32 protein-coding genes and 1 tRNA gene are annotated in these 47,326 nt (G+C 59.1%); 22 read left to right on the top strand and 11 right to left on the bottom strand.

All coding sequences use genetic code 11. From position 1 onward, the window contains the following. The first annotated feature begins 101 nt into the window (after positions 1-101). Positions 102-974 (top strand): polyphosphate kinase 2, encoded by an 873-nt coding sequence (ppk2, locus tag IAE39_RS14070; protein ID WP_201203360.1) that lies wholly within the window; start codon positions 102-104, stop codon positions 972-974. A 5-nt stretch (positions 975-979) separates the two neighbouring features. Here ppk2 and IAE39_RS14065 read toward each other — a convergent pair whose 3' ends face one another. Beyond that, a complete protein-coding gene (locus tag IAE39_RS14065; protein ID WP_201203358.1) occupies positions 980-1,516 on the bottom strand; it encodes a hypothetical protein in 537 nt (178 codons plus the stop codon). 130 nt (positions 1,517-1,646) lie between these two features. On the opposite strand from IAE39_RS14065, the gene IAE39_RS14060 reads away from it, so the two are divergent. Further along, complete coding sequence (locus IAE39_RS14060; protein WP_201203357.1) at positions 1,647-2,093, top strand: hypothetical protein; 447 nt, start codon at positions 1,647-1,649, stop codon at positions 2,091-2,093. Positions 2,094-2,276: 183 nt separating this feature from the next. Here the strand turns inward: IAE39_RS14060 and gabP are convergent, their stop codons facing one another. After that, positions 2,277-3,662 (bottom strand): GABA permease, encoded by a 1,386-nt coding sequence (gene gabP / locus IAE39_RS14055; RefSeq protein ID WP_201203356.1) that lies wholly within the window; start codon positions 3,660-3,662, stop codon positions 2,277-2,279. Between the two features lie 641 nt (positions 3,663-4,303). Between gabP and IAE39_RS14050 the strand changes: the two genes are divergently transcribed. The 5 genes from IAE39_RS14050 (at position 4,304) to IAE39_RS14030 (ending at position 8,610) form a co-directional block, all read left to right on the top strand. Beyond that, positions 4,304-5,077: an ABC transporter ATP-binding protein gene (locus IAE39_RS14050; protein ID WP_201203349.1), complete on the top strand. Its 774-nt coding sequence runs from the start codon at positions 4,304-4,306 to the stop codon at positions 5,075-5,077. Between the two features lie 11 nt (positions 5,078-5,088). Beyond that, positions 5,089-5,841: an ABC transporter substrate-binding protein gene (locus IAE39_RS14045; RefSeq protein WP_201203346.1), complete on the top strand. Its 753-nt coding sequence runs from the start codon at positions 5,089-5,091 to the stop codon at positions 5,839-5,841. 54 nt (positions 5,842-5,895) lie between these two features. After that, positions 5,896-6,588 (top strand): ABC transporter permease, encoded by a 693-nt coding sequence (locus IAE39_RS14040; protein ID WP_201203345.1) that lies wholly within the window; start codon positions 5,896-5,898, stop codon positions 6,586-6,588. Further along, positions 6,588-7,277 carry an ABC transporter permease gene (locus IAE39_RS14035; protein WP_016497592.1) on the top strand — a complete coding sequence of 230 codons (690 nt, stop codon included), beginning with the start codon at positions 6,588-6,590 and terminating at the stop codon, positions 7,275-7,277. The genes IAE39_RS14040 and IAE39_RS14035 overlap by 1 nt, the downstream gene beginning before the upstream one ends. 127 nt (positions 7,278-7,404) lie before the next feature. Beyond that, positions 7,405-8,610 (top strand): methyltransferase, encoded by a 1,206-nt coding sequence (locus IAE39_RS14030; RefSeq protein WP_201203344.1) that lies wholly within the window; start codon positions 7,405-7,407, stop codon positions 8,608-8,610. Positions 8,611-8,967: 357 nt separating this feature from the next. Here IAE39_RS14030 and IAE39_RS14025 read toward each other — a convergent pair whose 3' ends face one another. Then, positions 8,968-9,243 carry a DUF3077 domain-containing protein gene (locus tag IAE39_RS14025; RefSeq protein WP_201203343.1) on the bottom strand — a complete coding sequence of 92 codons (276 nt, stop codon included), beginning with the start codon at positions 9,241-9,243 and terminating at the stop codon, positions 8,968-8,970. A gap of 556 nt (positions 9,244-9,799) precedes the next feature. Here IAE39_RS14025 and IAE39_RS14020 point away from each other — a divergent pair. The 8 genes from IAE39_RS14020 to IAE39_RS13985 all read left to right on the top strand — a co-directional run bounded on the left by IAE39_RS14020 (position 9,800) and on the right by IAE39_RS13985 (position 18,304). Next, positions 9,800-10,048, top strand: coding sequence for a hypothetical protein (locus IAE39_RS14020; RefSeq protein WP_201203341.1), 249 nt, complete (start codon positions 9,800-9,802; stop codon positions 10,046-10,048). Between the two features lie 98 nt (positions 10,049-10,146). Then, positions 10,147-10,222: transfer RNA gene (locus IAE39_RS14015), tRNA-Thr, on the top strand. A 162-nt stretch (positions 10,223-10,384) separates the two neighbouring features. Beyond that, positions 10,385-11,704: a tyrosine-type recombinase/integrase gene (locus tag IAE39_RS14010; protein ID WP_201203340.1), complete on the top strand. Its 1,320-nt coding sequence runs from the start codon at positions 10,385-10,387 to the stop codon at positions 11,702-11,704. 990 nt (positions 11,705-12,694) lie between these two features. After that, positions 12,695-13,891 carry an N-6 DNA methylase gene (locus IAE39_RS14005; protein ID WP_201203339.1) on the top strand — a complete coding sequence of 399 codons (1,197 nt, stop codon included), beginning with the start codon at positions 12,695-12,697 and terminating at the stop codon, positions 13,889-13,891. Between the two features lie 16 nt (positions 13,892-13,907). After that, positions 13,908-14,786, top strand: a complete 879-nt coding sequence (locus IAE39_RS14000; protein WP_201203335.1) for a phosphoribosyltransferase-like protein — start codon at positions 13,908-13,910, stop codon at positions 14,784-14,786. A gap of 2 nt (positions 14,787-14,788) precedes the next feature. Further along, on the top strand, positions 14,789-16,735 hold the full coding sequence (locus tag IAE39_RS13995; protein WP_201203333.1) for an ORC-CDC6 family AAA ATPase: 1,947 nt from the start codon (positions 14,789-14,791) through the stop codon (positions 16,733-16,735). Further along, entirely contained in the window at positions 16,732-17,625 is an 894-nt protein-coding gene (locus IAE39_RS13990) for a hypothetical protein (RefSeq protein WP_201203331.1), read from the top strand. The genes IAE39_RS13995 and IAE39_RS13990 overlap by 4 nt, the downstream gene beginning before the upstream one ends. Before the next feature lie 13 nt (positions 17,626-17,638). Next, entirely contained in the window at positions 17,639-18,304 is a 666-nt protein-coding gene (locus IAE39_RS13985) for a dUTP diphosphatase (RefSeq protein ID WP_201203329.1), read from the top strand. 929 nt (positions 18,305-19,233) lie between these two features. On the opposite strand, the gene IAE39_RS13975 is transcribed toward IAE39_RS13985, so the two are convergent. Together IAE39_RS13975 and IAE39_RS13970 are read right to left on the bottom strand one after the other, a co-directional pair. Further along, positions 19,234-19,707 (bottom strand): helix-turn-helix domain-containing protein, encoded by a 474-nt coding sequence (locus IAE39_RS13975; protein ID WP_201203320.1) that lies wholly within the window; start codon positions 19,705-19,707, stop codon positions 19,234-19,236. 52 nt (positions 19,708-19,759) lie between these two features. Continuing rightward, positions 19,760-20,113 carry a type II toxin-antitoxin system HigB family toxin gene (locus IAE39_RS13970; protein ID WP_201203313.1) on the bottom strand — a complete coding sequence of 118 codons (354 nt, stop codon included), beginning with the start codon at positions 20,111-20,113 and terminating at the stop codon, positions 19,760-19,762. Positions 20,114-20,380: 267 nt separating this feature from the next. Here IAE39_RS13970 and IAE39_RS13965 point away from each other — a divergent pair, with 267 nt between their 5' ends. The 3 genes from IAE39_RS13965 (at position 20,381) to IAE39_RS13955 (ending at position 24,494) form a co-directional block, all read left to right on the top strand. Then, positions 20,381-20,896, top strand: a complete 516-nt coding sequence (locus IAE39_RS13965; protein WP_201203312.1) for a sigma-70 family RNA polymerase sigma factor — start codon at positions 20,381-20,383, stop codon at positions 20,894-20,896. Further along, a complete protein-coding gene (locus tag IAE39_RS13960; protein ID WP_201203304.1) occupies positions 20,893-21,876 on the top strand; it encodes a FecR domain-containing protein in 984 nt (327 codons plus the stop codon). Before IAE39_RS13965 ends, IAE39_RS13960 begins: the two co-directional genes overlap by 4 nt. 98 nt (positions 21,877-21,974) lie before the next feature. Continuing rightward, on the top strand, positions 21,975-24,494 hold the full coding sequence (locus IAE39_RS13955; protein ID WP_201203302.1) for a TonB-dependent siderophore receptor: 2,520 nt from the start codon (positions 21,975-21,977) through the stop codon (positions 24,492-24,494). A 186-nt stretch (positions 24,495-24,680) separates the two neighbouring features. On the opposite strand, the gene IAE39_RS13950 is transcribed toward IAE39_RS13955, so the two are convergent. The 5 genes from IAE39_RS13950 to IAE39_RS13930 form a co-directional block, all read right to left on the bottom strand. After that, a complete protein-coding gene (locus tag IAE39_RS13950) occupies positions 24,681-25,130 on the bottom strand; it encodes a hypothetical protein (RefSeq protein WP_201203300.1) in 450 nt (149 codons plus the stop codon). A 198-nt stretch (positions 25,131-25,328) separates the two neighbouring features. Further along, positions 25,329-25,718, bottom strand: a complete 390-nt coding sequence (locus IAE39_RS13945; protein ID WP_201203298.1) for an SMI1/KNR4 family protein — start codon at positions 25,716-25,718, stop codon at positions 25,329-25,331. Between the two features lie 2 nt (positions 25,719-25,720). Then, on the bottom strand, positions 25,721-34,585 hold the full coding sequence (locus IAE39_RS13940; RefSeq protein ID WP_201203296.1) for a two-partner secretion domain-containing protein: 8,865 nt from the start codon (positions 34,583-34,585) through the stop codon (positions 25,721-25,723). Between the two features lie 24 nt (positions 34,586-34,609). Beyond that, positions 34,610-36,295, bottom strand: a complete 1,686-nt coding sequence (locus IAE39_RS13935; protein ID WP_236548566.1) for a ShlB/FhaC/HecB family hemolysin secretion/activation protein — start codon at positions 36,293-36,295, stop codon at positions 34,610-34,612. Between the two features lie 446 nt (positions 36,296-36,741). Further along, positions 36,742-39,039 carry a TonB-dependent siderophore receptor gene (locus IAE39_RS13930; protein WP_201203294.1) on the bottom strand — a complete coding sequence of 766 codons (2,298 nt, stop codon included), beginning with the start codon at positions 39,037-39,039 and terminating at the stop codon, positions 36,742-36,744. 140 nt (positions 39,040-39,179) lie between these two features. Between IAE39_RS13930 and IAE39_RS13925 the strand changes: the two genes are divergently transcribed. The 3 genes from IAE39_RS13925 (at position 39,180) to IAE39_RS13915 (ending at position 43,226) form a co-directional block, all read left to right on the top strand. Beyond that, positions 39,180-39,902, top strand: a complete 723-nt coding sequence (locus IAE39_RS13925) for a response regulator (protein ID WP_201203293.1) — start codon at positions 39,180-39,182, stop codon at positions 39,900-39,902. A gap of 1 nt (position 39,903) precedes the next feature. Further along, positions 39,904-41,271 (top strand): ATP-binding protein, encoded by a 1,368-nt coding sequence (locus IAE39_RS13920; protein WP_201203359.1) that lies wholly within the window; start codon positions 39,904-39,906, stop codon positions 41,269-41,271. A gap of 290 nt (positions 41,272-41,561) precedes the next feature. Further along, positions 41,562-43,226 carry an FMN-binding glutamate synthase family protein gene (locus IAE39_RS13915; RefSeq protein WP_201203292.1) on the top strand — a complete coding sequence of 555 codons (1,665 nt, stop codon included), beginning with the start codon at positions 41,562-41,564 and terminating at the stop codon, positions 43,224-43,226. A gap of 142 nt (positions 43,227-43,368) precedes the next feature. Here IAE39_RS13915 and IAE39_RS13910 read toward each other — a convergent pair whose 3' ends face one another. Continuing rightward, positions 43,369-44,688 carry an OprD family porin gene (locus IAE39_RS13910; protein ID WP_201203291.1) on the bottom strand — a complete coding sequence of 440 codons (1,320 nt, stop codon included), beginning with the start codon at positions 44,686-44,688 and terminating at the stop codon, positions 43,369-43,371. Positions 44,689-45,160: 472 nt separating this feature from the next. On the opposite strand from IAE39_RS13910, the gene IAE39_RS13905 reads away from it, so the two are divergent. Further along, a complete protein-coding gene (locus IAE39_RS13905; protein ID WP_201203290.1) occupies positions 45,161-47,239 on the top strand; it encodes a TonB-dependent receptor in 2,079 nt (692 codons plus the stop codon). Positions 47,240-47,326 lie beyond the last annotated feature (87 nt).

The raw sequence follows: 47,326 nt of genomic DNA, 5'->3' as shown, positions 1-47,326 counted from the left end.
TCAACACACCCATCCGCCCACCCCCCCCCCCTCGCCCCGCCATCACCCCCGCCCGCACGCGCCGCCCACGCCAGCGCAAGCCGGAGCCGACGATCACCAGCATCAGCCAGCAACCTGCCGCACTGGAAGTTGCCACAGCCCCCAAGGGCAGCAACGAAGACAGCACCACGGCACGCCTGCCGGCCAGCTACCCATATCGCACCCGCATGCGACGCCAGGAATACGAAAAGGCCAAGCATGCGCTGCAGATCGAGCTGCTGAAGGTGCAGAGCTGGGTGAAGGAGACCGGCCAGCGCATCGTGGTCCTGTTCGAAGGGCGGGACGCCGCGGGCAAAGGCGGTACCATCAAGCGCTTCATGGAGCACCTGAACCCACGCGGCGCACGCATCGTGGCCCTGGAGAAGCCTTCTGAGCAGGAACAGGGCCAGTGGTATTTCCAGCGCTATATCCAGCACCTGCCCACGGCGGGTGAAATGGTGTTCTTCGACCGCTCCTGGTACAACCGCGCCGGGGTCGAGAAGGTAATGGAGTTCTGCACGCCGCTGCAGTACCTGGAATTCATGCGCCAAGCGCCGGACCTTGAACGCATGCTGTGCAACAGCGGCATCCTGCTGTTCAAGTACTGGTTCTCGGTAAACCGCGAAGAGCAGCTGCGCCGCTTCATCTCGCGCCGCGACGACCCGCTCAAGCACTGGAAACTGTCGCCCATCGACATCAAGTCGCTGGACAAGTGGGACGACTACACCAGCGCCAAGGAAGCGATGTTCTTCCACACCGACACCGCCGATGCGCCGTGGACGGTGATCAAGTCCGATGACAAGAAGCGGGCCCGGATCAACTGCATCCGGCATTTTTTGCATCAGCTGGATTACCCGGGCAAGGACCACAGCGTAGCGCATGCGCCGGATGCGCTGCTGGTAGGCAGGGCCTCACGCGGCTTCGAGGAAGACGAGCCGACCGCCCAGCCTGCCTGAAGGACCTAGAAGTTGGCCAAGGCGCTGCAATAGTCCGCTTTGCGCCTGGTCACTTCCTCGGCCTTGTCCAGGCGCTTGAGTGTGCCGCCACAAGCACTGTAGCCGTGCACCACCAGCTCGTAGTCGGCGCCTTTTTCCGGCACGAACGAGAACATCCCCAGGCAGTTCCGCACACTGTTGTAACCGGCGGAGCGGCCACCGTCGAGAAAATGCAGGGTAAATGGCTTGCCTGCGGGCACCAGGACCTCGCTTACCGCATCACCCGCCTGGGCGGGTGCACCAGCAGGCATGCCAAGGGTTTCGCCGTTACGGTCGGCAAAGCCCTTGGTTGGCACGGCGATCACCCCCGCCCCGGGGCTGTACCAGTCCACGCAGTCCTTTTCCGGCACCGCGCGCACCATGCCGTCGGCGACCACCCGTAAGCGCGCTGTGTCGCCGACGCTGGGTGAGCCGTAGGGGGTGTTGAAGGACTTGACCGCGGCAATGTTGCCACAGCCGGCCAGGGTAGCGGCCAGCAGGCCGAGCAAGACGGGTGTTTTCATCCGTGAATGTCCTATGGGCGAATGCCGAATGTCCGGCAGCCTGGCTCAGACCCGCCAATGCCGCTTGGGTTTCACTGCCATCTGCGATTCAATACGCACTTTTCAAGCATCACCCAAGGACTCTAGCCCCATGGCCACCCCTACCAAGCAACAGAAACGCGCCAAGCGCGCCGCCAGCAAGGCCAAGCAGAACCGCATGGTACGTAGCGGCCAGGCCGTCAAAGCCAGCGCCGGTGACAGCGCCAGCGTCGAGCAGGTGTACAACAAGGCCATGGAGTCGGGCAGCTACGACGCGATGTTCAGCAAGATGAAGGAAGCCCAGGAAAGCGGTGGCCTGGTGCCGATGATTTCGGTGTTCCTGGTGGACCCGCTGCTGGCGCTGGTGCTCAAGGGGCACAAGGAAGAACACGCCACCGACTACATTGTGCTGGTGTTCAACGCCTACCGCGCGTGGCTGGACGGCGCCAACGAAGAGGCGACCATGGCCTGGCTGGAGAGTGATGAGTTCCAGGCGGCCTATGTGGCGGCCTCGGAGCTGGTGGCCAAGCAGCAGCAACAGCAGAAGCAGTTTGGCTGACAGCGCCAATTAACCTGTTCTGGCCTATTCGCGGGTGAACCCGCTCCTACACAGGCCGCCGCAGACCTACAGGCATGCGATGCCCGTTGTAGGAGCGGGTTCACCCGCGAATAGGCCGGAACAGGCAACAAAAAAGGCCGCGCCCCTCTCAGGACGCGGCCTTTTCATTGCAGCCAGCGCGGATCAGTTATCCAGCGCCACCCGCCCGGCAGCTTCACGCTTGCGGTGCACCAGCAAGCCAGCCGCTACCACACCAATGCTCAGCAGCGCAGTCGCGATGATCTCGGCACGGTGGTCCTCACGCAGCGCCATCACCACCAGAATGGCAACGATGAAGGCAATGGTCGCCCAAGTCAGGCCCGGGAACAGCCACATCTTGAAGGTGATCTTCTCGCCACGGGCTTCACGCTGGGCACGCATGCGCAGCTGCGAAATGGCAATCACCAGGTACACCAGCAGGGCAATGGCGCCAGAACTGGCCAGCAGGAACTCGAATACCTGCGCCGGGGCCACGAAGTTGGCGAATACGCAGAGGAACGCCGCTGCAGTGGAGAGCAAGACCGCCACATGCGGCGTCGCCGCCTTGGTGGTGCGCTGGGCAATGGCCGGCGCGTCGCCACGCTTGCTCAGCGAGAACAGCATGCGCGAAGAGGTGTACAGCGCCGAGTTCAGGCAGCTGGTCACGGCGATCAGCACGACGATGTCGACGATCAGCTTGGCATTCGGCACGCCGATGCGGCTGAGCACAGTCTGGTACGAGCCGGTTTCAGCCAGCGCCGGGTCGTTCCACGGCACAAGGGCCACGACCAGGAAGATCGACACCAGGTAGAACAGGCAGATACGCCAGATCACCGAGTTGGTGGCGCGGCTGATCTGCTTGCCCGGGTCCTTGGACTCGGCGGCAGCAATGGTGACGATTTCTGTACCCATGAACGAGAACATGGTGGTCAGCATGGCCGCCAGTACTGCGCCCAGGCCATTAGGCATGAAGCCCTGGGTATCGAACAGGTGGCTGGCACCACTTACCTGGCTGCTCGGTACAAAGCCGAACATGGCAGCGCAGCCTACGGCGATGAAGCCGATGATCGCCAGCACCTTGAGCAGGGCGAACCAGAACTCGAACTCGCCGTAGTTCTTCACGCTGCACAGGTTGGTGAGGGTCAGCGCCAGGGTAATGATGAGGGAGAAGGCCCACAGGTCAACCGCCGGGAACCAGGCATGCAGGATGGCCGCCGCGGCGTTGGCCTCCAGCGGAATCACCAGCACCCAGAACCACCAATACAGCCAGCCAATGGTGAAACCGGCCCAACGCCCGATGGCGCGGTCGGCATACGTAGAGAAAGAGCCGGTGTCGGGCGACGCGACCGCCATTTCACCCAGCATGCGCATTACCAGCACGACCAGCGTACCGGCAGCGGCGTAAGCCAGCAGCACGGCCGGGCCGGCCGCTGCGATGGCGTGGCCGGAGCCTACGAACAGGCCGGCACCGATAACGCCAGCGATGGACAGCATGGTCACATGCCGTTGTTTGAGCCCCTGAGCGAGGTCATTGGAATTGTTACCGCTCATTGAAACTACCTTTGTAAGGAGTGGACCACTCCGACTGCGGGAACAAAGCGCGCCAGGGGTTGGACTAGGCGTCGCTGCAATCGGCGGTTTCCTACTGGCAATTAGCGCGCCATGTGCTGAATGCATTCGTCAGAAAATTCTGCGGGCCTTTTAGCACGCGGTTTGGAGGGCTTTCGGCCAAGTGCTGACCGAAAGGCCGCCAAAACATCGGATTACTGAAATACCCACTTACAAACGCACCAAAGGTGCTCCCTGGTAACACCTTCGCACCAGCGCAATGCAAAAAAGTGCAACCTGTGGGTACAACCCATGGCCTCATGAAGGCCTTCGCGGGTGACCCCGCGCCTACACAACGCGCTTGGCCTTGAGGTCAGGTTTCATCCGTGAATGGTCTAAAACCGCTTCCATGAGCACGCCAAAGGTGGCACCATCGCGCCTTTTTTCATCAAGGCTCTGGTGCTGGGCGAGACCTTCGCGGACATCCGCGCGACGTTACGCTGTAGCGATGCGACAAACTGCCCCACCAGCGCCCAGAGTCCCCGGCGACCCTGTTGGCCGTCATAATGCCGCTATGCTAGCTTGGCGCACGCCAGGAAGGCCGCCAACAGCTGGGAACGCACCCGAACACATGAGGACCGCACATGGCTCAGGCCACGCCCGCGCTGGAAATCCGCAATCTGCACAAACGCTACGGCGAGCAGGAAATTCTCAAGGGTATTTCGCTGACCGCTCGCGACGGTGACGTGATCTCCATCCTGGGGTCGTCCGGCTCCGGCAAGTCCACCCTGCTACGCTGCATCAACCTGCTCGAGAACCCGCACCAGGGCGAAATCCTGGTGGCCGGCGAAGCCCTCAAGCTCAAGGCCGCCAAAAACGGCGACCTGATCGCCGCCGACAACCGCCAGATCAACCGCCTGCGCAGCGAAATCGGCTTTGTCTTCCAGAACTTCAACCTGTGGCCGCACATGTCGATCCTCGACAACATCATCGAGGCGCCACGCCGCGTGCTCGGCCAAAGCAAGGCCGAGGCCATCGAAGCCGCCGAAGCGCTGCTGAACAAGGTCGGCATCTACGACAAGCGCCACAGTTACCCCGCCCAGCTTTCCGGTGGCCAGCAACAGCGCGCCGCCATTGCCCGTACCCTGGCCATGAAGCCCAAGGTCATCCTGTTCGACGAGCCGACTTCGGCACTCGACCCGGAAATGGTCCAGGAAGTGCTTAACGTTATCCGCGCATTGGCCGACGAAGGCCGTACCATGCTGCTGGTAACGCACGAAATGAGCTTTGCCCGCCATGTGTCCAGCGAAGTCGTCTTCCTGCACCAGGGCCTGGTAGAAGAGCAGGGATCGCCGCAACAGGTCTTCGAAAGCCCGACCTCGGCGCGTTGCAAGCAATTCATGTCCAGCCACCGCTAACGGAGCAATACATGCACACTTACAAGAAGTTCCTCCTGGCAGCTGCTGCCACGCTGGTGATGTCGGCAAACGCCATGGCCGCAGAAAAACTGCGCATGGGTATCGAAGCCGCCTACCCACCGTTCAACAACAAGGATGCCAGCGGTAACGTGGTTGGTTTCGACAAGGACATCGGCGACGCCCTGTGCGCCAAGATGAAAGTCGAGTGCTCGGTCGTCACCTCCGACTGGGACGGCATCATCCCGGCCCTGAACGCCAAGAAGTTCGACTTCCTGGTGTCGTCGCTGTCGATCACCGACGAGCGCAAGCAGGCTGTCGACTTCACCGAACCGTACTACTCGAACAAGCTGCAGTTCATTGCCCCGAAGAACGTCGACTTCAAGACCGACAAGGCCTCGCTGAAAGGCAAGGTTATCGGTACCCAGCGCGCCACCCTGGCCGGCACCTACCTTGAAGACAACTTCCCGGGCGTCGACATCAAGCTGTACGACACCCAGGAAAACGCCTACCTCGACCTGGTGTCCGGTCGCATCGACGGCATCCTGGCCGACAAGTACGTGCAGTACGAGTGGCTGAAGAGCAAAGACGGCTCGAATTTCGAGTTCAAGGGCGAGCCGGTGATGGACAGCGACAAGATCGGCATTGCCGTGCGCAAGGGTGACACCAAGCTGCGCGACGACCTGAACAAAGCCCTGGCAGAAATCAAGGCCGACGGTACGTACAAGAAGATCAACGACAAGTACTTCCCGTTCAGCATCGAATGATCCGCCCTGACCTGCGCGCCCCTGCGGCGCGCAAGTCCCTAGAATGACCTGCCCATGAATATCGACCTGCACGGATTCGGTCCGGCCATGATGGCCGGCACCCTGATGACCGTAAAACTGGCGCTTTGCGCCTTGCTGCTGGGCCTGGTTTTGGGCCTGCTTGGCGCCTTGGCCAAGACCTCCCCGATCAAGCCGCTGCAATGGCTTGGCGGCTTCTACTCGACCCTGGTTCGCGGCGTGCCCGAACTGCTGTGGGTTCTGCTTATCTATTTCGGCACCGTCGGGCTGATGAACAGCCTGGGCGAAGCACTGAACATGCCGGGCCTGGAACTGAGCGCCTTTGCCGCGGGCGTAATCGCCCTGGGCCTGTGCTTTGGCGCCTACGCCACCGAAGTGTTCCGGGGGGCCATCCTGGCGATCCCCAAGGGCCACCGTGAGGCCGGCCTGGCGCTGGGCCTGTCCAAGGGGCGCATCCTCTCGCGGATCATCCTGCCGCAAATGTGGCGCATCGCCCTGCCCGGCCTTGGCAACCTGTTCATGATCCTGATGAAGGACACCGCGCTGGTGTCGGTGATCGGCCTGGAAGAAATCATGCGTCACTCGCAAATCGGCGTGACCGTGACCAAAGAGCCGTTCACCTTCTACATGGTCGCGGCCTGCATCTACCTGAGCCTGACCGTTATCGCCATGACCGGCATGCACTTCATGGAAAAACGCGCCGCTCGCGGCTTTGCGAGGGCCGAATAATGAATTGGGAAGTCATCTTCAAATGGCTGCCACGCCTGGCCGAGGGTGCGGTGCTGACCCTGGAGCTGGTGGCCATTGCCGTGGTTGCCGGGTTGATCCTGGCCATCCCGCTGGGCATCGCCCGCTCCTCGCGCCACTGGTACGTGCGCGCGGTGCCGTTCAGCTATATCTTCTTCTTCCGTGGTACGCCGCTGCTGGTGCAATTGTTTTTGGTCTACTACGGCCTGGCGCAGTTCGATGCCGTGCGTTCGAGCTCGCTGTGGCCGTACCTGCGCGATCCGTTCTGGTGCACCGTGCTGACCATGACCCTGCACACCGCCGCCTATATCGCCGAGATTTTGCGTGGCGCGCTGCAGTCCATCCCCAAGGGTGAGATTGAGGCAGCACGGGCCCTGGGCATGTCGCGGGGCAAGGCACTGTTCTACATCATGCTGCCGCGCGCTGCCCGCATCGGCCTGCCGGCGTACAGCAACGAAGTGATCCTGATGCTCAAGGCCAGCGCCCTGGCCAGTACCGTGACCCTGCTGGAACTGACCGGCATGGCCCGTACCATCATTGCCCGCACCTACCTGCCGGTGGAAATCTTCTTTGCTGCTGGCGTGTTCTACCTGGTGATCTCGTTCCTGCTGGTGCAGGGCTTCAAGCTGCTGGAGCGCTGGTTACGCGTGGATGCCTGCCAGGGTCGCTGATAGCTCACTGACTGCTTCGCGGGCACGCCCGCTCCCACAGGTACATCACAGGCCTCGAAACCTGTGCTAATCCTGTGTGAGCGGGTTCACCCGCGAAGAGGCCCTTAAAACCGATACACTTCTTCTCATGCCCAGCCACCTCCACAGCCACCACCTGAACACCCGCTTCCAGGCTCTCGACCAATTCCTGATCGAGCACCAACCGCTGTGGAAACCGCGCCCTTTCACCACCCTGCAACTGGGCTGGGAAACCACACACCCCGAGCTCGCCGCCCACTTGCGCCAGTCCTCCCTGGCAGATGCAGAAAACCCCGACGCTGCTGATTTGTTGCCCACCCCGTTCCCGCAACTGGCCCGGCAAGCCCAACAGCTAGCCGCCCTCGGCAATCTCCCGGCAACCGACCTGCCGCCCGCCGCCCACCGCCTGGACGTAGCCGTCCCCGGCCGCAAATGGCAGCAGATCGAAGCCTTCGCCAGCCACCTTGCCTTCCGCAACCAACCCCGCCACTGGCTGGACTGGTGCTCCGGCAAGGGCCACCTCGGCCGCCGCCTGCTGCAACCCGGCCAACGGCTGACCTGCCTGGAATACGACGCCGAACTGGTCGCCGCCGGCCAGACCCTGAGCACGCACCACCACCTCCCTGCGCAGCACGTGCACCAGGATGTGATGGCCAGCGACAGCGCCCGCCACCTTGATGGTGCAAAAAGCGTGGTAGCCCTGCACGCCTGTGGCGACCTGCATGTACACCTGATGCAACTGGCCAGCCAGCAAGGCTGCCGGCAACTGGCCGTGGCGCCGTGCTGCTACAACCGCATTGCAGCGCAGCACTACCAGCCGTTATCCACAGCCGCGCAGGCGTCAGCCCTGCAACTGTCACTGGACGACCTTGGCTTACCCCTGAGCGAAACCGTCACCGCCGGCGCCCGCGTGCGGCGCCAGCGCGACACCTCGATGGCCCGCCGCTTGGGGTTTGACCTGCTGCAACGCCAGCAGCGCCAGGCCGACGACTACCTGCCGACCCCTTCGCTGCCAGTGGCCTGGCTGGAGAAGCCGTTTGAGCAATACTGCCGCGACCTGGCTGAGCTCAAGCAACTGCCGCTGCACGGCAAACCGGACTGGGCAGCACTGGAAGCCGCCGGCTGGCAACGTCTGGCCGAGGTACGCAACCTGGAGCGCGTGCGCAATCTGTTCCGTCGGCCACTGGAGCTGTGGCTGGTACTCGATCGCGCCCTGTTCCTCGAAGAACAAGGCTACGACGTCCAGCTGGGCCTGTTCTGCGACTATCCACTGACCCCGCGCAACCTGCTGATCCTGGCTGAACGCGACCGTTAGCCGCAGCACAACCTGTGGATAACTCTGTGAACAAGCTTGTGATTACCTGTTGGAGCCAAGCGCTATTTCAAACGCTTGGCTTATTCCGGCTCGTAGGTCAAGCCCAGTAAAAACAGGCGTTTGCGCAAAGACCAGCGGCGTAGCGACTCGGCATGCCTTTCGCGCAAGACGTCAATGCTACTTGTGCATAAACATTTCTTGTGGTTGGCAATACTCCTGCAATCGCGCTCTTCTGTAGGAGCGGCCTTGCGTCGCGAAAGGGCTGCAAAGCAGCCCCGGCAATCTCTGCCAAAACGCCAAAACCGGGGGCCGCTGCGCGCCCCATCGCGACACAAGGCCGCTCCTACAAGGACCGCGTCAGTGCGCCTTGTTCTTGGCAATCTCGATATCGTTCATCAGCGCCTTGGCCATGTCGCACAGGTAGTCCGCCGCGCCGAGGAATTTATGGTCATCTTCCATATCCCCCTCGCGCACAAGGTGCTTGATATAGCCCATCAGGATCGAGACATGCTCATAGGCAGCATCGACCGGGACGCCGGGCTCGACGCGCAACAAATTGAGGGATGGGTTACCGGCGGCGAGGAAGGTTTCTACGCCTGCGGTGGTGATTGGCTCGAGAATATCTTTGTTCATGGCAAAACCTTGTTCTGAGGAAGGGGACTGCCAGAAATCTTTCTCACGGATTTAGGGTGGCAGCCGTACGCAGGGTGAGAAACCGAGTGAACAAGTAAGCCCCGGCCAGGCCAAAGCCTGCCCGCGTACGACCACCATTGAGTGGTAGTGCTTGTCCAAAGAAGGGTTCTCACACCCGGTCGCCAGAGCGACCCGAAAAAGGTATCCGTGAGCCACTTCCCCGACAACAGCGATACTTCGGCGGCACGCGTAGGATACTTCCGAAGCGTCCAAACCCTGAAGCTTTAAGGCCCCAGGTTCAGAATCTTCGTACGGCTGCCGGCCCTTTCGCGGGTAAACCCGCTCCCACAGCATCTCTGCAGGTCCTGAAGCTTGTGTGGGACCTGTGGGAGCGGGTTCACCCGCGAAGAGGCCCGCTCAGGCAACACAAGGCTAATGCCCAACGACCGCAACGGTGTATCATCCACCCCCCAAATCATTAAAAAGCGAGTCGCGCGCTGCCTGCCAGCCCTGCGACCTTCTGGCGTTGCGCCAGATTCGACACTGGACCCACACCGTGACCCAAGCCAAACCCCTCGCCCTGCTGACCTTCGCCCTGGCCCTCACCGCCTGCGCCAGCCACCCAGCGCCCCACCCTGGCAGCAGCCTCGGCTGGAACCACCCCGGCATGCAACTGGGCGGCGACAACGGCCTGCCCCTGCGCACCGAAACCCCGTGCCGCAAGCGCGGCTGCGACAACGACAAGCTGTTCTTCAACCCGGGCAAAAGCGAGCCAAACGTCAACACCATCCACCGCGGCTGGTAAGAAAATTCTTCTTTTGGGCCGGTGACTTAGCCATTTTTCGAACATTCGCAACGAAGTGGTTTACAGGCGCCAAACGATCGCTATAATGACGCCCCATTGCCGGTATAGCTCAGATGGTAGAGCAACTGACTTGTAATCAGTAGGTCCCGGGTTCGATTCCTGGTGCCGGCACCATTCAAGGTTCCATAGAAAGCTTTCAAAATCTCTGGAACCCCCGAAAAACCCGCCTTCTGGCGGTTTTTTTCGTTTTGGCGTTCCGTCGGATTCCGAGGGTAGCCAGCGCTAATAAGGGTACTTTTAAGGATACCTACCAATTCGACATTGGAAAGTACCCTTATGGCTCGCACAACGGCTCCCCTTACCGACAACGCCTGCCGCACTGCAAAGGCTCGCGAACGTGAGTACAAGCTTTTTGACGGCGATGGCCTTTACCTGCTCGTGAAGCCCAATGGTCGTAAAGGCTGGCGGCTCAGGTACGTGAAACCCGATGGCCGCGAGGGCCTGACCTCACTTGGCAACTATCCAGTGTTCGGGCTGGCTGACGCTCGCCACAAGCGCTTCGAGCTCAAACAGCAGCTCGCCAACGGCATTGACCCTATCCAGTCCAAGCAGCAAGCCAAGGTGCAAGCCGTCATCAATGGCCGAACCTTCGAAAGCGTTGCGCTCGATTGGTATGCCGGGATGGTGCCGAAGTGGGCGCCGGGCCACGCTAAGACTGTGCTCAGCCGGTTGAAGACTCACGTATTCCCTTTGTTAGGTGCCAGGGCAATCGTTGAGTTGGACACCCACGACCTCATGCAGCCACTGGAGGCTGTGACGAAGCGCGGCACCATCGACGTGGCGCTCAGGATCAAGAACTACCTGCAAAGCATCATGCGCGAAGCCAAACGGCTGCGACTGATCACGGCGAACCCGGCTCACGATCTCGATGGCTCGATCAAAACGCCACGGGTTACACATCGACCCGCACTACCCTTATCGCGGTTGCCTGAGCTACAGGCGCGTATCGACGGCTACAAAGGTCGTCCGCTCACGCGCCTCACAGTGATGCTATCGCTGCACGTGTTCGTGCGCTCCAGTGAACTGCGCTTCGCCCGCTGGAACGAGTTCGACCTCAAGCGCGGCATCTGGGAAATCCCCGATACCCGCCCGGCGCTGGATGGTGTGCCGTTTTCCACAAGGGGTACAAAGATGGCCGGGGACATCCACGTTGTACCCTTATCGCCGCAGGCAGTGGCCTTGCTTGAGCAGATCCACGCGATCACCGGCAAGTTCGAGCTGGTGTTCGCGGGGGATGCCAAACCGTGGAAGCCGATGTCCGAGAACACGGTGAATGCCGCGCTCAGGACGATGGGCTACGACACCAAGGTGGATATCTGCGGTCATGGGTTCCGAGCTATGGCGTGCAGTGCGCTGGTCGAGTCCGGGCTGTGGTCAGAGATAGCGATCGAGCGGCAGATGAGCCACAAGGAACGCAACAACGTTCGGGCCGCTTATACCCACAAGGCCGAGTTCCTCGAAGAGCGCCGGATGATCATGACCTGGTGGAGCCGGTTTCTGGAGGCGAACCGCGAGGACCATGTGACGCCGCATGAGTTTGCCAAGCAGACGGGCGAGAACGTCACGCGCCTTCGCAGTGCCAAGAGGACCGAGTAACCCGCCGCACCACCACCTCAACTAGCTGTGAAGTTACCCACAGCACCGCATGAAGCTCCTCCGCGCGGGTCCTTTCAAACGGGGCTGCAAAGCCGCCCCGTTTGAAAGGACCATACCTAAGAAAAAAACTGCTGGCACAGCTTACGTCTGTGGAAAACCACTGATGTCCACTGGGGGATAGTTTTATCCACAGGCGCTAAATCCCTGAAATCGCTTTGCTTGACGAACATTGTCCACAGGCGTAGACCGGGAGTTGCAAACGCTGTCGATGACAGCACCCCAGGTGACCCGAACCTTAAAGGTCACGCCGCTCTGGCGGTGGTTCTCCCCAAGGGCGATTCGCATCCGGCAGCTCGCCCGGTCACTACCCATGTGATGGATGCTCTTACACATAAAGCGCTCGTGCGCCAGATGCTCCGTACCTCGCTGCCCTGCAGCAACCTATCCGCTTGGCCGAATACTGCGCCAACCTGTGCCCGTCTCTTTTCCTGAAAAGAGACGGGCACTTCTACCACTGCTGCAGCCCTGATCGCACGTGGCTTTGCGGCATTCCCCCTCGTGACAATCGGCGTGACAAACGCCGATGTCACCAGCAACAGCCATGTAGATGATGGTGCCGCAGATCAGGGAATGGACTGCACCTGACTGACAGTCAGGCATGCCCCGGTCATCGCATTGCTGCGTTCACCCGGCTCAGGATCTTCAGGCGCTGGTCTCGTCAGCCAGTGCTGCCTCCACCCGCCCACCGGTAACGGTGCTCAGGAGGCCAGATCATGAGATGCCCTTGCTCCCGGACGTAAGGAGCCGCCAGTCCCGCGTAGAGGACATTCCCCACAGGTCGCAGGGGCCTTGATCCCTGATAACACTCAGCATTCTTGGCGGGATGACGTGGGGATAGGCAATCAAATGATCCAAAAAACTCGCTAGGGCGTAGTGCTGCCAGCGCTGCATAGGATGTAACATGCATATTTTCGATAGAGCGGTCGCTGAATGCAGGCACAGGAAAAAAAGAAGCGACACGGCCAGTATTTCACTGACGCAGCCTATGGATCGCTTCTCGTGAATCGTTTCCAAGAGGATGCCGTGAGTGTCGCCTTGGAGCTAGGGGTGGGAGGTGGAGCCCTGCTTTCAGCTGTCAACGGTCGTTGGCCTGATGCACGCTGCATATCAGTGGATATAGATCCAATGCTTTCGCGCTCGCCTTTTTACCAGCCTCAAGATCACCACCATTACTGCGCCGATGCATTGAGTCCACAGCTTGAGGAGCTCATCGGCCTGCCCAGCGGAGTCGCGGACTTAGCCGTTTGCAACCCCCCGTTCATCGCTGCAGATTGGAAGCCGAATTTTTCCACGCTACTTAGTCGCGCAGGGTTCCCAGTACCGAGCAAGGCATTGAAAGTTGGAGCGGACATTTTATTTCTTGCCCAAAACTTATGGCTCCTTAAAGATAAAGGGCAGCTGGGAATAATAATACCGTCTGGCATAATTTCTGGCGAACGCAACTACGCAATTAGAGACGCGCTACTATCACAACATTGCATTACCGAAATCGTTGAACTGCCCGATAATGCTTTTAAGGGAACCGAAGTAAAAACATTCATTCTCAACTTAGAGAAGAATAAGCCAGGAACAAAAAAAATAGCGCTGTATCGATGCAACAAAGACGGTTGCATGGAGCATCCAATTTGGATTTCTCAAGAAGAAGCCAAAAGCAGAATGGACTATAGCTACTACAAGTGGCGAAGTCACAGCAAAAAAAATGTACCAAAACAGAGCATTCCCACACTCACTGTATTGAGAGGCAGCGTTACAACCAGCGAAGCACTCAAAAATGAATGGCGCATTTTTCACACCACTGATCTAAAGGATCAGACCATTCCTGGCGAAGTAAATTTTTCTGAAGAGCTATCTAGCAACGCAAAGCTTTCAAACAAAGTGATAGCCAAGGCTGGCGACATTTTAATACCGCGCGTAGGGAGAAACATCCTAAGTGGCATTAGAATTGTCAAAAGTGGACTTGCCCCGATCAGCGACTGCTTATACGTTCTCCGCACCGATAATCGACCTGCCGAGAAACTATACAGAGCTCTTACTTCAGAAGACGGGCAGTCTTGGCTTCAAGCACATATCCACGGCGCCTGTGCAAAATTCATAACGAAAAATGATTTAGAAAACTTCCCTTTTTAGATCGAGAATTAGAAACATGGACGTACCACCAACTGACAACACAAAACTCAAAGAAATAATACGAAAACTTTGCGCCACTAAGATTCGCAACCCGCTTACAATGGAGCGGGTAAGAACATGGCTGAAACAATTCAAAAGCCAAGAAGAGCAAACCTTGGCACTACTTATTGTAAAGAATCTTATATTCAGAAATTCCGCTCAGATTGAGTCATCACTCCGACAGGCGCTGAAAGAGGCCGCACTCCATTTTGAGCCCCCAGAGAAATCAGAAGCGGGTTACAACTGGAAAGAAGTACTTTCGAACAAAAAGCCCCTACGCAGCAATAGATATTTTTATTTTGCCCCACCAATTATGACCGAAGGAACAACTCCTCCTGGAAAAAGTGGTGAGCTAATCGCACGATCACTACACTCCAACTTCGGAATTGACAAGAGCTATCAGACTTACTGCAACAGCAGAAAGCTCCCAGAAGATGAATACTTATTGATTGTTGACGATGGATCCTTTTCAGGATCTCAGATATCACAAACTTTAGTACAATGCGGCGACCTAATGCGAAATCACGAGAGAGGCGGAATTGTCCTTGCTATCGCTCATGAAGAAGCTATAAAGCGTCTCGCAAAAGATTTCCCCAACGTAAAAGTATTTTACGGGGAGCTACTCACGGAAAAAGACAATTTTAAAAAAGTTTGCGAACTTTGGATTGAAAATAAAATCTGGCCGTACGATCATGTGGATCCCTACGACCTATATTTGAGCACACTGGCTCGTGCAGACATGTCCGATGCCGGCATGGGTGGGTTGATGGTAGTTTACGAACATGGAATACCCGACAATACTCTTCCGTTGCTATGGAAGCGCTCCGCAAACTGGGAACCTCTATTCGAGAGATAATTATGCAGCCAATAATCGATCACTCAATATTAGCTAAAACCCGTGCGGAAGAGCATGCAGCTGACGTATGGGGGAAATTTTTCGTTCCGCCTTATTTCGATAGCCTTTCACTTAAAGATGCAACAAAGTCGACTTATTTGGTCGGAAAGCGCGGTTGTGGCAAAACCATGCTACTCAAGTATCTCGACTACCATACGCTTTTCTCTCCTAACCGGCTGCAGATACCCCCAAGCGAAATTGAGCACATCGGGATCTACTGGCGCGTCGATACTCAATTTTGCAATTCCATGAGATTGCGTGGCATTGAGGAAGCCGAATGGACTACCATTTTCAATTGTTATTTCTCGCTTGCCATCGCCGGAGAAATAGTCCGCTCTCTAAGAAGTATTTCTCAAAGCTCATACGCTGAGTTTAGCCAACAAGACTTAGAAAATTTAACATTTCCATCTGCAGAAGATTACTCTTTTCCATCTAACCCTGAAGAATTGGAAAGAGCGCTAGACAAAACAAGAAAAGCGTTTAGCCTATGGATTTCAAATCTATCCACAGCTCCGCGCCCGCTTCTACCACCTGGCAAAGACTTTTTAGACTCGTTGATTTCGGATATTAGAAAAGCATCAGGCCTAACCAAAAGCTGCTTTTATATCTACATTGATGAAGTTGAAAATTTAGTACCCTATCAAAGGCGAGTGCTAAATACATATCTACGACATAGCCAGCAACCGCTCATTGTTAACTTCACCTCAAAAGAATTATCCGACGAAAATCGAACCACCGGCAAAGAGTCAATTACTGCAACTAATGACTACAACTTGTGTTACATCGATAATCTAATGGATGACACGGAAAGGTCTTGCTTCTTCGCTGAGGTATTCCTCGCAAACCTCGACCTAGCTGCTGGCAAACAAGATTCCAACCTCTTGCTTTTGGTCCGCGACCAAAACTCTTTAGAGAGTCGTCGCGAGAAAGCCTACAAAAACAATGTTATTGATGAAATAAGAAAGCGATTTCCAACAAAAGAGCATAAACAATTTGCAGTAGATGCCTTTGAAACAGACCGCATCAAAAATATTCTACGCGAACGCATTGAAAAGGCCCTTTCGAGAAAGCAAACAAAACTAGATGTAGATAATTTCTTAAAGCCAGACTACCTCGCTGAAGCAAAGGTTATCTTACCAGCGCTACTCAACCGAAATACAAATTCCGCAGAGTTTGTTCTTGAGGAGCTTGAGAAATACTGCAATGCTGAAGAAAGCAAATTTTCAAACTGGATCCACAATAACTTGTTTGGTTCCATCTTGGAACTTTACAGACCTTACAGAACATACTGCCCCTTATATAGTGGATTCGATACATTCATATCGATGTCCAACAAAAATCTTCGCCACTTCTTGATTCTTTCCTACAAAGTACTAGAAATGAGTGAGCTGGAGGATGAGGGTACAGACATATTCTCGATTGAGATCCAGGCACGAGCCGCATATGAGGCTGCCGACCAATTAATTCGGGAAATAAAGACATTCGGTGAGTCTGGAGAGCAATTGCGCAGCTTTGTTCTCCGTTTGGGGAATGTGTTTAGAACACTTCAGTCTGCCCCTAGTATGAGTGAACCAGAGCAAAACCAATTCACTATAAACTCAGGTAATAGGTCACTCGACGCAGGAGAAATGTCATTCATTTCCGAAGCACTGAAGTATGCAATCCTCATTGAAATGTTGGAAACGAAAGCCAAAAGCGCTGTAAGCACAGACATCACTGACTTTCAGTTAAATCCGATTTATTCGCCTTACTTTATGATTAGCTACCGTCGTAAACGCAAGGTAGACTTTTCAGTTGAAGATTTTCACACGTTATCAATGGGCACCGAGGACAAGTACAACGAGCTTGCGGTATCGCTTTATAGAAAATCTGAACAGCAAGATAATCTCCAGCTCGGGCTTGGGTTATGACAACGACAATACTCACTACTCGCTATAGCGATGCCAAAGACGTAGAACTGCCCAAAGGCTGCGTTTTACTACATGGCGTTTCGCTAGATGAGCGAGGAGATATCGCGTTATTGCTAGATAAGTCTACGGCCTCTGAAAGGTTGAAAGTTTCATATTCATACGAAACCATGAGACTTGAAGTTGGCACCCAGGAAACCAGTGCTGACATATCTGAAGAAGTCATCAAAGACTATATCGGTGCACCAATTGTATTTGAAGCAACAACACTAGGACTTGCCGAACTCTTCTGCACGATACGCTCGGTGATAAATTTGGGCGTTAAAGAGTTCGACATAATTTATGGTGAGCCGGCAGACTATACTCCAGTGCATCCTGGGGGTGATTCTTTTGCATTATCCAATAAAATAGTTGGATATAGACCTATTCCTAATGCGGTGGTTGATTTATCAAGCGAGAATGTTGAGGCAGGCGTATTTTTCTTGGGCTATGAGCCCGAGAGGCTTGAGCGTGCGCTTGAAGAATACCAGATGATTTCTTCAAAGGAGATCAAAGTCGTCTTTGGTGTGCCCGCATTTAAACCAGGATGGGAACTAAATTCTTTCATCCCGCACCTCCCAAGCTTAAGCGAAAAATCTTTCGATATAGCCTACTGCGCCGCCAATGATCCGAGCGCAGCATACGAATTGCTTGAGAAAACTAAAAACTCGTTATCCGAAGAAAGCCAAATGTTTATTGCGCCTATTGGTACAAAACCATGTGGCGTGGCAACAGCTTTATTCGCTAGCTTGAATCAAAATCGGGTAGGGATTTTATACGACCATCCTGAAAAAAAATCTAAACGCTCAAGTGGCGTAGGCACCTGGCACAAATTTACTGTCATAATCTCTTAAGGATTTCATAACCATGAAAAAGCCTAACGACAGCCAAATTGAGACAATGCTTGACCTTCAGTACAAGCTCAATGCACTAGTAGATCGCGACTGGCTGACAAAAAAATTTCCGTACCTGCGAGCCGCTTTTGTAGAGTCAGCAGAGGCATTAGATCACTACGGATGGAAATGGTGGAAAAAACAAACTTCAGATATCCCTCAAGTCCAGATTGAGATCTCTGACATCTTGCACTTCTATCTTTCCGATTTACTGATAAGCACTTCCGGCGATATCAAATCAGCCACAAAACTAATGGCAACCGAATGCAACGATCTTAGCCAAACTTTAAATATAGGCGAAATTGAATTTGACCTAAGCTCAGTCGAAACTCAAACGCTTTTTGAGCTACTCGCTGCAACCTCAGTCATCAGGCAACGCAGCTTCAATATCCTACAAAAGATAATGGAGAAGTGCGAACTAGACTGGAACTCTTTATATGTTGGCTATGTTTCTAAAAATATACTTAACATTTTTAGACAGAACAATGGCTATAAAGATGGTAGTTATCAGAAAATATGGCATGGCAGAGAAGATAATGAACACCTCTATGACATCATATCTAAACTAGACGCATCTTCTTCTACCTTCTCTCAAGAGATTCTCAAAGAGCTCGATCTAAAGTACAAATCCATTGGCTGACCGTGCGCCAATAACTGCCACCGTCAGACGGCACTGTCTCTAAAGGATAGTTTTAGGGATAGTGCCAATTATCGAAATTCTAAAAAGCTACCTGAATCAGCATAATATTGATGAATTCGACTCCTGGTGCCGCACCATACGCAATACTCAAAAGGCTCACCGAAAGGTGGGCCTTTTTTGTTTCCGGCATCGCAAACCCCACGTCATTCCCGCCTAGGCTCGCGTTGAATCAAGGCTTCGAAGCCAACACCCTCGGTATACATGCGCCGTCGTGTGCTGCCTGCTCTGGTCTCATTGCGCCGGCAAACCGCCTCCCACAAGCACCCCACAAAGCCTGAGGTCAATGCGATCGGTGTAGGAGCTGGCTTGCCTGCGATGGGCTGCGCTGCAGCCCCAGCAATCCCAAAGAAGACACCACTCTCCGCAGTTGGCGGTGATAGAAATGTTGCGCGCTATGAGCCCGAAACATCGTGTTTCTTTCGCCCGCTCAAACGAGTTCGGGCTCAAACGCGCAGGCTGAAGGTCGCCTGGGTCTGGTTTTCGCGGGGGGACCACAACCCTTGCCCCATCGATGTCCTCACCGGTGGATTCCCCTGCCAGGTCATCAGTGTGGCTGAGAGCCGGGAAAGCAAACCGAGCCAGCCGCGGTCTGCGCGGAGACCGCGGCGGCCTGCCTTGGGAAGTCATACGAATCCTCAAACAAACTCACCTCACTGGGTGGTGCTTGAGAACGTCGTTAACCTGCTCGCCTAGCTTAACCCTTTACCTCGCTCAGGCTGTAAATCAAACTTTACCTAACCATTAAAAAGCCCCAGACCGCATTTAGTACGAAGGGGCTTTGGGCACACTGCTTTAAGCATTTAAAACTAAGCTATTTTTTCTCATCAGAAAACGTCGCTTCTTTATGTACAGAAAAATCAAACCTTTCTTTAAACTGCGCCCTGCATAAAAAACTCGACCGGAACCTTAAAGAAATCAGCAAAACCTTTTATTTGGGCAACCGTCATTTTTCTTTTGTTGTTCAGTATTTCAGAAACAGCACTTTGCGTTGCAATACCAGACAAGTCTTTTTGTTTGACCCCCCTATCCGAAATCAGAAACGCGAGCGCTTCAGACTGGGAGGATTGAGGTATCAACACCGTTTCAGCTTCGTACTCATACACTCGATCAGCAACCAGCTCCGCAAAACGTGCTGCTGCGTGATCTTCACTATCCGCATGAGAGTAGAGTTCATCAATTACCGCCATCCGTCCCCGCAAGTCATCATCATCTTCAATAGGATCATGACATGCAGATAACAACTTGGACATTGTGGCTATCTGATCACTCAGACCATCAAGCATTGGTGAAATATTAGCTATGAAGGAATCTAGTCCACCGGCTTCGATTTTATCACGCTTCATCTTGTCACCTATAATTGCATCATACATAAATAGAGCTGACCTTCCTGATCAGCTACTTAACATCACTTCTGCACCACTTGTCATATCCGGCGTGAGGCAGAATGTCCTTCATGTAAATGGTGCCAGTTCGCGTGTTGATCCACGCGATGATTCGACACTCATTTTTCTTGATATCAAAGACATAGATATCAAGAGGTCCTTTTTTGCTCGTAGGCCTCAGCTTAGAGTGAGGGATGCGATCAACGTTCCATCCTGAGGCGGTGCCCCAAACGTCACGAATCTGCTCAAAGGACTCAAACCGAAGAGGCGGCCTGTCAAAGGTGGTCAGCCACAAGTTCAGTGGCTCTTTCCACTGGCTATACGTTTCAATGGCTTGTGCAACCGCCGTCTTTGTTACCACTCGCATATTGTTGGTCTCCGGCGTCCTTACACGCAGAGAACATTATCGCAAATCCAGATATCTGTCAAACAGATATCGGTACTGCAGATAAATCATGTCTAACGAGCTTAGGCGGCATCAGCAACAGCACCATGCCTAGGCCATGAAGGTGACCACCGGGATGTCGTCACACTTGACCGCGCCCCCTCTCGCAACACCTTGTCATCCCCAACCACCCCCAGCTAAGATGCGACGAATTCTCATCCGCATTCCTATCTGAACCCAAGGCCCGCAGTGTCCTCACCACCCGCTCCGCCTTCCGCGCCCACAGATATCCAGTCCCTCTACACCGAGCACCACGCCTGGCTCGTCGACTGGCTGCGCAAGCGCTTGCGCCAAGGTGACAATGCTGCAGACCTGGCCCAGGACACGTTCGTCAACGTCTTGTGCAAGCCCGACCGCCTCAAGGACGTACATCAGCCCCGCGCCTGGCTGAGCACCATCGCCCGGGCCCTGGTAATAGACCGCGCCCGTCGCGACCGGGTGGAAAGGGCCTACCTGGACGCAATCGCCCATTTGCCTGAAGCCTTGGTGCCCTCGCCCGAAGCCCAGATGATCCTGCTGGAGACACTGGCCAGGGTGGATGCCCTGCTCGACGGCTTACCGCCCAAGGTGCGCAAGGCGTTCCTGCTGTCGCGCCTGGACGGCCTGGGCTACAAGGAAATCGCCCTGCAACTGGGTGTCAGCCTGCGGTCGGTGGAAAGCTACATGGCCAAGGCCATCCGCCACTGTTACTTCGCTACCTTATGACCAGTGCAGCCCGCCCCGACTTGCCGGACGACGTGCTCGACGAGGCGATCATGTGGATGGTGCGCCTGCATTCCGGCTACGCCGACGCGCAGGCGATGCAGGGTTGTCTGCATTGGCGCAAGCTGCATCCGTTGCATGAAGCGGCCTGGCAGGCGCTGCAGAGCAATGAATCAACGCTCAGCAACCTCGCCAACCTGTCGGGCGTGCCCGGGGGCGTCGCCCACGACACGCTGGAGCGCATGCAGCATCGGCAGGTGGGCCGCAGGCGGCTGCTTCAGGTGTTAGGTGCCGGCCTGATCATTGGCGCGACGGGCTGGCACGGCCAGGACACGGTCAGGCGCTGGGGCGCGGACTACAGCACCGCCGTCGGCCAGCGGCGAAAGGTGATGCTCGCCGACGGCACCCGGTTGCAGCTCAATACCAACAGCGCCGTCGATGTGGTGTTCAGCAACAGCCAGCGGCTGATCAAGCTGTTGCAGGGCGAGATCTTCATCGACACGGGCCCTGACGACGGCGCGCCCAACGGCCGGCGCAGCTTCTGGGTGCACACCGCCCAAGCGCGGCTACAGGCGCTGGGGACTGCTTTCGCAGTGCGCCAGGATGCTTCCACTACGCGGCTTGCCGTCGAGCACAGCAAAGTGGCCATCCATCTCGCCACGCAGCAGCAAGTGGTTTCGGCAGGTGAGCAGTATGCGATCAGCGCTGGGAGCTGCGTGAAACTACCAGCTGGCGAAATGGATGCCAGTGCCTGGACGCGGGGCCAACTGGTGGCTCGCAGCCTGTCGATGCAGGCGCTGGTCAGCGAACTGGCGCGCTATCAGCGGGGCTGGTTGGGCTGTGCGCCAGAGGTGGCCGGGCTGAAGGTTTCCGGGGTGTTCCAGCTCGATAATATCGACCTGGCCCTGGATGCACTGGCGGGCTCGATGCCGGTGAAGGTCGAGCGCGTGACCAGGCTGTGGCGTCGCGTTGTCGCGCGTTGAGCATTTTCTGCAAGAAAAACGCGTTTCACGCTGCGGGTTTTTCCGAGCACTTCGGCTAACAGGGAAAAGACCCTGCCAACGAATGGAGCTCGATCTACATGTCATCTGCGTTCTCACCCCGCCCTGTACCCAAAACCCGCCTTGCGATTGCGCTGCGTGGCGCGTTGCTTGCCGGCGCTACCTGCGTCGCGTTGCCGATTTGCTCAGTACACGCCGAACAGAACGCAGTACGTCATTACGACCTGCCCGCAAGCACGCTGGAGCAATCGCTTAATGCGTTCGCACAGGCGGCTTCGATCAATTTGTCGTTTGACCCTGCGCTGGTGCGTGGCAAGTATGCAACCGCCCTGCACGGCGGTTACACCGTGGAACAGGGCCTGAACCTGCTGCTGCTGGGCTCGGGCCTGGGGGCAAGCCAGGCGGCCAACGGCAACTGGATGCTGGACCCGGTAGCCACCACCACCGGTGGCACGGCGCTGGAGCTGGGCAGCACGCTGGTCAGCGGCCAGGGCATGGGCGAGATGACCGAGAACACCGGGTCGTACACCTCGGGGGCGGTGAGCGTGGGTTCCAAGACCCCGACCAGCCTGCGCTACACGCCCCAGTCGGTGTCGGTGCTGTCCAGCCAGCTTATCGAAGACCGCAGCGTTACCAGCCTGCAGGATGCGCTGAAGATGGCCCCTGGGGTGACGGTGCAGAAAACCACCAGCGACACCTACGAGTTCTACTCGCGCGGTTTCAACATCGACAGCATCCAGATCGACGGCGCCGCGCCCATGGCGTTGTCGTCGGTGGCCACCAGCTTCTACTCGCGCCGGCTGTACAACCTTGTCGAATTCGACCATGTAGAGGTATTGCGTGGTTCGGGGGCGTTGTTTGGCGGCGTGGGCGACCCGGGCGGTGTAATCAACCTGGTGCGCAAGCGCCCGCTGTCAGACTTTCAGTTGAAGTTCGAGGCCGCCGCCGGCTCCTGGGACAATTATCGCTCGCAAATCGACGTGACCGGCCCACTGACCGAAAGTGGCAACGTACGTGGCCGCGTGGTGACAGCCTACAACGACCGCCAGTACTTCACGGACCGCCTGGCCACTCAGAAACCTACAATCTACGGGGTATTCGAAGTAGACCTGGGGCCGCAGACCATTTTCACCCTGGGCGGCATGTACGAAAGCACCCACTCCAACTCATCGCTGGGCCTGCCGCGTTACAGCAACGGTGCAGATATCGGGCTGCCACGGCATACCAACTTTGGGCAGAACTGGTCGTACATGGACAATATCTCTCAGGAGATCTTTACCAAGGTCGACCATTACTTCGACAACGACTGGAAGCTGAACGTCTCGTATACCAACACCCGCGATGCGGGCAAGGCACTGGCCGCAGTGTCGGGCAATGCCGTCAACCCAGTGACGATGAGCGGGCCTGTGTGGCGTGCCAGCTATAACGTTTACTCAACCAGCCAGGATCTGATCGACAGCAACTTGTCCGGCAGTTTCGATGCCTTTGGTCGCGAGCATCAGTTTGTGGTGGGTAGCGACTACCAGCGTGTCACCAGCCGCTGGCAGGGTGCGGGGGCGTTCACCGGCACCGGCGTGCCCATCGACATCTACGACCCGGGGTACTGGAAGCCCACCACGATTTCGCTGGAGACCCCGCGTGACTACAGCCCCAACACGCAGGAACAGTACGGGATGTACGGGCGCCTGACCCTGCAAGTGACTGACCCGCTGAAAGTCATACTGGGTGGCCGGGCGGCCCGTTACCACTTCCAGCAGATCTATACCAACGCTGGGGTGGTGCAAAGCAACATCGACATGCGTGAGCCTACGCGCTTCGTGCCTTACTTTGGCGCAATCTACGACCTTGATCAGCAATGGTCGCTGTATGGCAGCTATTCGAAAATCTTCAAGCCCCAGCAAAGCTACCTGTTCGGGCCGGAAAACAGTAACCAGGTGCTGGAGCCGCTGGTCGGCCATACCTCCGAAGTGGGCATCAAGGGTGAACTGCTCGATGGCCGCCTGAATACCAGCCTTGCCGTTTTCTACACCAAGCGCAAGAACGGCGCGATACGCGACACCACCTACGAGTCCAAAGACACACTGTATGGGGGCAGCTGCTGCTGGTTGAACCAGGGTGAGGTGATCAGCAAGGGCATCGAGCTTGAAGCCACGGGCGAAATCCTTGAAGGCTGGAACCTGATGACCAGCTATGTGTACAACTACAACAAGAACGAGAACACCAACAAAGGGCTGAACACGATCACGCCCAAGCATCAATTCAAGGTATGGACGACTTACCAGTTACCAGGGGAGTTCTCGGACTGGACCGTGGGCGGTGGCGCTGATATGCAAAGCGCCACGTATGTGAGTGGTGAAACAGTGCGGGTGGATGGCAATGGCAACGTTGTGCAGCAGAAAATCCCGTTCGACTACAAGCAAAGTGGCTATGCGGTATGGAATGCACTGCTGAAGTACCGCGTGGACGATCACTGGACCGTGTCGCTGAACGCCAACAACCTGTTCGACAAGAAGTACTACCAGACCGTATCAAGCGCAGCGAACGGCAATTTCTATGGTGACCCACGCAATTACATGCTGACCCTGAGGGGCACATTCTAGCCGCAACGAAGGCCGGGCATGCAACCAGCAGCGAATCCAGCTGCTGGTTAGCCGAAAACCCGGTATCGCGCGGGTTGCGAGCCTGAAACCGAAAGCGACAAATCGTAAGCCTTTTTGTCAAAACTCAACTGAATACCGATTGCATGCAAGCAGTGTAGCAACAGCAACTCATTCAATTCTGGAAGACTAATTATGGTTGATTCCTGTCTTTTTCCCGCTGAGGCAATTCCTCCACGGCACAAGCAAGCCTTCCTGAAGAACTCGATCAATGACACCATCTTCAATGCTGCCCACATAAGTAGCGCCCAGTCGAAATTCAAAGGAAATACCTCCTTTTCCAGATAATTCCCTTACCGCACCGATCAACGCTTCCACGTCCTCCAGATTCTTGAAGTCGACACCATGAGGCAGTTTTTCCGGTGGCAGAGCTGAGTAAATCTCCAGCATCCCTCCTACTACCTCCAAGCCATTCTCATCTATCTCGTCAACCCGGGTTGGCGGCGCAATGCTCCATACCCTTGACGCAGCAAGCTCACTCACAAGCTGGTGTACATCAGACCTGATTGACTGATCCAGACCCTGAGCCACGTAGAAAATAAAATTCTGTTTCGCATGATCTAGCAGTATGCCATGCACTACCCAGTTCCTTTCTTCGGGGCGTTATTTACGCAGTTCGCGAATGATCCGGTTCCAGTAACGCACAGCTTCAAAGTGCTGCTGCCTGGTCAACCAGACTTTGTTCTCCGGACTGACTGGATCCCCCCCGAGAATAATGGGCTTGATTTCGAACAGCTCCATGCCTTTGGGGCGCGAGTACCGAGGACTGTCAGCCATTTAATCTGCCAACCGAGCAAAAAGGTCGGGGAGATCGCGCGCGATCGGAGTGGCATAATCTCGGTCCATCCCTATGAAAGGAATACGTACGATAGGCATGGCCGCATCTTCGGTATCGAAACCAAACCCTTCCCCCCCACCATCAGACGCAAACAGAAGAATGCCCGGGGCATAAGTGGCGACTTCGTATTCGCGATTGAAGTCGGCCAGCTCTTCGGCTTGCCAAAAGATAATGTAGTTATCACCAATGAAACCTTCGCCGCCGTTGTGGGCTTTGAGGAATTCAACGTAATCCTTGGGAAGTGCGACGCCCAAATTCGTAGACAAACCATCAACAGTTGCTTTGTCAGCGGGTCCGTTGAGCTGTCCTTCTGTCAGATCGTATACCATCGCTAATTCCCCAGATCTTTCTGCAATTGGTTCCACCACGGCGTCACCTGTTTTCGATGGACGTCGCGCGGCAGGACGAGTTTGTTGCCAGCGTCGGTCGGGCTTCCACCAAATTTCACGGGGTTGATTTCGTGCACGTCTACCGGTTGTCCTATTAACCCCTGCTCACGCCGAATAGTGCGGTTGGCCTTGTTGGCGGCATCTCTGGCGGCATTGTACTCCGCGCCTTCCAGTAACCTGAAAGGCCCGTCCGGTGCAGGGACACCTGCTGGGTAGCCTGTCCAATCCGAAATCGAAAAGCTTCCTGGCGGCGAGTCAACAGCAACCTGTGCTGTGCCACCTGTTTCAGCACTGTTGGCACCTGCTTTTACATCAGCAGGCCACTCAGGCAAATCACAAGGCCCAGTGTTGTGCACCCACGTCTTCAGCTCACCCACGTAGAACGTGTGGCCCACATCCACCGTCAGGTTATACGTCTTGCCCACCGGCAGGTACAGCTGCAGCGACTCCACCTGCGACGAAGTACCCTCGGAGTCGCCGTCCGCCAGCGACTGCAGCAAATCGCCGGGCTGCAGATCGATCACCGGAACGAAGTCGCGCTTGGCCGGCACATAGAACGGGTGGCTTGGGGTAACCAGCAAGGTCTCGCCCTTGGCGGTGCCGTCGGCGCGCAGGTTCTTCAGTTTCAGGCGGTAGATCGGCTGGTCGCTGCGCTGGTGGGTCGCCAGGATCTTCGCGGCGAACGGTTTGCCGCCTTTTTCGGGCTTGCTCCAGACCACGTCACCAACCTTCAGCGACTCGATGGTGCGGTCGCCGTTGGGCGTTGAAACCTTGGTACCCGCGGCGAAGCAGCAAGGGCCTTTTTCAGTGAGCAGGCGTTCGATGTACAGCTCGTCCGCAGTCTTCGCCACGGTGCCAAGCCTAGCCAACGCAGCCGCCCGTTCGACCGGGATGAAGTTCAGCCCGAACTCGGTGTTGGCCTGGTTACGGATAGCAGCAGCGGCCTCGTTGTCGCCCTGCATCTGGTAGACCGTTGCCAGCGCTTCCTGCGCCTGGCCCGGTGCCAGGCTGTCCCAGGCGGCGGCGAGCGGATCCCTGGTCACCGACATGCCAGCGGTGACCAGTTGCTCGCTGCTTTGCACAGGGTTGCTCAGCAGCGACCAGATGGAGCTTGCCACACCGGAAATGGCAGCGCCTACGCCCTGAGCGGTACCGGATAGCCCACCGCTTACGGTGTTACCCAAGTCGTAGGAAACCGCGATATTCCTGTCGTAGAAGCGGTAGTAGTCGTAGGTCAGATCACCGGTATAGGCGCCCTGGAAGTTGATCGAGTTGATCGAGGTGTCGGCGTAGCTCGCCGGGTTTGTGTCGCCAAAGCGGGTGAGCAGTTCGGCGGTTTCAGGCCCGGTGTACACCCGGTCCGCCTGGGTAGTCGGCACATCGGAGGTGTTCTGCGGCGCGTAATGGCCAGCGATGGGTGCCAATGCAGCGCCCAGGTAGGCAAGTGTCGTGTCGTCCGGGGCGTAACCCTGCCCGGTCAACGCCGCGTTCCACTTCTCGTCGGTGTAATAGACCGCGCCCAGCGCCAGGCGCCTCTCGGCCTCTGCTTCAGAGATGTAGGTGTCCGCCGCATATTGCGGCGCGGCCTTCTTGATCAGATCGACCGCAGTGGGGTGCAGTTGCTCATTGTAGCGCTCGACGTTGCCCGCCACCCAGGCGGCATCGTCCGGGTCGCCATCAACCAGCGCACCGCCGGCAATGCCAATGATCTGGGCCGTGGCGACCCGGAACTGGTCATCGGTGATGAAGCGGCTATCCAGGTAGCGGCCAAGGTTGTCGGTGGCCGAGGCCGTCAGCCCTTCTGCAGCAGCAGCGGCGATGGCACCGGTTTTGAAGTCGCCACCGCGCGCTGCCGACAGTGCGCCCCCGAGCATGGCATGCAGGAAGACCTTTTCAGCCGAGCCTGGGCTCAGGTCCATGTATTCGGCAAAATCGCCAAGGTTCTTGTTGCCGACAGCGGCTGCCAGGTCAAAGCCTTCGGACACCAGCGCGGCCCCAAGGTTATCTTTCAGGCTGCCACCGTTGATGGCAGTGGAGACGCCGCTTTTGATCACGGCATGGGTGGTGCTGCGGGCCACCGCATCCTGCGCCTTCTGCCAGCTCAGCCACTCTTTGCTGTAGCCCGGGTTCTGTACCGGCCCGGCAGTGGTGACTTGCGCACCGCCGCCATTGGCCGGGCTGGCACCCTGGAACCAGGTGCTGTCGGCGTAGTTCACCAGGCCTGCAGTCAAGGCGCCGATGCTGGCGTTTTTCAGGCTATCGCTGCCAAAGGTGTCCTTCAGTGCAATGCCCAGGTTGCCCTTGTTGTTGATGACGCTGACCGCCCCGGTGCTGGCCATCGAGGTCAACGCTGCGGTGGCCATCATGTTGCCCCAGCCGGCAGCTGTGTAGCTGGCACCTGCCGCCAGGGCCTGGGTGGTGGTCGCTGCCGCCATGGCAGTACCCGAGCCCGCGGTCGCGCCGGCGGCGCCACCTGCCAGGGCACTGGCACCCCCTGCAGTCACTACGGTGATGATGATGATCACCGCCAGCATCGCCGCCTGGCCCATGCCAGAGTTGCTGTACTTGTAGGAATCGTGAAGCTCTTTCACCTGCCGCCAGTCCACATCCCCCCGCTGCTCGGCCTGTTTCAGCCAGGCCAGTTGCGGTTCAGCCTTGACCATGGCGTCGATGGTCTGGCTGACGGACTGCTGGTCGATCTGCCTGATGTCGATCTTCAGGCCATCGACCGCCTGGATCACCGTTTGCCCCTGTGCAAGCAGTTCGCTCTGGCGCAGGGTTTCGTCGGTGTTGCCTTTGCCCTTCATGGAGAACCAGGCCATGTTGCTCTTGCTTTTGCTATGGCTCTCGTCGTGCAGGTCCTTCACGCCCTCGAAGGCGATGGCGCCGCCGCTTTGAAGGGTCAGGTCATTGCCGCTGTCCAGCTTGGCGACCTGGTACAGCTGGTCGCCGTTGCTGACCAGCGTCAGGTTGCCAGTGGTACGGATCTCGCTGCCGATGTGGGTAGTTTGGGTAACCTCGTCGCGCTGGGCTTTCTTGGCGCCGAAGTTGCCCTTTTCCTTCATGTCGTAAAGGGTGTGGGTGCTGTTTTGCGCAGCAAGCAGGCTGAGGGCGTTGCCGCTGTACAGGTAGGCTTCGTTGCCGGCGGTGATCTTGCTGGCCACCAGGGTGGTGTCGCGGCCGGCCTGCACAGTGACGTCATGGCCGGCAGTCAGCTCGCTGGCGAGCTGGTTGGTGCGGTCATTGGCTTCGCTGATGCGCTTTTTGCCATCCTTGCTTTGGGTAGCGACGTTGTACACATCGCCCGCCGAACTGACGTTGATGTCCTGGCCAGCGACCAGGCTCAGGTCGTTGCCGGCCTTGGCCTGGCTGGCCAGAACATTGATATCACGCCCCGCATCCAGGGCCAGGTTGCCACCTGCGGTTACCGTCGCTGCCAGGTTTTTTACCTGGGTGGTGATGACCGACTTGTGCCCGCCGTCGAACAGTTCGTGCTGCTCGCTGCTGTCGGTCCTGGCCAGCAGGTTGATGTCGTTGCCGGCCATCAGCGCCAGGTCGCCACCGGCGCTGATGGCCCCGTAACTGGTAATGTCGCGGCCGGCATTGATGGCAAGGTTCTCGCGGGCCGTGATGCTGCTGCCGGTGTCGGTGAGGGTGCGCATGCCTGCGCCGTCGCGCACCTGGATGGCGGTACGGTCGTTAAGGATGTCGCCTTTTACCGCAGCCAGGCTTACCTGCCTGCCACGGATCTCACCGGCCATCGCGTTGCGGATGCTGTCCTGGGCGATCATCTGCAAATTGTTGCCTGCATCCACCAGGCCGCCCTGATAGATGCTTGCCCCACTGTTGACGCTGAGGTTGTTGCTGGCACGCAGGGTGCCGACGTTTACCAGGTCGCCGCCCGCAATCAGCGTCAGGTCACGGCCCTGGATCAGGCTGTTGCCACGCACGCTGCGCGAATCGGCCTGGGCCAGGTAAAGCACTGGCACCAGCACCTTCTGGCCATCGACCACGCGGTTTTCCATCCACACGATGTCGTGGGTCAGGGCACTGACCTGCTCGGCATTCAGCGTAACGCCAAGGCTCAGGTTGAGCGCGTCCTTGCTCGCCAGCGCGTTGTCCATCAGGTAGCGGTACTGGTCGTAGTCGCTGGCCAGGCCATCGGCCAGGAAACGCTGGCCGGTCTGCGCCAGCACGGCGTCGCGGATCAGGCGTTGCTCATACAAGCCGTCACCCAGGCGGCGCCAATTGCTGTCGGCGTTGATGTCGAGGCGGTCGAGGATGTAGTCGGAACCCAGGAACTGCGACAAGTCGGTCAGGTTCGGGTTGGTTTCAATCAGGTAGCTGCTGGTGGGGTCCGGGTTGCGAATGAACAGCCCGTAATCGCCCTTGGGCAGTTGGAAGGTAGCGCCTGCGGTCGGGTCCACGGCGACAAACGGGATGCCACTGTAGTCCACCGGGGTGAAGCCTGCCTGCACGCTGCCATCTGCAGCCACCCGCTGAACGGGCTGCAGCGCCGCTACGTCGGCCTGGCTGGCGTCGCTGGCCTGTTTGTTGAGGGTGATATCGATGCCGCCGACCTTGATGCCGGTCTGGTCTTCACCGAGGCTGCCGGTAAGGATTTCGGCGGTGTTGTTGGCGTGCAACGAGCCGTTCTGAACGGTACGCGCAACGTTCAGGTTGACCGCACCGCCGGCCTGCAGCGTCGCGGCATACTTCGGCTGCGGGCTGTCGGTCCAGACGGTGTAGTTGCTTTGCTCGACAAAGCGGCTGTCGGCGGAGCGCGACTTGAGCAATTCGAAGCGGGCCAGGTCGAAGTTGCCTGCAGCCACGGCGGCGTTGAACGCCGGGACGTCGATGAACTCCATCTGGTCCCAGTAACCGGTAGCGATACGCGCAGGCGTACCGATCTTGATGCTGTTCTGCCCGGTGCGCTCGGAAGCACCTTGGTTGAGCAGGTCGTTGGCCGTAATGTTCAGGTTGCCGTTGGCAGCCAGCAGGCTGTAGCGGTTCTGTACCTGGTCGGCCTGCAGGGTCAGGTCCTTGCCGGCGACCAGACGCGCCGATGGCGAATCCTGGGTGGCCGTCTCCAGAAGGGTCTGGTCAATGCTGATCACGCCACGCTTGAACGAGTCATGCCCGCCACAATGCTGGCCGCACTGCCAGTTCAGGCTGCCATTGACAATGCGCTGGCCCAGTTCGAATTCAGCCTTGGCGTTTTCCACGAATACGGCGTTGAGCGTGATCGCACCCTCACTTTCCACCGTGCCCGACAGGTTGCTGAAGCGTTGCGCGCTGCTGCCATCCAGGTTGGCGACACTCAGGTCACCGCGGCTGTAGACATCGCCGTACAGGTTGTCGAAGCTGGCGGTGCGCAGGGCCAGGGTGCCGCCACTGAACAACAGCGCGTCGGCGCCGTTGCTGACGGCCTGGCTGGCATTGAGGCTGACATCGCCCTGTGCACCCAGGGTGCCACGGTTGGCGATCTGTGCGGCGTCGATTCGCAGGTTCTGGCGAGCGGTCAGGTAGCCGAGGTTGTCGAGTGTGCCGGAGAGGGCGAGACGTGTATCAGTGCCAGCACCGATTTGCCCACCGTTCTGCCTGGCATTACTGGCCTGGATGGCCAGCAGGTTTTGCGCCCAGAGACGACCACTGTTGTTCAAGTCTCCGGTCAGGTTCAGGACCAAGTCACCATCGCTGAGCAAATCGCCGCCGTTGTCGAGGTTGCGCAGGTTCAGGGTAAGGCCACTGCCGCTGGCCAGCCGATCCCCGGCCAGCAGCGCCAATGAGTCACTGGTGTAGGTCAGGGCGTTGTTCAGCTGAACAACGCCCAGCCCGTCGACTGCGCCGAAATGCCAGTCGCCATTGCCCAGCGCACTGATGCTGCCGCCCGCCCCGTTCACGCGGTTGAAATCCAGGGTAAGCAGGCCGCTGCCGGCATGTTCGATACTGCCGGCACGGTTGTTCAGCGTATCGGCCTTGAGCACGAAGTCGGTGCTGCCGATTTCGATACGGCCGCTTTGGTTGATCAGGCTGCCTGCCAGGCCGAACGTGCTGGTGCTGTTTGTAGCGGAGCCAGTGCCGAGGGCGCGCAGCCGACCCGAGGTGTTGTCCAGCGACCCGCCTTGCACGTCCAGCGTGGTGTTGGACTCGATAAGGCCGCCACGGTTGATCAGGTTGGCTGCGGCCAGCGTCACACTGTCGCCGCTCAATTCGCTGCCGTCGGTGTTCGAAAGCGTGTTGCCGGTGAACAGCAACGCGGTTTTGGCGAACAGTTTGCCGGCGTTGCTGGTCAGCGTGTCGATGTTCAGCGTCAGGCTGTCGAGCAGGCTGGACAGTGAACCTGCCTTGCTGGCGTCGGCGCTGTTGTCCAGCGACCCGGCCGTGATGTGCACCGTGCCGCCCTGGACGGTGCCGCCGACGTTGCTGACAGTGCCGTTGCCCAGGTCAAGCCGCGTCAGGCCGCTGCTCAGTAGCGTCCCGCCGCTGTTGTCCAGCCGCGTGCCGGTGTAGCTCAGGCCGCCACTGCCGGCGACCAGTTGGCCGTGCTGACCATTGCGCAAGCTGTTGGCTTGCAGGCCAAGCTGATTGCCACGGATGCTACCGCCCCGGTTGTCGACATCGGCAGTACCGCCGAGGGTTACCGCGTGGCTGCCCGCATCGATGACACCCGTCATATTGCTCAGCACATCGGTGACATTCAGCGTGACGGCACCGCCATTGCTGGCTACCGCCCCCTTGCTATCGTTGACCAGGCGCCGTGCATCCACCCGCACCTGCTGGCCAAGCAGCGTACCGCCGCTGTTGTCCAGCCAAACGCCAGTCAGCAGCAAGGCGCCGTCGCTTTGAACCTGCCCGGTACTATTGAGCAGTTGTGCCTGGGTCGCGGAAGGGCCGAAGCGCAGCGCCAGCCCTTGCGCGCCTGCCGCCAGCAAGCCCTGGTTGCGGTTGTCCAGCATGCCGGCACTCACGTCCAGCCGGTCACCGACGATCGTCCCGCCCCGGTTGTCGACCCGTGCGCCCGCGGCGGTCAGCTTGACGTTCGCCCCCAGCACACTGCCGTTGCGGTTATCGAGGCCCGTGGTGTCGAGTTCAAGGTTGCCGGCAACCGCCAGCAGCCGGCCACTCTGGTTGCTGATGTCAGCGCCTTCGACCGACAGTTTGTTCTGCGCCTGCACGGTGCCGCTGGTGTTGTCCAGTGCATGGCGCGCCGTTATTTGCGCATCAGCAGCACGGGCAGACAGCAGCCCCGAGCGGTTGCTGATCGTGTCAGCGTTAATGGCAAGGCTATTGGCGTCGATCTGGCCAGAGCCGTTATCCAGCGTGCCAGCTTCTATTGCCAGGCTGCCACCCGCAACCTGAATCAACCCCTCGCGGTTATCCAGGCTGGCCAGTTGCAGGCTGACCGCCTGCCCCGTGCCAAAGCGGATCACGCCGGCGAGGTTGACGATCGCCGGGCTGGCAACGAACAACGCCTGTTCGCCAACCAGGCGTGCTGCCGCCCCGCGGTTGGTCACTTGCCCACTGGCCAAGCTGACCTCAGCGCCTTGCACCACGCCCTGGTTGTCGAGGGTTTTGGCCGCGTTGATGTTTATCGCCCGGCTGGCTTCGATGTAGCCGCTGTTGGCGACTTGCGGCGCGCTGATGGTGACGTCGCCGGTCAGGTTGCGGCTGTTGTCGGTTTCGATACCCGCAGCGAGGGTGCTTGCGTTGACGACCTTGCCAGCATTGATCTCGACCCGCTCGCGCACAGCCAGGCTCTGCTGGTTGCTCAGCGTGCCAGGGGTGTGCACCGTTGCCTTGCCGGCGTACACCTTGCCGGTCATTTCGACGCTTGGCGCGTTTACATTCAAGGCCCCCTGCGCCGAAGCCTGGGCCATGTTCAGGTGGCCGTTGGCATCAATCTGTATATCGCCGCCGCTGGCTGCCATGTTGCCGGCAGTCTTTACCCCGACACCTTGCTCTGTACCCACCAGTTTGATCGCGTTGGCGTACATCCCGCCCAGCGCCGACGAGTCGATGGCCAGCTGTGGTTTGTCGGCGGCATTACCGTCACGGGCGCTGGTGGCCAACGTGTCGGCGTTGACGTCATTGGCACCGGCGATGACATTGAGCTGTTTGGCGTGAATATCGGCGTTGATCTTCGCCGAGCGGGTAATCAGGTCGAACTGGTCGACGGTGCTGGCATCCAGGCCTTGGCCTTCGACGTTGATGCTGCCGCCGTCGACGGCAAAGTGTTCAAGCTTGCCATTGGCATCCAGCACCGGCTTGCCGGTGCTGAGGGTAACGCGCGGGGTATTGATGAAGCCGCAGCCGTTACACGTGACGCCGTAAGGGTTGGCCACGATGACCCGCGCTGCCTGCCCGGCCACTTCGGTATAACCCTTGAGCTGGCTGGGGTTGGCACCGGTGACTTCGTTGAGAATGGTACTCGCGGCACGCCCGCCCAGCTGGCTGTTACCGAGGATATTGCCGCCCAACTGGGTCGCTTGTATGGCACTCGTCGAGTTGTTGAGAATCACACCCTTGCTGTCGACGTTGTACTGTTGGTACTGGTTGTGCGACAAACCCGCCCCGTTGGGCGCTGCGATGTTGATCACCGGCACACCGTTGCCAGCCTGGCCCACAGCGGTGTTGGTCGTGCCGCTTGCGACAATCCCCTCAGCCTGCGCCCAGATGGGTTGCCAGAACATCACATTGGCCAGCAGCAGGGCCAGCAGGCGCTTGGGCATCCCCAGGAAACTCGCGCGCTCGGCCAGTGCAGCAGACGGCTGACGGGCCAACAGGTCCAATTGGTTGACGTCCATGTAAGCGACCTCGGAACAGCGTAGTTAAAGGAAAAAATCCATACGGAAGTAAACTGGCGCTTCGCGCTCGATCACGTCGGGACGTTCCAGGGAATGGGCGAAGGTGACTGACGCGGCAACATGCTGGCCGCGGGTAAACAGCTCGAACGAGTGGCTGGACAACCGGCCATGGCTGGCACCGTTGTAGCGATCGTTGCTGATCACGCCCTGGTCATAGCCGGCAGCGGCGCCGTACTCGCTGAACACCGGGCGCAGCCAGTCGAGGGTCACGGCACGCGACAGGCGGATTTCGTTGCGCCAGTAACCGCCACTGTCACCGGACAGGAACTGGTCCTTGTAACCGCGTACCGAAGACGAACCCCCAAGGCTCAGGCGCTGCGGGCTGAACAGCACATCCTCGCTGCGCTGCCCGGTGGCCAGGCTGGTGAAGGCCAGGTTTTCGCCCCACAGCTGGAAGGGGTACAGGTAGCTGATGGTGCCGGTGTACTTGCGATAGCGTGCCTCAGGTTCGCCCGGGCCCGGGTGGTGGCTACCCTGGGCGTCCAGCAAGCCAATGCCTTGCTGCATGCCCAAGTCGATGTTGACGAATGCCGACCCCACCCGCCGACCATGGTTGATACCGAATTGCGCTTCAGTAATGCGGTTGCTGCTCAGGGCCAGCTTGCTGTCCTCGATGAAGTTCTGCGTGCGCAGGTGCGCCAGGCCAGCATTGAGCGATGTCTTGCTCACAGCGTCGCGGTGGATCACGCGCTCGGCACGGAACTGGTGGGTCTGGCTGTCACCGTCTTGCTTGAACCTGAAACCTTCGGCCTCGGCCTGCGAGCGGTATTCGGTTTCGCTGTACAGGTAGCTGAACGTCCACCAACCCCACGGCACGCTGTACGACAACAACGCGTTGTGTGAGCCCTGGTGATGGTCGCTGACCGCATCATGGCCCCCGCGCAGGCTCAACTGGTCAGCCAGCCCCAGCGGGCAGTCCCAGTCCAGGCCTACGTTCCATTGTTGCTCGCCGGTACTGCGCTGGCCGTCGTTGTTTCTGGAGAGGTTTGCGCGCCAGGGCTTCTGCGGGGTGTTCCTGACCAGCACATCACTGCCACCAAGGGCCTGGCCGGGGGTCAGCTCCATCCGCGCCTGGTTGGACGGCAAGCGGTTGAGCTGATCGACCATCTGCTCGATCTCGCGCAGATCGAGCAATTGCCCTGGCCGGCCGGGAAACGCCATGGCTATTTCACGCGCCGACAGGCCGCTGGCAGCGTCACTGCGCAGTTTCTCCAGCTTGCCTTCGATGACCAGCACCTGCAGGTCGCCTGTGGACAGATCCTGTTGGGGCAGATAGGCGCGAGTGGTCACCAGCCCCTTACCGATGTAATGGTCGGTGATGGCCTTGAGCAGCTGGTTGAGCTGGGCTACCCCCAGGCACTTGCCCTGAAAGGGCGTGATCAGTGCGTCACGCTCTGTAGCCGATAACGCGTCTGCTCCTTTGAGCTCAATGCGCCTGATGTTGAAACAGCGCGTATCGGCGGGCGCGGTGGGGGCCACTGGCGTAGCCCGTTCGCCGGGCAGGTCCTTGAGCTCTTCAAGACGACGGCGCTGCTCTTCGAGCAAGCGGTTCTGCCGGTCACGTATGAGGTCCTGCTCGCCAGGCGTCGCAGCATGAACAGGCGAATACGCGCCAGCGCCCAGTACGAGCGCACAAAGACCCAACCACATCCTTGTAGAGGCAAACATAAGCATTCCATTAGAAGCAGGTGAGGTGCGGCTGTCAGTGCCACTGGCAGCACGGGCCATGTGACATCACGTGTAACAGCCGTGACACAGACCACCCGCAAACCGAAGAATTCCTTGATGTTTTGCTTAGGCGATGAGCGGTAAACCGGCGAACCTTGATTTCAATCAGCCCTGCAGAAGGCACGAGGGTTATGCTGGATTCAGGCAAGTAAAAAAGGGCCGCTTTGCGCGAGCCCTCGTAGGAGCGGCTTTAGCCGCGAACACCGGCAGGGCCGGTGCCATGCACCGCGCTGCCTGCTTCGCGGGTAAACCCGCTCCCACAGTGACAGCGCAGTATGAACGGCCCCTGCTTTTTTGCATTTGCGCCGAGATCCTGGGGCCGCTGCGCGGCCCATCGCGACGCAAGGCCGCTCCTACACCGTGTCAGGTCAGAACGCGGTGCTGACCGTCAGCGACAGGTTGCGCGGGTCGCCATAGATGCCGCCGGCATAGAACCCGTACTGGGTGTAGTAGTGCTTGTCGAACAGGTTGTTGGCGTTAAGGGTGACGCTGACGTCATCGGTTACCTGGTATTTGGCCATGGCATTCCAGATGGCATAACCGGACCAGTTCACGTCGGTGGCACCGTTGCTCACGCCATTGGTGGGCTGGCCGGCCGGGCTAGAAATGGCACGGATGTTGGTCTGTGCAGTCACGCCGGCACCCACGGTCAGGCGGTCGAGCGGGCCGCTCAGGCGGTAGGTGGTCGAGGCCTTGAACAGGTGCGACGGGTCGCTGCGGCCGTCGCTGTCGATGCGGCGGAAGTGCAGGTAGGTGTAGCCAGCGTACACGTTCCAGTTAGGGGTCAAGGCGCCGGCGACTTCCAGGTCGATACCGTCGGTTTCCACGCCGGAGCCTGCTTTGTAGGCGCTGGCCCCGGTCGGCGTGGTCAGGTCGCCATCGAGCACGGCCTTGTTTTCCTGCTTGGTCCGGAAGTACGCCGCCGAGGCGTTCAGGCGGCCGTCGAACCACTCGCCCTTGACCCCGGTCTCGTAGCTTTGCCCACGAATCGGCTCGACCTTGCTGCCGCTCACGGTTTCCGACGTTTGCGGGGTGAAAATGTCGGTGTAGCTGGCGTACAGCGAGTAGTTGTCGTTGAGGTCGTACACCGCGCCCAGGTACGGGGTGACGATGCCGTTCTCTTCCTGGCTGCTGCGCTCACCGGCCACGCTGCGGGTAACCGACGAGTAGTTGCTGGTGCGCACGCCAACAATCACCGACAACGGGTCGGTAATGCTCAGGCGGGTGGCGGCGTACATGCCTTGCAGGCGGGTGGTGGTCTTGCTGTGCAGGCCGGTACGCGAGGCGATGATGTCGTAGTCGTCATCCACGCCATTGTGCCAGTTGCTGACCGGGAAGCCGTTGTTGGCGCGGAACTGGCAACCGAGTGCCGGTGCGCTGGCCATGCCGTCGCCAACCATGGTGCAGGTGTATTGCGGCGACCAGCCCACGGTACGGCTGTCGTTGTAGCCGACCATGGCCTGGTGGGTGCGGCCGAACAGCTGGAACGGGCCGGACAGGTCGATCTGCGCCGATTGCTGGGTGGTGTCGCTGGAGCTGTGCAAGCCGTTCAGCACGGCGCCGCTGCCGTCCTGGTCCCAGTAGCCGCCGTAGCTACCGCGCCCTGCCGAGTTGACCTTGGCCAGGCCACGGTGGTTGAGGGCTTCGGTGGTGGCCTGGGAGGCTTTCAGGTCCAGCGTCCAGTCATTGTCGAAGCGGTGCTCCAGCGAGCCGAATGCGGTGCGGGTGGTGTACTCGCCAAAGCTCCAGCTTGGCACCACGTTGGTGCTGCGTGGCAGGTCGGTCTTGCTGCCGTCGCGGTACCACAGCGGGATGTTCGCACCCCAGCCGCCGCCGACCACTTTGTTGTACTCGTACTGGTAGCCGGCGCCCAGGGTGGTGGCGTCGTCCAGGTCGAACGCGAAGTTGGCCAGCGCGGCGCGGGAGCGCTCGGACTGGTTGTCGCGGAACGAGTTGGCGTCCTGCTGGGTCATCACGAAGCGCGAACGCAGGCGGCCGTCCTCGGACAGCGGTAGGTTCAGGTCAGCGCCCAGGCGGCGTTTGTCCCAGCTGCCGTAGGTGGCGTACGCGCTGCCGCCGAAGGTTTTGGTCGGGGCCTTGCGGATCAGGTTGACGGTGGCCGAGGGGTCGCCGGTACCACCCAGCAGGCCGTTGGCACCACGCACGATGTCGATGCGCTCGTACAGGTCCATGTTCAGCGCGTTGCCGCTGCCGCTGAAGTCGGAGCCGCCCTGAGTCTGCAGGCCGTCGACCTTCCAGTTGCTGATCGAGTAGCCACGGGCGCGGTAGTCGGTACGCCCACCCACCTCGGACTTGTTGGCGGTTACGCCCGGCGTGGTTTCCAGCGCCTGCTCGATGGTATGGATGCCGCGGTCTTCCATCTGTTGGCGGGTGATGGTGGTGACTGACTGCGGCGTTTGCCGCGGGGTCAGCTTCAGGCCGGTGGAGCTGCGGGTGCTTTCGACGGTGTAGCCGATCTGGCCGGTATCGTCAGCAGACAGCAGCGCGCTGTCTTCGATCTGCGTGGCATCCAGCTCCAGCGGCTTGCTGTCTGCCGCCATGGCACCGCCACTGATGGCGACCGCAACGCAGAAGGCAAGTGGCTTGAGGCGACTGCCGCCTCGGGTGAAAACAGTGGAGGTGTTCAAGGTACTGGTGAAGTTCATTTGGGAAGGCTTCGTATTTGCAGTTGATTTTTTGTTAGGATTCTAGGCATCGGCCCTTCCGGCTCCAGACCCGACATGTACGGGGATGTAATTGAACGTAATGAGCGCCACCGGCCCTCACCCCACAGGTGTTTTTCCGCATGAGCACGACCCTGCTGGTCGTCGACGATGACGACGAGATCCGCGAACTTCTTTGTGATTACCTGGCAGATGCCGGCTACAACGTATTGGCCGCGGCCGACGGCGAACAGATGCGTGAGCAGCTGGCCCGGCACAAGGTGGAGCTGGTGGTGCTCGACCTGATGTTGCCTGGCGAGGACGGCCTGAGCCTGTGTCGCCATTTGCAGGCCACACCCGGGCTGGCGGTGATCATGTTGTCGGCCAAGGGCAGTACGCTGGACCGCATCATCGGCCTGGAGGTGGGTGCCGATGACTACCTGGCCAAGCCCTTCGAGCCACGCGAGCTGATCGCCCGGATCAAGGCCGTGCTGCGCCGCCCGCAGCGCCTGGATACCCCCGCAGAAGAACCCGTGGTAGTCGATGCCCAGCTGTTCGCCGGCTTTCGCCTGGAACACATCAAGCGCCTGCTCACCCGCCCCGATGGCGAGACCCTGACCCTGCCGCGCTCCGATTACCGGGTGCTGCGCGAGTTGCTGGAAGCCAACAACCGTGTGGTCTCCCGCGACCAGCTGACGCGCAGTGCGTTCGGCCGCGACCACCTGCCCGATGACCGCTCGGTGGACATGTGCGTCAGCCGCCTGCGCCAGCACCTGCGCCGCGCACCCGCAGGGGCCGCGCAAATCCTCACCATCCGCAACGAAGGCTACCTGCTGACCATCGCCCACCACGAGGCCGATGCCTGAGATGCGCTGGCTTCGCCGGCTGTGGCCGCGCACCTTGTTTGGCCAGTTGCTGTTGATCATGGTCAGCGGCACGCTGGTGATCCAGTTGATGTCGAGCAGCATCTGGTTCGATGTGCGCTTCGCCCAGGTGCTCGAAGCCCCGGTGCGGCTGATCGCAGCGCGCAGTGCACCTTTGATTGCCCAGGCCGACTGCCACGGCGGAACGTTGCAGGTGCCAGCCCACTATCAACTGCGCTGCGCCGAAAGCCTGCCCACGCCGGAGCACGACGAGCGTCGTGGTCGCAGGCGCGTCGAATTGCTGTTGCAGCAGGCCCTCAAGTACGAGCTGGGGCATGCCCAGGAGGTACGCCTGATGAAGGTGCAACTGACCGATGAACTGGGCCAGCCCATGGTCTGGCGCAGCCTGTTCGGCCTGCGCACGGCACAGGCGCATATTCAGTTCGCGGTGCCGTTGGCCGATGGCCACTGGCTGACCATCGATGGCCAGGAGCTGCAAGGCTGGAGCGGTGAGTCGGCCTGGGTGCTGATCAGTGATTACCTGGTGCGGGTGTATGCCCTGCGCATTGTCGCGGTACTGCTGGTGTGCCTGATTGCCGTGCGCCTGTGCCTGCGCCCGTTGCGGCGCCTGGCCGATGCGGCACGCGGCCTGGGCGGCAACCTTGAGCAGCCGCCGCTGGCGCTGGATGGCCCGGAGGAGGTGCGCCAGGCAGCCCAGGCATTCAACGCCATGCAGCAGCGGCTGATTGCCATGGTCAATGACAAGGCCTATTTCCTCGCTGCCGTGTCCCACGACCTGCGCACACCGTTGACCCGCATGCGCCTGCGCCTGGAGCGCCTGCCTGACGACGAGCACCGCCAGCGGCTGCGGCAGAACATCACGCAGATGGATGACATGATCGGCCAGGTGCTCGACTACCTGCGTGCAGGGGAACAGCAGAACTTGCAGCAGGTTGACCTGGACCGGCTGGTCGCACGCCAGTGTGCGGACCTGGCCACTGCCGAAGAGCCCTTGCCGGTGCGCGGCCAGGCGGGCAGCTTGCGCGTCGATGCGTTGCTGTTGCAGCGCTGCCTGCAGAATTTGCTGGTCAATGCGCTGCGCTATGCCAAGGATGTTTCGGTCACGCTGGAGCAAGCGACCACGGGGGTGTTCATCCATATCGATGACCGCGGGCCGGGGATTGCGCCGGGTTTGCTTGCAACCATCACCGACCCGTTCGTGCGCGGTGAAGGGTCGCGCAACCAGGCGTCCGGCGGGTATGGGCTGGGGTTGAGCATTGCACAGAGGATCGCCACCAGCCATGGCGGGGAGCTGATGCTGACGAACCGCGAGGGCGGTGGGTTGCGGGTTAGCGTGTTGCTGCCTCGCTGACTTACCAGCGAACGCGGCCTTTTGTCTCGACCAACATCTGTAGGCCTGCGCGATCTTTGTGGGAGCGGCTTCAGCCGCGAACACCGGCAAAGCCGGTGCCATCCACCGCACCACCTGCTTCGCGGGTGAACCCGCTCCCACAGATACCGCGCAGGCTTCGATTTCAAACTCTAATCGAAGGTATTTGCTTGCCCCTCTTATTCAGGTAACAGTCTTTTACCGATTACCCAGGTTTTCCCCTCCCCGCCTTTGCCTATCCTATGCCCGGTCATCCTGCCTGCGATGGACCCATGAAACACTCTCTACCCAGCCGCTATGCCTGCCTCTTTTTCTGCCTCGTATTCACTTTCGCCAGCCTGCCATTGTTGCCCCAGCATGCCTGGCTGTGGCCGCTGACGCTGATCAGCGCATTGCTCAGCCTGGTTGGCCTCAATGACCTGCGGCAAAGCCACCATGCGGTGCGGCGCAACTATCCGATCCTGGGCAACATCCGCTACCTGATCGAAACCATCCGCCCGGAAATACGCCAGTACCTGATCGAAGGCGACGACGACAAGCTGCCGTTCTCTCGCTCGCAACGCTCGCTGGTCTACGCCCGTGCCAAGAACGAAAGCGCCGAGAAAGCCTTCGGCACGCTCAACGACGCCTACAAGCCCGGCTTCGAGTTCATCAGCCACTCCATGCTGCCGGTGGCCACGCCAGACCCTGCCTCGTTCCGTATCGCCATCGGCGGGCCGCAATGCCGCCTGCCCTACTCGGCCTCGATCTTCAACATCTCTGCCATGAGCTTCGGCGCCCTCAGCGCCAACGCCATCGCCGCCCTCAACCGCGGCGCCCGCATGGGCCGCTTTGCCCATGACACCGGTGAAGGCAGCATCAGCCCGTACCACCGCGAACACGGCGGCGACCTGATCTGGGAAATCGGCAGTGGCTACTTCGGGTGCCGCACCGAGGACGGCCGCTTCGATCCCCGGCGCTTTGCCGAGCAGGCACGCTCGCCGCAGGTGAAGATGATCGAGATCAAACTCAGCCAGGGCGCGAAACCGGGCCACGGCGGCATCCTGCCGGGGCATAAGGTCAGCCCCGAAATTGCCCAGACCCGCGGCGTGCGCGTGGGTGAGGACTGCATCTCACCGGCCGCGCACAGTGCCTTCCGCACGCCGGCCGAATTGCTGCAGTTCGTTGCCAGCCTGCGCGAGCTGTCGGGCGGCAAGCCGGTGGGTTTCAAGTTCTGCCTGGGTCACCCGTGGGAGTTCATGGGCATCGCCAAGGCCATGCTGGCCACCGGCATTACCCCGGACTTCATCGTGGTCGACGGCAAGGAAGGCGGCACCGGCGCAGCGCCGCGCGAGTTCAGCGACAACATGGGCGTACCGATGCGCGAAGGCCTGATGTTCGTGCACAACACCTTGGTCGGCCTGAACCTGCGCTCGAGCATTCGCATTGGCGCGGCGGGCAAGATTGTCAGTGCCTTCGACATTGCCAGCGTGTTGGCCATCGGCGCGGACTGGGTCAATTCGGCGCGCGGCTTCATGTTCGCCATTGGCTGCATTCAGTCGCAGAGCTGCCACACCAACAAGTGCCCGACCGGCGTGGCCACGCAAGACCCATTGCGCCAGCGGGCGCTGGTGGTGCCAGACAAGGCAGAACGGGTTGCCAGCTTCCACCGCAATACGTTGCATGCACTGGCCGAGATGCTGGCCGCCGCAGGCCTGGAGCACCCGTCGGAGCTCAAGCCCAAGCACCTGGCAAGGCGTATCAGCCCCAGCGAGATCGGCTTGTTTTCGGACTTGCACACGTTCCTCAAGCCGGGCGAATTGCTCAGTGGCTCGATCGAAAGCGAGTTTTATGCGCGGATGTGGCGGATGGCGCGTAGTGACAGCTTTGCGCCGGAGACTGGCGAGGAAGAGGTGAAGGTTGCAGAGGTGCGGCGTAGGGAAGTGGAGCCGGCGTAAAGGCAAGGGACCGCGTTGCGGCCCTTTCGCGACACAAGGCCGCTCCTACAGGGGATTGCACTCTCTTGTAGGAGCGGCCTTGCCGGGACGCCGGACCGGTCGGATGGGCTGCAAAGCAGCCCCCTAGACCATCAGATCAGAATCAGAAGATGCTGATCGGGTACTCGACGAATACGCGGACTTCGTTGCCGTCGTCGTTGTAACCGTTCTGCTGCACGGCGTTGTTGGTACGCACGAACGAGCTACGCAGCTTGATCGACAGGTCCTTGGCCGGGCCGTCCTGCACCACGTAACGCACCTGGTTGAAGATCTCGCGCTCTTTACCTTCGCCGAAGCCCTGCGGGTTGGCGTTGTTGCGGGTGTTGATGTTGTCACCCACCACGTAGGCCAGCTTGTAGGTCAGGCCAGGGATGCCGTAGGCACCGAAGTCCAGGCCGTAGCCCAGCTGCCAGGAGCGCTCGTCTTCAGCGTTGAAGTCGGACCAGTACGAGTTGGCCAGGTAGATGGTCGAACCACCGTCACCCACGCCACCCTGGTTCTGGTACCAGCCGTAGTTGTAGCCGGTGCTGCCGGTGCTGCGCTGGTGAGCGAGGGTGAACGAGTGCGCACCGTACGCATAGGTAGCCGCCAGGCTCCAGATGGTGTTGGAGTCGCCGTTCAGGCCTGCAGCCTTGACGTACTTGTTGTTGATGTCCGACTTGTAGCCGTTGAAGTCCAGGGTCAGGGACTGGTCGCTGGCAATCGGGAAGACGTAGTTCAAGCCCAGGTAGTGCTTGCGCATCACGTCTTCGTTGTCTGCGGTGTACAACGAACCGGTGAAGTTGTCGGTGAACTTGTAGCTACCGCCGAGCACGTTGATCGACTTCAGGCCACCGCCGTCACGGCGCTCGGCGCTCTTGCGCGCTTCCTGGGTGAAGCGGCCGGCGTTCAGTTCCAGGCCCTGGATTTCTTTCGAGGTGATCAGGGTACCGGTGAAGCTTTCTGGCAGCAGACGCGCGTCATCGTACTGCAGCACTGGCAGTGCCGGCATCTGGTCACCGTACTTGAGCACAGTGTTGGAGATGCGGAACTTCACGGCGGCGCCGGCACGGGCCAGGTTGTGCGGCGAGCTGGCGTTGCCGTCGGCATTGGTGGTTTCGTGCGGCTTGAAGAAGTCGACGCCCGCGCCACCGTTGTGGCCTTTGCCGCCATCAAGGCGCACGGCGTACAGGCCGAATGCGTCGACACCGACGCCGACGGTGCCCTGGGTGAAGCCAGAGGAGAAGTTGCCGATGAAAGCCTGGCCCCATTCGATCTGGTCGTCGGTGCCGTGCTTCTTGTCACGGTTGATGTAGGCGTTGCGCAGAAGGACGTTGGCGTGGCTGTCCTCGATGAAGCCCTTGCTTTCGGCCTGGTCATTGGCCTGTGCCTGGGTCGCGGCGATCATCGCCAGGGCGACCAGGCTGATCCTGGTTTTCAACATGTTGTTTTCCTTATTTCTTAATCAAAAACGCTCTGCAATATGACGCCAGGAACCAACGCCCCTTCGTAGGTTCGACGCTATGCGGATCCAGACTTGAAGGCCTGCCGGTAACTACACGGCGGCCTCTGGCAGCAGCATGGCCAAAGGTTATTGGCCAGCAGGCGTTGGCCGAATCCTAGCCGTGTGCGATTACAAATGTCAAAAAGTCGTGAAATGCAGGTTGATATAACCAAAATTATCCCGTGAGCCGGGGCATTTCGACGCATCTCTGCGCTATAGGCGGGTAATTTGACTTTTGTCAGATATGTCATCTTGACCAATCCGACAATTCCCCTGAAGGCCGCACTATACAGAAGGCGTAGTTACAAAGTGATACATATGTAAAGACAACCCTTTACAAATAGCCAAGCAAGAGCAAATAGCAAGCATTACCATTCGCACCTCTTTTCACCTGCCCGGTCCGGATGTGCCCATGCTTGTACCCTGCCGCCTTTCACCCCTTACACTTGGCCTGTCGCTGCTGTTCAGCGCAGGCCTGGCCAGTGCCGCCACCACTACCCTGCCAGAGCAGTCGATCACCGCCGACAGCGAGCGCGAAAAAGACAACCCACGGGTCAAGGAAGTGAACACCGCAACCCGCACCTCGACGCCGGTACGTTACGTACCGCAGGCCATCGACACGGTGAAGACCGTTAATGTGCTGGATTACGGCAGCAACACCTTGGGCAAGGCGCTGGAGGGCATCCCCAACGTCAGCAGCGGCGCCGATACCCGCTTCGACAGCGTGCGCATTCGCGGCTTCGAGGCCAGCAACGACTTCTACCTGGACGGCATTCGCGACGACAGCCAGTACATTCGCGACCTGCACAACATCGAGCGCGTCGAGGTGCTGAAGGGGCCGGCTGCCGTGCTGTATGGCCGCGGCAGCCAGGGCGGTATCGTCAACCGGGTCAGCAAGGCACCGGAGCAGGGCCGCCGGTCAAGTATCGAGGCACAGGCTGGCAGCGAAGACCTGCGCAGCCTGTATGCCGACCTCAGCGCCGACCCCAGCGACACGGTCAGCCTGCGCCTGAACATGGGCAACCAGGACAACAACAGCTTCCGCGACGGCATCGACGGTAGCCGCCAGTTGTTCGCCCCTTCGGTCAGCTGGCAGATCAACCCCGACCTGAACTGGCTGGTGCAATACGAATACAGCCGCTACAACCGCACCCCGGACCGCGGCATCCCCGGGGCCAACGGCCGCCCGGCCGACGTCAGCCGCAGCACCACCTATGGCGACCAGCGCGACTACATTGACGACCGCGCCCAGTCGCTGCGCTCACGCCTGAACTACCAGCTGAACGAAACCTGGCAGCTGCGCCATACCTTGGGCCTGTTCAAGCTCGACAGCGAGTTCGACAACACCTATGTCGTGGGCTACAACGCCGACACGAATATCCTGACCCGCCAGCGCTGGCAGCAAGACCTGAACACCCGCAACCTGTTCAACAACCTGGAGGCCGAGGGTGACTTCGACACCTTGGGCCTTGAGCACAAGCTGTTACTGGGCCTGGAGCTCGGCAACCAAAAACGTGACCCGGTGTTGTACCGGGCGCCAGAGCAGCGGCTGTCAGGCCTGGGCAGACCCGGTCGCGACCAGCAACACCCCGGTACACCGGCACTGTTCAGTGACAACCACACCGTGGTCGACAGCCGTGGCCTGTACCTGCAAGACCAGATTCGCCTGAACGATCAGTGGCAGATCCTTGCCGGCGTGCGCTTCGACCAGTTCGAAGTGGAAACCACCAACAACTTGCGCAACCTGTCCGAGAAGCAGGACAGCAATAGCACCAGCCCGCGCCTGGGCGTGGTCTACACACCGTGGCGCGACCATTCGTTCTATGCCTCGTGGAGCAAGACGTTCTCGCCGGTGGGCGGCGGCCTGATCGGCATCACCCCTGGGACAACAAGCAACGCTAACGAAACCAAGCCGGAAGAAACACGGCAGAAAGAAATCGGCGTGAAAAGCGACTGGCTCGACCAGCGCCTGACCACCACCCTGGCCATCTACGAGCTGGAGTTGTACAACCGCCGTACCCGCGATCCGGTGATCCCGGAAAACATCTTGCTCAGCGGCTTGCAGCGTTCGCGCGGCATCGAGCTGACGGCTACCGGCAACATCGTTGGCAACTGGTATGTCCGCGGCGGCATCGGCCTGCAGGACGCCACTATCGTCAAGGACAACAACGGCCAGGAAGGCAACCGCATCAATGACGTGGCCAAACGCAACGCCAGCCTGTTCGTGACCTGGAAGCCGGAGCTGGGCTGGTATGCCGAAACCGGGCTGACACTGGTGGGTGAGCGTTATGCGGACAACCAGAACACCACGGTACTGCCGGGGTATGGCCGTTGGGATGCGCTGGCGGGGTATCGCACCCATGACTGGGATGTGCGGGCGGCGCTGAGCAACATTGCCGACAAGACCTACTACAGCTCGGCGACCAGTGCGGCGCAGATCCAGGTCGGCGACCCGCGTAGCCTGGTGGTGACGGGTAGTTACAGCTTCTGATCTTTGTTGCCTGGGCCGGCCTCTTCGCGGCTGAAGCCGCTCCTATGTATGGACTCGCCCACACTGTCTAATTGCTTTTGAACATAA

The organism is Pseudomonas sp. S37 (assembly GCF_016658545.1).
Classification (GTDB): Bacteria; Pseudomonadota; Gammaproteobacteria; order Pseudomonadales; family Pseudomonadaceae; genus Aquipseudomonas.
Note: the sequence above shows the minus strand (reverse complement) of the source record. Positions and strands in the feature narration are given on the sequence as shown.

What these genes read in the sequence shown, in the direction of transcription:
- IAE39_RS14065 (WP_201203358.1), bottom strand. Translation starts at nt 1,516, where the DNA reads ATGAAAACACCCGTCTTGCTCGGCCTGCTGGCCGCTACCCTGGCCGGC.
- IAE39_RS14060 (WP_201203357.1), top strand. Translation starts at nt 1,647, where the DNA reads ATGGCCACCCCTACCAAGCAACAGAAACGCGCCAAGCGCGCCGCCAGC.
- gabP (WP_201203356.1), bottom strand. Translation starts at nt 3,662, where the DNA reads ATGAGCGGTAACAATTCCAATGACCTCGCTCAGGGGCTCAAACAACGG.
- IAE39_RS14050 (WP_201203349.1), top strand. Translation starts at nt 4,304, where the DNA reads ATGGCTCAGGCCACGCCCGCGCTGGAAATCCGCAATCTGCACAAACGC.
- IAE39_RS14045 (WP_201203346.1), top strand. Translation starts at nt 5,089, where the DNA reads ATGCACACTTACAAGAAGTTCCTCCTGGCAGCTGCTGCCACGCTGGTG.
- IAE39_RS14040 (WP_201203345.1), top strand. Translation starts at nt 5,896, where the DNA reads ATGAATATCGACCTGCACGGATTCGGTCCGGCCATGATGGCCGGCACC.
- IAE39_RS14035 (WP_016497592.1), top strand. Translation starts at nt 6,588, where the DNA reads ATGAATTGGGAAGTCATCTTCAAATGGCTGCCACGCCTGGCCGAGGGT.
- IAE39_RS14030 (WP_201203344.1), top strand. Translation starts at nt 7,405, where the DNA reads ATGCCCAGCCACCTCCACAGCCACCACCTGAACACCCGCTTCCAGGCT.
- IAE39_RS14025 (WP_201203343.1), bottom strand. Translation starts at nt 9,243, where the DNA reads ATGAACAAAGATATTCTCGAGCCAATCACCACCGCAGGCGTAGAAACC.
- IAE39_RS14010 (WP_201203340.1), top strand. Translation starts at nt 10,385, where the DNA reads ATGGCTCGCACAACGGCTCCCCTTACCGACAACGCCTGCCGCACTGCA.
- IAE39_RS14005 (WP_201203339.1), top strand. Translation starts at nt 12,695, where the DNA reads ATGCAGGCACAGGAAAAAAAGAAGCGACACGGCCAGTATTTCACTGAC.
- IAE39_RS14000 (WP_201203335.1), top strand. Translation starts at nt 13,908, where the DNA reads ATGGACGTACCACCAACTGACAACACAAAACTCAAAGAAATAATACGA.
- IAE39_RS13995 (WP_201203333.1), top strand. Translation starts at nt 14,789, where the DNA reads ATGCAGCCAATAATCGATCACTCAATATTAGCTAAAACCCGTGCGGAA.
- IAE39_RS13990 (WP_201203331.1), top strand. Translation starts at nt 16,732, where the DNA reads ATGACAACGACAATACTCACTACTCGCTATAGCGATGCCAAAGACGTA.
- IAE39_RS13985 (WP_201203329.1), top strand. Translation starts at nt 17,639, where the DNA reads ATGAAAAAGCCTAACGACAGCCAAATTGAGACAATGCTTGACCTTCAG.
- IAE39_RS13975 (WP_201203320.1), bottom strand. Translation starts at nt 19,707, where the DNA reads ATGAAGCGTGATAAAATCGAAGCCGGTGGACTAGATTCCTTCATAGCT.
- IAE39_RS13970 (WP_201203313.1), bottom strand. Translation starts at nt 20,113, where the DNA reads ATGCGAGTGGTAACAAAGACGGCGGTTGCACAAGCCATTGAAACGTAT.
- IAE39_RS13960 (WP_201203304.1), top strand. Translation starts at nt 20,893, where the DNA reads ATGACCAGTGCAGCCCGCCCCGACTTGCCGGACGACGTGCTCGACGAG.
- IAE39_RS13955 (WP_201203302.1), top strand. Translation starts at nt 21,975, where the DNA reads ATGTCATCTGCGTTCTCACCCCGCCCTGTACCCAAAACCCGCCTTGCG.
- IAE39_RS13945 (WP_201203298.1), bottom strand. Translation starts at nt 25,718, where the DNA reads ATGGTATACGATCTGACAGAAGGACAGCTCAACGGACCCGCTGACAAA.
- IAE39_RS13940 (WP_201203296.1), bottom strand. Translation starts at nt 34,585, where the DNA reads ATGGACGTCAACCAATTGGACCTGTTGGCCCGTCAGCCGTCTGCTGCA.
- IAE39_RS13935 (WP_236548566.1), bottom strand. Translation starts at nt 36,295, where the DNA reads ATGTGGTTGGGTCTTTGTGCGCTCGTACTGGGCGCTGGCGCGTATTCG.
- IAE39_RS13930 (WP_201203294.1), bottom strand. Translation starts at nt 39,039, where the DNA reads ATGAACTTCACCAGTACCTTGAACACCTCCACTGTTTTCACCCGAGGC.
- IAE39_RS13925 (WP_201203293.1), top strand. Translation starts at nt 39,180, where the DNA reads ATGAGCACGACCCTGCTGGTCGTCGACGATGACGACGAGATCCGCGAA.
- IAE39_RS13920 (WP_201203359.1), top strand. Translation starts at nt 39,904, where the DNA reads ATGCGCTGGCTTCGCCGGCTGTGGCCGCGCACCTTGTTTGGCCAGTTG.
- IAE39_RS13915 (WP_201203292.1), top strand. Translation starts at nt 41,562, where the DNA reads ATGAAACACTCTCTACCCAGCCGCTATGCCTGCCTCTTTTTCTGCCTC.
- IAE39_RS13910 (WP_201203291.1), bottom strand. Translation starts at nt 44,688, where the DNA reads ATGTTGAAAACCAGGATCAGCCTGGTCGCCCTGGCGATGATCGCCGCG.
- IAE39_RS13905 (WP_201203290.1), top strand. Translation starts at nt 45,161, where the DNA reads ATGCTTGTACCCTGCCGCCTTTCACCCCTTACACTTGGCCTGTCGCTG.